The organism is Candidatus Nomurabacteria bacterium (assembly GCA_023898625.1).
In the GTDB taxonomy this organism is placed as follows: Bacteria; Patescibacteriota; Saccharimonadia; order Saccharimonadales; family JAGQNJ01; genus HK-STAS-PATE-36.
Window position 1 is genome coordinate 1 of record CP060231.1, and the last position, 57,671, is coordinate 57,671.

54 protein-coding genes and 3 tRNA genes (1 of these 57 running past the window's edge) are annotated in these 57,671 nt (G+C 39.4%); 39 read left to right on the forward strand and 18 right to left on the reverse strand.

Annotated features, from left to right (window positions below; genetic code table 11):
• The 3 genes from H6793_00005 to H6793_00015 all read left to right on the forward strand — a co-directional run.
• The coding region (locus tag H6793_00005) for a type III restriction endonuclease (protein ID USN95541.1) at positions 1-553 on the forward strand (553 nt) is incomplete at its 5' end.
• A gap of 302 nt (positions 554-855) precedes the next feature.
• On the forward strand, positions 856-2,409 hold the full coding sequence (amrB, locus tag H6793_00010) for an AmmeMemoRadiSam system protein B (protein ID USN95542.1): 1,554 nt from the start codon (positions 856-858) through the stop codon (positions 2,407-2,409).
• A 36-nt stretch (positions 2,410-2,445) separates the two neighbouring features.
• Positions 2,446-4,275: a hypothetical protein gene (locus tag H6793_00015; GenBank protein USN95543.1), complete on the forward strand. Its 1,830-nt coding sequence runs from the start codon at positions 2,446-2,448 to the stop codon at positions 4,273-4,275.
• Positions 4,276-4,351: 76 nt separating this feature from the next.
• On the opposite strand, the gene H6793_00020 is transcribed toward H6793_00015, so the two are convergent.
• On the reverse strand, positions 4,352-5,866 hold the full coding sequence (locus tag H6793_00020; protein USN95544.1) for a hypothetical protein: 1,515 nt from the start codon (positions 5,864-5,866) through the stop codon (positions 4,352-4,354).
• Positions 5,867-5,971: 105 nt separating this feature from the next.
• Here H6793_00020 and trxA point away from each other — a divergent pair, with 105 nt between their 5' ends.
• Complete coding sequence (gene trxA / locus H6793_00025; GenBank protein ID USN95545.1) at positions 5,972-6,310, forward strand: thioredoxin; 339 nt, start codon at positions 5,972-5,974, stop codon at positions 6,308-6,310.
• A gap of 157 nt (positions 6,311-6,467) precedes the next feature.
• Here trxA and H6793_00030 read toward each other — a convergent pair whose 3' ends face one another.
• From H6793_00030 to H6793_00055, 6 genes are all read right to left on the reverse strand, one after another.
• Positions 6,468-7,490 (reverse strand): UbiA prenyltransferase family protein, encoded by a 1,023-nt coding sequence (locus H6793_00030; protein ID USN95546.1) that lies wholly within the window; start codon positions 7,488-7,490, stop codon positions 6,468-6,470.
• Positions 7,481-8,011, reverse strand: a complete 531-nt coding sequence (locus H6793_00035) for a hypothetical protein (GenBank protein ID USN95547.1) — start codon at positions 8,009-8,011, stop codon at positions 7,481-7,483. Before H6793_00035 ends, H6793_00030 begins: the two co-directional genes overlap by 10 nt.
• Before the next feature lie 64 nt (positions 8,012-8,075).
• Positions 8,076-8,684 (reverse strand): hypothetical protein, encoded by a 609-nt coding sequence (locus H6793_00040; GenBank protein ID USN95548.1) that lies wholly within the window; start codon positions 8,682-8,684, stop codon positions 8,076-8,078.
• Positions 8,684-9,208 (reverse strand): AAA family ATPase, encoded by a 525-nt coding sequence (locus H6793_00045; protein ID USN95549.1) that lies wholly within the window; start codon positions 9,206-9,208, stop codon positions 8,684-8,686. Before H6793_00045 ends, H6793_00040 begins: the two co-directional genes overlap by 1 nt.
• A 347-nt stretch (positions 9,209-9,555) precedes the next feature.
• Positions 9,556-11,445 carry a KUP/HAK/KT family potassium transporter gene (locus H6793_00050; protein USN95550.1) on the reverse strand — a complete coding sequence of 630 codons (1,890 nt, stop codon included), beginning with the start codon at positions 11,443-11,445 and terminating at the stop codon, positions 9,556-9,558.
• 72 nt (positions 11,446-11,517) lie between these two features.
• Positions 11,518-12,093: an NAD(P)H-dependent oxidoreductase gene (locus H6793_00055; protein USN95551.1), complete on the reverse strand. Its 576-nt coding sequence runs from the start codon at positions 12,091-12,093 to the stop codon at positions 11,518-11,520.
• 157 nt (positions 12,094-12,250) lie between these two features.
• Between H6793_00055 and H6793_00060 the strand changes: the two genes are divergently transcribed.
• The 3 genes from H6793_00060 (at position 12,251) to H6793_00070 (ending at position 13,820) form a co-directional block, all read left to right on the forward strand.
• Positions 12,251-12,682, forward strand: coding sequence for an Hsp20/alpha crystallin family protein (locus H6793_00060; GenBank protein USN95552.1), 432 nt, complete (start codon positions 12,251-12,253; stop codon positions 12,680-12,682).
• 75 nt (positions 12,683-12,757) lie between these two features.
• Positions 12,758-13,021 (forward strand): rhodanese-like domain-containing protein, encoded by a 264-nt coding sequence (locus H6793_00065; protein ID USN95553.1) that lies wholly within the window; start codon positions 12,758-12,760, stop codon positions 13,019-13,021.
• Between the two features lie 136 nt (positions 13,022-13,157).
• Positions 13,158-13,820 carry a vitamin K epoxide reductase family protein gene (locus H6793_00070; protein ID USN95554.1) on the forward strand — a complete coding sequence of 221 codons (663 nt, stop codon included), beginning with the start codon at positions 13,158-13,160 and terminating at the stop codon, positions 13,818-13,820.
• Positions 13,821-13,843: 23 nt separating this feature from the next.
• Here H6793_00070 and H6793_00075 read toward each other — a convergent pair whose 3' ends face one another.
• On the reverse strand, positions 13,844-14,368 hold the full coding sequence (locus tag H6793_00075; GenBank protein USN95555.1) for a superoxide dismutase family protein: 525 nt from the start codon (positions 14,366-14,368) through the stop codon (positions 13,844-13,846).
• 409 nt (positions 14,369-14,777) lie between these two features.
• On the opposite strand from H6793_00075, the gene H6793_00080 reads away from it, so the two are divergent.
• From H6793_00080 to H6793_00100, 5 genes are all read left to right on the forward strand, one after another.
• Positions 14,778-15,017 carry a hypothetical protein gene (locus H6793_00080; GenBank protein USN95556.1) on the forward strand — a complete coding sequence of 80 codons (240 nt, stop codon included), beginning with the start codon at positions 14,778-14,780 and terminating at the stop codon, positions 15,015-15,017.
• A gap of 51 nt (positions 15,018-15,068) precedes the next feature.
• Positions 15,069-15,638 (forward strand): hypothetical protein, encoded by a 570-nt coding sequence (locus tag H6793_00085; GenBank protein USN95557.1) that lies wholly within the window; start codon positions 15,069-15,071, stop codon positions 15,636-15,638.
• 95 nt (positions 15,639-15,733) lie between these two features.
• Positions 15,734-16,414 (forward strand): response regulator transcription factor, encoded by a 681-nt coding sequence (locus H6793_00090; protein USN95558.1) that lies wholly within the window; start codon positions 15,734-15,736, stop codon positions 16,412-16,414.
• Between the two features lie 50 nt (positions 16,415-16,464).
• On the forward strand, positions 16,465-17,418 hold the full coding sequence (locus tag H6793_00095) for a HAMP domain-containing histidine kinase (protein USN95559.1): 954 nt from the start codon (positions 16,465-16,467) through the stop codon (positions 17,416-17,418).
• 75 nt (positions 17,419-17,493) lie between these two features.
• Complete coding sequence (locus tag H6793_00100; GenBank protein ID USN95560.1) at positions 17,494-18,048, forward strand: DUF308 domain-containing protein; 555 nt, start codon at positions 17,494-17,496, stop codon at positions 18,046-18,048.
• Between the two features lie 51 nt (positions 18,049-18,099).
• Here the strand turns inward: H6793_00100 and H6793_00105 are convergent, their stop codons facing one another.
• Genes H6793_00105 through H6793_00115 form a run of 3 tightly spaced genes read right to left on the reverse strand, consistent with a single transcriptional unit; the run spans position 18,100 to position 20,644 of the window.
• Positions 18,100-18,567 carry a 23S rRNA (pseudouridine(1915)-N(3))-methyltransferase RlmH gene (locus H6793_00105; protein ID USN95561.1) on the reverse strand — a complete coding sequence of 156 codons (468 nt, stop codon included), beginning with the start codon at positions 18,565-18,567 and terminating at the stop codon, positions 18,100-18,102.
• Positions 18,567-19,787 (reverse strand): ABC transporter permease, encoded by a 1,221-nt coding sequence (locus tag H6793_00110; protein USN95562.1) that lies wholly within the window; start codon positions 19,785-19,787, stop codon positions 18,567-18,569. The genes H6793_00105 and H6793_00110 overlap by 1 nt, the downstream gene beginning before the upstream one ends.
• The gene (locus H6793_00115; protein ID USN95563.1) at positions 19,784-20,644 is read right to left on the reverse strand and encodes an ABC transporter ATP-binding protein; all 861 of its coding nucleotides are present in this window, start codon (positions 20,642-20,644) and stop codon (positions 19,784-19,786) included. The genes H6793_00110 and H6793_00115 overlap by 4 nt, the downstream gene beginning before the upstream one ends.
• A 271-nt stretch (positions 20,645-20,915) precedes the next feature.
• On the opposite strand from H6793_00115, the gene H6793_00120 reads away from it, so the two are divergent.
• The 3 genes from H6793_00120 (at position 20,916) to H6793_00130 (ending at position 24,850) form a co-directional block, all read left to right on the forward strand.
• Positions 20,916-24,041, forward strand: coding sequence for a hypothetical protein (locus tag H6793_00120; protein ID USN95564.1), 3,126 nt, complete (start codon positions 20,916-20,918; stop codon positions 24,039-24,041).
• 117 nt (positions 24,042-24,158) lie between these two features.
• The gene (locus tag H6793_00125) at positions 24,159-24,674 is read left to right on the forward strand and encodes a hypothetical protein (GenBank protein ID USN95565.1); all 516 of its coding nucleotides are present in this window, start codon (positions 24,159-24,161) and stop codon (positions 24,672-24,674) included.
• Positions 24,675-24,760: 86 nt separating this feature from the next.
• A tRNA-Ser gene (locus H6793_00130) sits at positions 24,761-24,850 on the forward strand.
• 432 nt (positions 24,851-25,282) lie between these two features.
• On the opposite strand, the gene H6793_00135 is transcribed toward H6793_00130, so the two are convergent.
• Positions 25,283-25,684 (reverse strand): hypothetical protein, encoded by a 402-nt coding sequence (locus H6793_00135; protein USN95566.1) that lies wholly within the window; start codon positions 25,682-25,684, stop codon positions 25,283-25,285.
• Positions 25,685-25,915: 231 nt separating this feature from the next.
• On the opposite strand from H6793_00135, the gene H6793_00140 reads away from it, so the two are divergent.
• Complete coding sequence (locus H6793_00140; GenBank protein ID USN95567.1) at positions 25,916-26,233, forward strand: YdeI/OmpD-associated family protein; 318 nt, start codon at positions 25,916-25,918, stop codon at positions 26,231-26,233.
• A gap of 28 nt (positions 26,234-26,261) precedes the next feature.
• The gene (locus H6793_00145) at positions 26,262-26,894 is read left to right on the forward strand and encodes an MBL fold metallo-hydrolase (GenBank protein ID USN95568.1); all 633 of its coding nucleotides are present in this window, start codon (positions 26,262-26,264) and stop codon (positions 26,892-26,894) included.
• A gap of 2 nt (positions 26,895-26,896) precedes the next feature.
• Here H6793_00145 and pyrH read toward each other — a convergent pair whose 3' ends face one another.
• Entirely contained in the window at positions 26,897-27,613 is a 717-nt protein-coding gene (gene pyrH / locus H6793_00150; protein ID USN95569.1) for a UMP kinase, read from the reverse strand.
• 42 nt (positions 27,614-27,655) lie between these two features.
• Here pyrH and xth point away from each other — a divergent pair, with 42 nt between their 5' ends.
• Both xth and H6793_00160 read left to right on the forward strand, forming a co-directional pair.
• Entirely contained in the window at positions 27,656-28,453 is a 798-nt protein-coding gene (xth, locus tag H6793_00155) for an exodeoxyribonuclease III (protein ID USN95570.1), read from the forward strand.
• A gap of 37 nt (positions 28,454-28,490) precedes the next feature.
• On the forward strand, positions 28,491-29,159 hold the full coding sequence (locus H6793_00160) for a hypothetical protein (protein USN95571.1): 669 nt from the start codon (positions 28,491-28,493) through the stop codon (positions 29,157-29,159).
• Positions 29,160-29,189: 30 nt separating this feature from the next.
• Here H6793_00160 and H6793_00165 read toward each other — a convergent pair whose 3' ends face one another.
• Positions 29,190-29,954 (reverse strand): 1-acyl-sn-glycerol-3-phosphate acyltransferase, encoded by a 765-nt coding sequence (locus H6793_00165; GenBank protein ID USN95572.1) that lies wholly within the window; start codon positions 29,952-29,954, stop codon positions 29,190-29,192.
• Between the two features lie 85 nt (positions 29,955-30,039).
• On the opposite strand from H6793_00165, the gene H6793_00170 reads away from it, so the two are divergent.
• The 5 genes from H6793_00170 to H6793_00190 all read left to right on the forward strand — a co-directional run bounded on the left by H6793_00170 (position 30,040) and on the right by H6793_00190 (position 34,677).
• Positions 30,040-30,750, forward strand: a complete 711-nt coding sequence (locus H6793_00170) for an HAD family phosphatase (protein ID USN95573.1) — start codon at positions 30,040-30,042, stop codon at positions 30,748-30,750.
• Positions 30,728-31,513, forward strand: coding sequence for a hypothetical protein (locus tag H6793_00175; protein ID USN95574.1), 786 nt, complete (start codon positions 30,728-30,730; stop codon positions 31,511-31,513). The genes H6793_00170 and H6793_00175 overlap by 23 nt, the downstream gene beginning before the upstream one ends.
• Positions 31,514-31,558: 45 nt before the next feature.
• Complete coding sequence (locus H6793_00180; GenBank protein USN95575.1) at positions 31,559-32,536, forward strand: hypothetical protein; 978 nt, start codon at positions 31,559-31,561, stop codon at positions 32,534-32,536.
• A 50-nt stretch (positions 32,537-32,586) separates the two neighbouring features.
• Positions 32,587-33,306 (forward strand): hypothetical protein, encoded by a 720-nt coding sequence (locus H6793_00185; protein USN95576.1) that lies wholly within the window; start codon positions 32,587-32,589, stop codon positions 33,304-33,306.
• A gap of 429 nt (positions 33,307-33,735) precedes the next feature.
• Entirely contained in the window at positions 33,736-34,677 is a 942-nt protein-coding gene (locus H6793_00190; protein ID USN95577.1) for a GNAT family N-acetyltransferase, read from the forward strand.
• 283 nt (positions 34,678-34,960) lie between these two features.
• Here H6793_00190 and H6793_00195 read toward each other — a convergent pair.
• Positions 34,961-35,044: transfer RNA gene (locus H6793_00195), tRNA-Leu, on the reverse strand.
• A gap of 73 nt (positions 35,045-35,117) precedes the next feature.
• Between H6793_00195 and H6793_00200 the strand changes: the two genes are divergently transcribed.
• Positions 35,118-36,269 carry a sortase gene (locus H6793_00200; protein USN95578.1) on the forward strand — a complete coding sequence of 384 codons (1,152 nt, stop codon included), beginning with the start codon at positions 35,118-35,120 and terminating at the stop codon, positions 36,267-36,269.
• Positions 36,270-36,275: 6 nt separating this feature from the next.
• Here H6793_00200 and H6793_00205 read toward each other — a convergent pair whose 3' ends face one another.
• Positions 36,276-37,754, reverse strand: coding sequence for a PEGA domain-containing protein (locus H6793_00205; GenBank protein USN95579.1), 1,479 nt, complete (start codon positions 37,752-37,754; stop codon positions 36,276-36,278).
• A 118-nt stretch (positions 37,755-37,872) separates the two neighbouring features.
• Here H6793_00205 and H6793_00210 point away from each other — a divergent pair, with 118 nt between their 5' ends.
• The 5 genes from H6793_00210 to H6793_00230 all read left to right on the forward strand — a co-directional run bounded on the left by H6793_00210 (position 37,873) and on the right by H6793_00230 (position 42,168).
• Complete coding sequence (locus H6793_00210; GenBank protein ID USN95580.1) at positions 37,873-38,952, forward strand: hypothetical protein; 1,080 nt, start codon at positions 37,873-37,875, stop codon at positions 38,950-38,952.
• 53 nt (positions 38,953-39,005) lie between these two features.
• Positions 39,006-39,266, forward strand: coding sequence for a hypothetical protein (locus H6793_00215; protein USN95581.1), 261 nt, complete (start codon positions 39,006-39,008; stop codon positions 39,264-39,266).
• Positions 39,259-40,689 carry a glutamate--tRNA ligase gene (locus H6793_00220; GenBank protein ID USN95582.1) on the forward strand — a complete coding sequence of 477 codons (1,431 nt, stop codon included), beginning with the start codon at positions 39,259-39,261 and terminating at the stop codon, positions 40,687-40,689. Before H6793_00215 ends, H6793_00220 begins: the two co-directional genes overlap by 8 nt.
• Before the next feature lie 120 nt (positions 40,690-40,809).
• Positions 40,810-41,511 carry a hypothetical protein gene (locus tag H6793_00225; protein ID USN95583.1) on the forward strand — a complete coding sequence of 234 codons (702 nt, stop codon included), beginning with the start codon at positions 40,810-40,812 and terminating at the stop codon, positions 41,509-41,511.
• A gap of 249 nt (positions 41,512-41,760) precedes the next feature.
• Positions 41,761-42,168: a hypothetical protein gene (locus H6793_00230; protein ID USN95584.1), complete on the forward strand. Its 408-nt coding sequence runs from the start codon at positions 41,761-41,763 to the stop codon at positions 42,166-42,168.
• A gap of 95 nt (positions 42,169-42,263) precedes the next feature.
• On the opposite strand, the gene H6793_00235 is transcribed toward H6793_00230, so the two are convergent.
• Positions 42,264-44,888 (reverse strand): type IV secretion system DNA-binding domain-containing protein, encoded by a 2,625-nt coding sequence (locus H6793_00235; protein ID USN95585.1) that lies wholly within the window; start codon positions 44,886-44,888, stop codon positions 42,264-42,266.
• Between the two features lie 74 nt (positions 44,889-44,962).
• Between H6793_00235 and H6793_00240 the strand changes: the two genes are divergently transcribed.
• The 7 genes from H6793_00240 (at position 44,963) to H6793_00270 (ending at position 54,525) form a co-directional block, all read left to right on the forward strand.
• On the forward strand, positions 44,963-46,132 hold the full coding sequence (locus H6793_00240) for a DUF3048 domain-containing protein (protein ID USN95586.1): 1,170 nt from the start codon (positions 44,963-44,965) through the stop codon (positions 46,130-46,132).
• 157 nt (positions 46,133-46,289) lie between these two features.
• Positions 46,290-46,622, forward strand: coding sequence for a hypothetical protein (locus H6793_00245; protein USN95587.1), 333 nt, complete (start codon positions 46,290-46,292; stop codon positions 46,620-46,622).
• Positions 46,619-47,911 (forward strand): Y-family DNA polymerase, encoded by a 1,293-nt coding sequence (locus tag H6793_00250; GenBank protein ID USN95588.1) that lies wholly within the window; start codon positions 46,619-46,621, stop codon positions 47,909-47,911. Before H6793_00245 ends, H6793_00250 begins: the two co-directional genes overlap by 4 nt.
• Positions 47,912-48,139: 228 nt before the next feature.
• Positions 48,140-49,960, forward strand: a complete 1,821-nt coding sequence (locus H6793_00255) for a hypothetical protein (protein USN95589.1) — start codon at positions 48,140-48,142, stop codon at positions 49,958-49,960.
• A 97-nt stretch (positions 49,961-50,057) separates the two neighbouring features.
• The gene (locus H6793_00260) at positions 50,058-51,554 is read left to right on the forward strand and encodes a LicD family protein (protein USN95590.1); all 1,497 of its coding nucleotides are present in this window, start codon (positions 50,058-50,060) and stop codon (positions 51,552-51,554) included.
• A 1-nt stretch (position 51,555) separates the two neighbouring features.
• Positions 51,556-52,497, forward strand: a complete 942-nt coding sequence (locus tag H6793_00265) for an NTP transferase domain-containing protein (GenBank protein USN95591.1) — start codon at positions 51,556-51,558, stop codon at positions 52,495-52,497.
• Between the two features lie 213 nt (positions 52,498-52,710).
• Entirely contained in the window at positions 52,711-54,525 is a 1,815-nt protein-coding gene (locus tag H6793_00270) for a hypothetical protein (GenBank protein USN95592.1), read from the forward strand.
• Between the two features lie 15 nt (positions 54,526-54,540).
• On the opposite strand, the gene H6793_00275 is transcribed toward H6793_00270, so the two are convergent.
• Positions 54,541-54,615 (reverse strand) — tRNA-Glu (locus tag H6793_00275).
• 291 nt (positions 54,616-54,906) lie between these two features.
• Between H6793_00275 and H6793_00280 the strand changes: the two genes are divergently transcribed.
• Positions 54,907-56,658, forward strand: a complete 1,752-nt coding sequence (locus tag H6793_00280; GenBank protein USN95593.1) for a PAS domain-containing sensor histidine kinase — start codon at positions 54,907-54,909, stop codon at positions 56,656-56,658.
• Between the two features lie 69 nt (positions 56,659-56,727).
• On the forward strand, positions 56,728-57,671 hold the 5' portion of the coding sequence (locus H6793_00285; GenBank protein ID USN95594.1) for a response regulator. Its footprint extends 457 nt past the window's final position; only the first 944 of its 1,401 coding nucleotides appear in the window; it begins with the start codon at positions 56,728-56,730; its stop codon lies off the right edge, out of view.

Below are 57,671 nucleotides of genomic sequence, written 5' to 3' on the forward strand. Positions count from 1 at the left end.
GCAACACATTAACCCGCACAGAGGTACAGAATTTAAAGCATACAGTTTGGCTAATTTCTTTAGTGAGGAAGTGCAAAAAAATGTTAAAGAAGACGAGCATAGTCAAAGGCTTGCAGATGAATTGAAATACGAAGACTGGTATGTAGTTGATGAGTTCTATGGTACAAGCGAAGAAAAAGAATTAATTGAATTTATCAAAAATACAATCAATAATCTGAAAGAAAAGTACAAAGAAGTTTATCTATTAAGAAACGAAGAGCAGTATAAAATTTATGACTTTGGTACAGGACAGGGATTTCAGCCGGACTTTATACTCTTTCTAAGAGATAAGGAAAACTTATATTATCAGGTGTTTATTGAGCCTAAGGGTGAGAATCTTTTGCAAAAAGACGAATGGAAAAACAACTTCTTAAAAGAGATAACGGCAAGGTATTCTACTAACAATCTATTGAAAATTGAGGGTAAAGATTACAACCTAATTGGACTACCTCTCTTCAATGAAAAGCAAAATGGGGACTTTAAAGAACAGTACAATAAGCTACACCAGCAATAAACAGTAATGAGTATTTATTAAGTGAAAACCGCTTGCGCAACTGTTAAATACAAAAGACTGTCGCAAGAACAACCCCGCACTACAAACCGGTAAATATGCAGTAATTAAGGATTGGCAAGCCTCAACCAAGGGCAAGAATCTACGTTTTGTTAGTCTAATTGAATAGTTACCGTGGTGGCATAAGCCTACTTCTACCCACAAATCACATGACAAAAAGTTATTAAGGTATGCATTATTTTGTTAAATATAAAATAGTCATGGTCTTTAATACTTAAAGATACATTTGTGACTATAATATAAACATGTCGATTCCTAAGCTTCCGACTCTGGGGTTGTTGCTACTATTTGTGGCAATTTTAGGTGTTTTTATTGTTCAGAATAAGTACAACCCTAAAGATAATCCTTATGTATCCTCAATTATTGTCCCGCATCACGATTTAGTTGCCAAACAAAGAGAAGCCACATTTGAAAAAATAGCACCAAGAACGCAAAATCGGCACATAATTCTAATTGCCCCGAATCATTATGATAACGGTGCAGATTCTCTACAAACTAGATCTCAGCCGTTTACTACTCAGTATGGTAGTATTCCGATAGATAAACGACTGTACGATACGGCAACAGCTCAGGGAGTTAAAGAAACAGCCTCGACATTTGAAATAGAGCATGGAGTCAAGGCGCTTCTTTCTGATATTGCTAAGTTCTACCCACAAACGCCAATTCTACCGATTGTAATAAAACAAAATACTAAGCTAGAAGACTTAGAAAAACTTATGAATACGTTACATAAAACGTGCAAAGATTGTCTGTTGATTACATCTGCAGATTTTTCGCACTATCAGCCATATCAATTATCAGAATTGCATGACAAATTAACAATTAGAGGGCTACAAAATATTGATGGCAACACACTTGATACTCTGGCAGAAACTGAACCCATGCACCAGCTCCTGGCAACTACAATATGGGCAAAATTACAAAAAACTGACCGATTTGTTATGGATCAGCATACTAACTCTACTGAACTCACGAAAGACTATTACGCAGAAGGAACTACCCATATTATGGGTTGGTATGAACAAGGCAAGCCAGAACAGCCTGCACCTAGTGTAAGTTTTACGGTTACGGGCCCAATGGAGTTTAGTAGCCCGCAGAATGGAGCTGTCAAATATAGTCCATCAACGGCATTTAATGCACTAGGGAATCGAGTTTTGTGGGGGACGGATCTGGTACTTGGCGAACTTGAGCAGTTTCCTAATTCTCGAGAATTGCAAATTATCACTGCTCTTAAAAACCTAAAGTTTACCCACATACAAACTTCTAATTCTGTAGACGCACTAAGAGAACTTGGCGTTAATCGACTAAATAACCCGACAATTATAAATGGCTACCGACAGAGCTTGGCAATATTTTCGGGGAAACCCAGCGACATCAAAATAGAAGATATCAAGAAGAACCAGGCTGACAACATCATTATTTATGCAAGCTGGCAGGGTATTTCAGAAAAAGAACAACAAACTTTATCTCACTCCTGGATAGATTCTGGAGCGGATCTTGTTTTAGGATCAGGAGATTCAATCACAAAACCTGTTGAGCTGTATAACAATCGCCCCGTAGTATACTCTCAAGGCAAATTTTTTACTTCAAATAAGTCGGACCAAACTAGCCTAATAGTGACTGGGGAGTTCACCAACAATAAAATTAACTTACTGCCTTTGCTAATTAATCAACGTAGCTATCAGCCAATTTTAGACAGATCCACCCAAAGCGATAAACAAATATCTACAATGTTTTCAGAATTATCACCATATTTAATCGATAAAAGAGGTGGATTATTGTATTCTTTAGAAAAATAAGTAATACTTATGTTTATGTAATCAAGGTTAGTAATAATGGACGAAGAAACAAAACAATCAATCACCCCACAAGAGGAAACAAACACCAAATTAGACTCAACAAATACAAATATCAACCCCAATCAAACTATTGCCATACAGGATAATAACCAGCCTAAAGAAGACCAGTTAACAGTTGCAACAAATACTGAGCCCAATAAGGTTGATAGTAGCCCTGCAAACAAACCAGGTTCTTCAAAGAAATTGATAATCATCATAGTTGCCGTACTGTTAGGGTTAATTATTATTGGTTTTGCTGTGTTTTATGTATTGTCGTCTGGTTCATCTTCATCACCAAATCAATCCAACAACACACCCACTAGTACAACAACTACATCAAGTCCATCATCTTCACAGATTAAGGATATTTCATTTACTGGCAATCTTAAAGAGATTCAATACGTACCCATATTACAAGATGCTTGGCTACAGAAACAATATCCCGATACTGATCTTGATAAAATTAAACAGGACACTCATTTCTACAATATTGGCACTGTTGACAACAATGATTTGATAATTGGAGATTTTGGCGATATCCGAATAATGTTTGTTAAACAAGGAGATACATATATTGTGCTCCAAAAATATTCAAATTTTGAACAAGATAATTCCAGCTCTAACGATGTTAAAGCTTATGGAAATAATGTACAAATAGATAACAGTACGACTATTCCCTCGCTAGATATCAAAGACACAATCACATATAACGGAGTAACAGTGAATAAGACATCGACGTCCGGGTCTATCATCCTTAGTAAAGATGAGGCAAATAATATGACGGAGGTTGCCAAAATTGAACAAGGAACCGTATATGAGCAAGTTACCCCATTGGATGACTCTCCGGGAATTAAGAACATGTCTATCTTATTAAAACAACCAAGTGGACTATACGTTGTCTATCGTTATACGACCGATGTCCTAAAAGACGATGGATCCATGACAATGACCTTATCCAACGGGTCCACCAGTACAAAAAAGTACAATTGGGCAATGACACATAGGGGTTGTAGCTTAGTAGATATCGTAAGCGTGCTAGATAAAGCCAATATTGGCGATCTAAAAGAAATTGGCAAGTCTAATAATGAAACAGTGTATGGTCTAAAATCTTCAGATAACCCTGTTATAAATTCTATTTATGATAAATATAGTGCCCACGGAAGTCGCGAAGGTGCTGTTAGTAAAGAACAGCTCTGGAAAGATAACGGAGTAGTAGTTGTACGGAATAAATTAGGTTATCGAGTAGTGCTTGTTAGTAACGATTATCAAACCCAGGGTGAATGTGGCAAGCCAGTCATATATTTGTATCCACAACAGAAAACTGATATTAAGGTTGAAGTAGGAGCTAAGGTTACTGTGTCTGAGCCAGCCTACGATACTGGCTGGGATGTAACTGCTTACCCAGATGGTCGTATATTTAATAAGAAGGATAGCAAAACATATCCATATCTGTTCTGGGAAGGTCAAGGTTATGGCAAGTATCCACGAATCACTGAAGGCTTTGTAGTAAAACGGCAGGATGTTGAAAAAACACTCCGAACTCATCTTTCGCTACTAGGATTAAATTCTCAAGAATCCGCCGACTTCTTAGAGTTCTGGCTACCAAATATGCCCAATAAACCATACCTGCGCTTAACTTGGTTCGACACACGGCAGATGAATGAACTCGCCCCACTTAAATTATCTGTACACCCAGATACAACTATTAGAATATTTCTAGATGCTCAAGGACTTGATAAGCCCATAGATATCCAACCCCAAAAACTAACCCACCCTGAAAGGAAAGGCTTTACTTTGATTGAATGGGGTGGATTACTATACAGATAGGTTCAGTGCTTGTTAGTAATACAGTTACATAACAAGAAGTTTAGCATTAGTTTACTGAGCAAGTTTTCTTAGAAATCTAGATTGAACCGGCGCCGTGAGCAACCAAATATGCCCGGTTTTGGCCAGTCAAGCGTTGAAGCACAGATATTTGCTGACTTTTGTCAGTAATAGCTAATACAACCATACATTTTGCGTCTGGATTAAGTTTTGGTTGGTCGCCAGTTTCTATTTCGGACGCATCTTTAACTACGAAATAAACGCGAGGTGCATTCGGACGTATATCGAATGAATACCAGATTGCTTCACTAGAATATTCTTTTGGGGCTCTGCCATTTTTCCCAAGCGATTTCACCGTAGAAGTTTGTCGTTCCCACGGCATATAGCCACCAAGAAGTAACTGCGCTTGATGATTTATAGCATTGGTAACTTTAGAGGCAATTTCTTCTTTATCTTGCGTTTCATTAGCGATTGTTTGAAGTTTATCTTCCATTCCATTAATCACATACACGACTCTAGATCCTGCACGTAATTCTGTTGCTCGACCCGTAAATTCCTCTCCACCATCTATCCATGGTAAAGTAAGTGATAAGTCGTCAATGTATTGTTCTGTGATAATATCAAGGGGGTTTTCTTCATCTATCTTTACAGTTGAGCTCATTGCTTGCTCGGCAAGCTGTTTTTGTCGCCTTTTTTGGCGCTTAGATAGTTTTGGCGCTTCTTCAATAGTACGCTGTTTTACACGTTTCAACTCATCAGGATCCAATGAGGCGTATGTTTCTGTTGTGGCCTCTAACAATGTACCACGCACTAAATCACTAATTTGTTGCTCAATCAGTTCGGTATTCTTTTTGTATAATGCTTTAGCTGAAAATACAGCAGGATTATTTGCGAACTCATCGATAACTTTCGATAACTTTATTACTTTCTTACGAATCGCTCTTAGAACCGGGCTATCCGGGGAATAGCGCAGAATATCTCGGTCAACATTTAGTGTATCTGCCTCTAGAATTAACTGCAGACCATCTAGGTTGCCCGATATTAACTCCTCATTAGTGGGTAGTGACGACAGAAGATTAGATAATTCCTCTATAACGCTAAATGTTGTACTTCCAAGCAATACACCCGCCTCTTCTTCAGACATGTCAGTAAATGATTGCTGATTGTATAATGCTTCATCAGGACTCAAGCTTGCTTCATTAATTGCCTGAATAAATTTTGGCACAACAGCGTTTGGAAGGTTTATCCATTTTGGTTCATCGGTCTCTTCATCAATAACCTCCACTTTGCCACGATTAATCCATTGAACAGCCTTATCTTTTTCGGCCCGTAAGGTTCTTTGAGCTTCATTCTCGGTAAGTTGATTGATAGTTTGATCAAACAGATCAACATCAAAACTACATCCTGAACTTAGTTGGCGCCATGAGTCATACAACTGATCTAGTGCAATCACATCACTAGGCAGAATAGGTAAGATACTTTTTCTTATCTGGGCATCCACACCCATTGCTATGCCAGCAGGTAGTCTTTCAGATATCGCCGAAACGTCTACATTAAACTGATTATCTTTTGGTATATGTAATGATTTATCCATATCAATCTATTATTGTATCATGTTTATGTATATTTGTCTACTCTCGATTGTTAGTTTTTGGGGTGAGTATTCGATAATCACCTTGTTGGGGTATAATGTATGTACATGGCATTAATAACTGTTTCCACTAAAAAGGATTTCGAAGAGAAGGTGATCAACAGCAAGAAGACAGTACTTGTTGATTTTTGGGCTTCCTGGTGTCCACCTTGCCGAGCTATGGCTCCGATACTCGAAAAGGTCGCAACAAAACTTGATGATAGCGTAGACATAATAAAAGTAGATATCGAAGAAAATACCGAGAACCACCAACTTGCGATTGAATACGGCGTACAGAGTATTCCGAATATGCCGATATTTGTTAATGGCAAAGAGCAAAACAGGTTAGTAGGCTTGGTGCCAGAACGTGAACTAATTAATATATTAAATAGCTCATCAGCAAAATAAGCCTGCCGTTATCTATATCTCTATCAAAGATTCAATGTCAATTGTTCTGTGACAGAGAATATAGCTTCATCATCAGCGATTACCTGCCTCAATTATTGGTATATATTGGCAGAAATACACTATATTTATGCATACGTGATAACATGTCCAAAGAAATTTAACGATTGCCGTTCAAAATTGCTTGATAGTTCTTAATTGCGCTAACAAAGAACATTATTGTGATGCTCATTATCATTACCAGTGATAGTAAAAGGTTGGTTGTTTCTGTCTTTACTAGCATAGTAAGTACTAGCAAAATAGTTTGAGCAGTTATGAGCCGACCTATTGATGGCAGTATCATCTTTTGCTGATCCCATTTTTGTGTCTTTGACAGCTCATCATAAAACGCTAAAGTTACTCCGAGTATAAACAACATAGCCACTACCACCCAAGACATATTTATGTATTTAATAACGAAATAGCTAAGTAAACCAACTCCGATGGTGCATGCAAATGCACTGGTAGCCGTAACTACTTTTACGGAATGCCGTAACAAGAATGTAAGTTTGCCAAACTTTTTATCGCCCTTAACATCCCTAAAATCCTTCAATAATACTCTCGAGAAGAACAACATATACAAACCTAAAAGTACCAAAACAACACTGGCGCTATAGCTACCAGCAACCACTATAGTACCCAATATAAAGGGCAGAACTACGTATCCAATAGGCAACAGAGCTGGAGCCAGAAGCCCTCTATAGGACACACGTATTGGTGGCATTGAATAAATATAATTCAGCAGAATAAGCAATAAAAACAAAACTGAAGACTGCCATGAAATAATCAAGAGCATTAATGATCCTAGTATTGCAGAAGCAATTGCTATTATCACTAACGAACCAGCGTTTGTTTGATTATTCACCAAGGGTCTATCAAGCTCCTTTTTGAGATTTATTTTATCAATCTCAAAATCCGCTAAATCATTTATTGAAGTAGCATTTATATACCAACAAGCCAAGCTAAATAACCCGACTAATATATACGAAATTTTACCAGAGATTACCGCACCTATGGATTGGTTCTGAATAAATACCGCCAGCTCAATCGCCACAAAATACTGTAATGCTATAACCATATATGTTTTGGGACGCAATAATGATACGATAGTTTTTTGCCTAAATATGGCTCTATCTACATACATTTTGATGAACCAGAAAGCTCACAAGCACGCACACTCAAGAACATTGCTACAACAAAAAACGTGATTGCATACGATACGAATACAGCTACAAAAGCAAGAATAGCAAAGAATATCGCACTAGATGGAGCCTTTGAGAGAACTTGCCCAGTTTTTTGCAAATGCTTTGTTTTTTCTCGTGCAATAATTATTCTACCGACAAGTATCCCTAATGCTAAACCGACGACTGGACCTATGTACAAGAATATCTCACCTATCATCGTCACCAATGGCTCTGAAGGCACAATAAAGCCAATCAACATTAAAACGAAAGCACATACCGAAATAATAAGCACTGTCTTGCCCGAGGTTGAGATACGCTTTTTGGTAACGGCTTGTTTGTTTATTAACGCATCGGCGGCTATTTGCGCATCATTTTTATTTTGAAGTATTGTTTGATCATTAATTTCGTTAGATTCTACAGATGACTCTACACTAATGTGATCTGTCTTTGATGGAGGTTCGTCACTGATATTTTGTGGCATGTTTTATCCTTATAATACTCAGTTTACTACACTTACTAGATAATAAGAAACCATCCTTTACGCATCAAAGAACTAGCGTTATTGCTGACAAAATAATTGGTAACGTCAGGTTGTCGCTCCCGTAAGGACTTATTAATTCGCATAGACTCACCATGAAAGCGATAGCAATTGCATTATGAACAGGTACTACAAACACACATATAATAAAGGTAGTAGCTAGGCAAGCAACACTGCCGACTAAAGTCTTCCCAAAGAATAGCCTTGGAGATTCTATCTTTTTTCCAAAATAATATGCCGATGTGTCAGCAATACCTAAAATGAGCATACTACTAACGAAATACTGCTGGTTGGTTGCTAGAACGGCAGATATTGCTACGCCCAACGGCAAAAAAACCTCACCCAATGATGCCTCTCTGCGGTCTGACAAAGATTCAAGCTTTAAAATATATCTCGTAACAAACATCAGAACACAGAATACTATTCCTAATAGAACGAATATTTTATAATCTACAAATAATACTGTTAATAAAGCCACAATTAAACAAACACCGACATGAATCACCTTACGCGCATTTGGTCTAGATAGCTTTTTTTGACGACACAACAATTCAATGAGTCCAATATAAAGGCAAATTACCAAACTAGAAACCACCATTTGTAATGTTTTGTTCATTAACATATTATCTTGGTAATTTGTTTGATGCATTGCTCAGTAGATTGACTAGAATCAATAATATAATCAGCTAGCTTGCGCCCAGCCTCTATCTCTGACGCTAGAGCATCTTTATCTATTCTTGATTGATCACCACGAACATTTAGTCTTTCGGATAAAGTTTCGATAGGAGCATCAATCTCGATCACTACGGGATTAGAAAATAACTGACGAAACCTGTTAACCAGTGGTGCTCGAATTAAGATAAGTCGTCTATTACTATCATCTGATTTTGGCAATCCATAACTATACCCAAATGCGTTGTATGTACCCACAAATACTTGTTGCTTTTCCAGCTCAACAAACTTTTTTTGATCAACAAAAACATGACTTTCGTCCGTACTGCTTCTTTTAGGTCGAGTAGTATATGACCTGACCAAACTAATGTCTGGTAAGCGTTCGACCAAAATATTGGCTAGATGACTTTTTCCAGCACCAGATGGGCCAATAAATGCAAAAGTTTTAATACGACTAGGCACATTCATAATTATACTTGCCACACTTCATTTAATGAACTCTTTATTGTTTGCTAATTAATTGCAATATACTCACGGATGAGCGAAGCTATGACGATCCTAGTTCTGCTAACTCTATAGGGTACAAAGTCGTGTTTAGGTATGAGTTGGCCTAATTTCTATATCCAGAAGATGTTGTATGATTATTTGCAAAGAATATCTCTAATAGAAATTGGATTGGCCGAACCAGACGTTATCCCTAACACCACGTCGTTTTAACCAGCAACCCTTCTGATTGTGTATATGGAGCCTGTCTAACAGTTGATGGTGGCTTTTTGCCGTCATAACAACACGAGTTATTCGGTGTAATAAATTATCTATATCTCTATCAAAGATTCAATGTCAATTGTTCTTTCAACTGGTAAATGCAAATAGTCGCTCTGGTTACGTCGATTTCTAACCATAAATATATATAGTGCTCGACGCCATTTGCTAATTTGCCGTTCGGCAGATTTTGGTACAATCTTCGCCAAAGATACAAAGTAATGTGCGTGCTCTGGGTTAACATTCAGCTCTGCTATACCTGTAACTTTTTCTAGTGCATGTGGAACATTAGGGGAGTCATGATAGCCAAACTTTATGTTTAGGTACATGATCTTGTCATGGTCATTACCTAAAGGATTGTATTCAAAACGATGTTTTGTGCCGATGTGTGGCACATTGGCTATATCTACAGATACGATCAAGACTTTTTTATGTAGTTCTTTTAGTTGATCGACACTAGCATGCAGTGCAAGTGGAGCATATCCAGGATGATGACCGATATATATAGCCTCACCTGGAATACGATTTAAGTTAGTCTTGGTATGAATCTGTTTAACATATTCTACCAATGACCCTTCGCGAGATTTGCGCACCTCACTAACTAAATGCTCGCCCCTACGCCAGATAGTAATTATAGTAATCATTAATATTGCAACAACAACAGGGAACCAGCCACCATGTGGTATTTTCGACAAGTTTGAAAAAGCAAATAGCAGTTCAAGTGGTAGTATCAACAAAACAGCTACAACCAAGTTCCATCGCGATAATCGATTGGTGCGCATAATTAATGCGATCAGCAATATTGTATCCATTAGTAATGCGCCACTAATTGCCACACCAAACGCGCCTGCTAACGCCGATGAAGACCCAAAGGTCAGCACTAAGCCCAACACCGTAAAAAGTAGTACGGCATTAACGATTGGTATGTAGATTTGACCTGATTCTTCGTCCGAAGTGTGACGAATTTCAATATTTGGCAAAAAACCAAGATGCACGGCTTGCCTGGTGAGTGAATAGGCGCCAGATATAACAGATTGTGAGGCAATGAGAGTAGCAAAAGTTGCCAAAATCACTATTGGTACAAATGCCCATGATGGAAACAGATAAAAGAACGGGCTTGAAACCGCCTCTGGCTTTGTGAGCAGAATAGATCCTTGAGCCAAATAACACAGTATCAAGGCAGGGAAGACAACCACAAACCAAGCTTTAGCAATAGGGCGCCTTCCAAAATGACCCATGTCTGCATACAAAGCTTCTGCGCCAGTAATAGCCAATACCACTATCGACATAGACAAAAACCCAACCCAAGGATGAGATACAAAAAAACTTACTGCATAGGCAGGATTAAGGGCATGTAAAGAATTAGGGTTCTGTAAAATTTCTGCCAACCCAGCCAGCCCTATTACCAAAAACCACAAAAACATGATTGGACCAAACAACTTACTAACGGCATTTGTGCCAAAACGTTGTAACGCAAAAAGTATCAGCAAAACGGAGACCGTAATTGGGATAACAAATTCTTTAAGACCAGGTGCAACTACATTAAGACCCTCGATAGATGACAAAACAGATATAGCAGGAGTAATTGCACAGTCGCCATAAAACAGAGCAACGCCAATAATTCCGGCAAATATCAACCATTTTCTTGTTTTTTTATTGAGCTTTATGTCACGAAGAAGGGCAGTAAGCGCCATAATACCACCTTCGCCATCGTTACTTAAACGCATTAAAATGCCGATATACTTAATGCATACTACTATAATTAGTGACCAGATTATTAAAGAAACGACCCCAAATATATTTGCCTGATTGATTCCGATATTTATCCCGTGCTTGCCAAATAAGACCCCTAAAGCATAGATCGGGCTAGTGCCGATATCGCCAAATACCACTCCTAACGCGCCGAGCGCCAAGATAGATTCTGCTGTTCTTTTTCTGGTCATCTAGCATTAAGTATAGACTACTTTTTGGCAAGAAAGTTTGATTCTCTAGGATTAATAATATTTGGGGGTAAACTAGTTGCGCATTTGTAGTAGCGCTGTGGTGTACTCTGACAGAGACTCAACAAGCTTAACCAGTGATGATTGCGGGCCATATGGATTTTCTATCAGCTCATTATTAAGCACTCCGTCTTTATCAATAGATTCATCAACCTTATTTGAAAAATAAACAACTGGTGGCACAGTAATCGCACCTACTTGAGGCAACACTGCGCGTAATGTTGAAATAGCTTGAGCACCACCATTTGATCCATGACCAACCAATGCAACTGGCTTGTCTTCCATTTGATAGTCTAAGTGATCGATAGCGTTCTTTAATACAGCGGATGTTGATCTGTTGTACTCTGGGGTTACAATAACATATCCATCAAATTCAGAAATCTTATCAAGCCATTTTTTTACGTTAGGGCTCGGATTTCTGCTGGGGTTGTACCGAGGACTGATTGGCTCTTCCATAAAAGGTAGGTCATAATCCTTCAAATCTATGATCTCTGTTTGAGCAGAGTTTTTTAGTTCGTTATTAATCCAATTTGCCAACTTGTCGCTAACACGGTTTTGGCGCACACTACCGATTATTATTGCAATCTTCATTACTTATACTCCTATTCTTTATTTGATATTAATTGCATGTTTTAGTCATGTAAATCTATTTTAGCACTCTTGACACGAGAGTGCTAGTTTTTTATACTTTTAGGTAGGGGTGAGAGCTCCGAATCATCAATATAACGTAATAGAAAGGGGTACGTTTATGACTAACCTAGCAAAATGGGATCCGTTTGCTGAGCTATCAGCTTTGCAAAAACAATTTTTTGGTGACGACTGGATGTCGCCCTATAAAGGTGTAAATATTCCAACTACGGACGTTTACATGAAGGACAATAGCCTGATTGTCGAAGCACATTTACCAAATTTCGAACAGGACGATATTAATGTTCAAGTCGAAAACAGTACACTAGTAATAAGTGCTCAGCGCCACGAAAAAGAAGAAGACAAATCAAAGAACTATGTTGTTAGAGAAAGTTCTAGTAGCTTTTATCGCCAGATTGCCTTACCAAAAAGGGCAAATAGCGACAAGATTGATGCACATCTTGACGATGGTGTACTAAAGGTGCAAATACCATTAACGCCACTGCCCGAACCAAAAAAGATAGCTATTGCGTCTAAGTCAAAGAAGAAATAGCAAATAGCACAGAGCTGGGGTGTAAAAACCCCAGCTTTTAGTTTTGATCAAGAATTAACTAAGAAGGGCGAATTTATGAAACCAATCATCATCGATGTTCGCGAACCAGAAGAATATGCCAAAGGTCATGTTGATGATGCAATCAATATTCCACCATCTGAACTGATGAGTGGGTCAGAATATATCAACGGACTAAACAAAGATACGCCATTAATTTTGTATTGCGTGAGTGGCAGTCGGTCTAATGTAGCATTGCAACTTTTAAAACAACAAGGGTTTACTAACCTAACCAATGGCATCAACGCCGACCACGTCAATAAACATTACGGCATATCATAAACCGATCTCTTTGTTATTTATCAATAGCTAAGGTATATACGTATATGTATAATGTTTAATGATGAACATCGTACAAAAGTACTTACAGAAATACTTCAACATATTACCTCTTATATATTTATTCGTGTGTGTTTTTATGCTAAGAAGTAGCGTAAAAATGATATATCTAGCTAGTGCTGTCTTGATAATTTTGACATTTATCGCCCAATACAAACATAAACTCGATTCATCAACTAAACTAGCTAGGTGGATGATTGTTTTAGCCTGTATTGGGTTAAGTTCAGCGGTGATTCTATCCATTGAAAAAGTCGAGATTCTATCCCAGCCAGAGCACATTGCTAGCTGTAGTCTTAGCCCGATAGTAGCGTGTTCGCCTGTAATCAAAAGCCCTCAGGCTAGTGCTTTCGGCTTTGCAAATCCATTCATCGGCATCTTTGGATTTAGCACCGTATTAACTGCAGGCATGACCATACTTGCAGGTGCGCGCAACCTAAAAAAAGCTTGGTGGAGAACATTGCTTGGTGGTATTACATTTGGAGCGGTATTTTGTAGTTGGCTATTTTATCAAGGGGTATTCAATATTGGTAAGTTGTGCCTGTATTGTACTTTAGTTTGGATAGTCACCTTCACATTATTGTGGTTCGTATCGGCATATTGCGTAAGTAACAAATATTTAAACCTTAGTAGCAATATCAACAGTTTATTGTTAAAGAAAAATGAACTAGTAGTTGCTACAATTGTAATAATATTAATGCTAATTTTTTACAGGTGGTCAAACTATTGGTTGAGCTTGTTTTAACTTGATGAGATATCAATTAGCGACTAATCTTTCTTAACTATACGTCCACAGCCTAATCTGGGTCCGCCACTGATTCCAGAGCCACTCTCGCCAGAAGAGTAGGGATCTGGATTAGCATGTATCATTATCGAAGTACCTTCTTTAGGTTGCAATATAGAAACTGGCCCATCAGACAGGGTTATCCTGGTAGTAATAGCTTCTAGCTCCCCGTGGCCTTTATCATCAACCGTAATACTAGGCAGATCGCCTGAATGATAACCATGATTAGCGTCTGGGTCTGAGTTACCAAATGGGCCCGGATCAAAGTGCCCACCAGCACACTTAAAGCCATCACATTCACAATCACCTTTTTCGTGAATATGAACCGCATGCTTTCCGGCAGTAAGAATTGCTGGATCTCCATCAATAACTAGTGAAACATGGACATACTTCCAACCATCAACATCAAATTCTTTTAGATTCAATTGGCCGGACAAACTTGTGCCCTGAACTTTCGCGGTTGCCTCATTTGTTAATATAGCATTCTCTGCGTCTAGTCTAACTTTCATATCATCTCCTCGTATTTACATAATCAATTATAGACTGACAAGCAAATCAAAGATATCTGTTTTATAATTTCGTCAGACATTGCAAACAAAAATAAATATACTAACCTCTGTTAATTAGGCGCAATAAACAGATAAAGTGCAGACAAAATCACGACAGCAATTTGATTATGCTAATGCTATACTTTATGTAGTCATGCGAGCACTGGGATACCTTTAGTTCACAGGCTTTATTATCATCAAGTTGCCAAACATTTGTCCCTGGCAAACTTACAAACAAACTGTTTCGTGTTATGAATAATCCGATGGAACGGTCGGTGAGTTTTATCAAGAAACAAATAATTAATTCCGTTCTTCTCGTTAACAATATTTTGCGAGACTCTCTTTAATTTATCAAAAAGGAATAACTATTATGACAACTATCAATCAAACTATTGACGTAAATGCTTATTATTTTGCGGGGCAAAAACATCTGCGATCCTTCCCAAAACAAATTATATATAATCAGCAAAATCACACCTTTGTTGATGGTATGCAATACCTAATAAAGCATGGTACTAGCACAATCAGACTATTTGACATGACAGATGGACAATCAATTTTTCGCTTACGCAATGATGGTAGTTCCTGGACATTGATTGGAACCAGGTAAATGCAGGTATTAGTTAATCCTCAGCGTCTACTCAAAATGATAACGTAGTCTATGTGTGTTGCCAGATACGGCAACGTATACAAAAAGCTCAGCTTTCATGATTGGAGGCTTCAGCTCATAAGTAGAAAGGAGGAATCAATTAGACAACGATACAGGCGTATACTTGCGGTTCTGAGTATCTTAACTGTGGCTGGATTAATATCTGCGACAAGCTTAGGTACAGCATCCGCACAAGGTACGCCTAATCACCGCCAAAATCTTATAGACACAATTGCTACAAAGTTCGGGCTTGATAAAGCCGAGGTTCAAAAAGTGTTCGATGAGGAGCGTTCTTTAAGAAGGCACGATCGCTCAAAGCAAGCAAAACAACGACTTGACGAAGCCGTAAAAGATGGCAAGTTAACTCAAAGTCAAGCTGATGAGATCCTCAATCAAGCACAAAAATTTGAATCTTTCCTGGATGAACTGGATGAAACCAATGAAGATAAGCGCCGAACTTTAATCCAAAACAAGAGGGCAGAAATCAAACAATGGGCTAATCAAAATAATATCCCCAAACGATTTGTTCATTTAATATTTCAGCTACCTATAAGAGATGGTATTAATTATCAGGTAAACTAAAAGGAGGGTATTAACAATCAAGCGCCACCGGTATAAATATATACCGGTGGTTTCTTAGTATATTTTCAGCTAAGAAGCACTATAATGTTAATATTATGCGTGTTCTAATTATCGAAGATGATCATAAGATTGCTAATTCAGTTCGCAAGGGTCTACAAAACCAAAGCTACGCTGTTGACGTTTGCTATGAAGGGATAGAAGGACTAAATACTGCAAAAAACACCGATTACGACTTAATTATTCTAGACAGGATGTTGCCAGGCATGGATGGCTTAGAAATATTAACGACCCTCCGTAAAGAGGGAAACCACACTCCAGTACTGTTGCTAACTGCCAAAGATCACGTTTTGGAGCGAGCCGCAGGGCTAAATGCTGGTGCTGACGACTACCTCGTTAAGCCATTTGCTTTTGTTGAACTAATCGCCCGAGTTAGGGCATTACTAAGAAGACCCCAACAAGCACAAGATGTTAAACTAACATACAAAGATGTGGTACTTGATCCAGACACCTTTAGTGTAACAAGATCTGGAAAACAAATAGTATTATCTCAAAAGGAATTTGCGCTTTTAGAGTATCTAATGAACAACCCAGGGCGAGTCCTCAGTAAGGAGGCCATAATGGAGCATGTTTGGAATTATGATTCGGATATACTACCGAATACTGTCGAGGTATATATTGGATATTTGCGCACAAAGATTGACAAACCCTTCTCAAAATCACCCACACTAATACATACCCGACGAGGCTTTGGATATGTGTTCGGAGAAATTAACTAGTGTTTAAAAAGGCAATAGTTCGACTGACGGCAATATATTTATCGATAATTATGGTGATAAGTATTTTCTTTAGTATAAACATATACCTATTAGCAACGAGAGAGTTAGACAGAGGATACGGCAGGAACAGTCAGCTAATAATAAATGCTCCAAATGATTTACCAAACTGGCTAAAACGACAACTACTAGAAAGCAGTAAATCTATTATTGATGAAGCACGAGCCAAGGTATTCATTGCGCTATTAATAACCAATGTAGGAGTTTTGGTTGTCGGAGGCTGGATTAGCTACATACTCGCTCGCCGAAGTTTAGAACCAATAGAAGAAGCCCACGCTTCACTGGAAAGGTTCACTGCAGATGCAAGCCATGAATTACGAACTCCTATATCAGCCATGAAGAGCGAAATAGAAGTTGCACTGATGGAGTCAAAAATATCTGATAAAGATGCTCGTAAATTACTTCAAAGCAATCTTGAAGAGCTTGATGTTCTCACAAAACTCTCTGACAATTTGTTAACAATCGCCAGATTAGGCGACCAACACCTTGTGCTTAAAAAGCAAAATATACAAGATATTGCCCAAGAATCAATTGATAGAGTTTTATCTCTCGCAGAAAAAAAGCACATTTTAATCAAAAACCAAACCGACAGTAAAATTTGTGCATCAGTTAATCATGCAAGTCTAGTTGAGGTATTGGTCATATTACTTGATAATGCTATAAAATATAGCCCAGAAAAAACCACTATAACCGTAGGCACAAACAAGAAAGACCGTAATCCAGAAATTTTTGTCGAAGACCAGGGAAGCGGGATAGCAAAAACCGATATTCCGTATATCTTCAATCGTTTTTATCAAGCTGATACTGCCAGAAGTACTCAAAATCGTTCTGGCCATGGTCTAGGACTATCTATAGCCAAACAGATGACAGAAAAGATGAATGGGTCAATAAAAGTAGCCAGTAAATGGGGTAAAGGCTCGAAATTCACCATCCTACTCAACCCATAGCAACACAAGTAAATTTGACAATTCTACAAATAAAGAGTACAAATATAACTATTAATAATTTGAAGGAGGATGCGGATGGACGCAACTGGACTTAAAGTAATGTGGGAATCCATGATCTTGCGCGGTGTTGCCGGTATCTTATTTGGTATCGCAGCTGTGTTTTGGCCTGGAATAACATTAGTAACATTGGTATATATCTTTAGTATATATATCTTGGTAAGCGGTGTCATCGAAATCGTTGACGCAGTTCGAGCAATCGTGGCACACGATTCGTGGATCTGGAAACTGCTATTAGGTTTTGTTGAACTAGGTGTTGGTGTATATCTTGTTCGTCACCCAGGCGTATCATTTGCTACCCTAATCCTACTAATTGGATTGGTCTTGATCGCTCGAGGAGTATTTGAGGTAGTGCTAGCTCTACTAGATGATTTTAGTGCAACCGAAAAGACGCTAATGATCATTGGTGGGGTACTTGCAGTGATTGTAGGTATCGCAATCTTAATGCAACCAGCAGCTGGCGGAGTAGCTTTTGTCTGGATTCTTGGACTATACGCATTGTTAACTGGCCCAATGTGGATTGCGCTAGGTATTGATGCCAAGAACTCAATCAGCAAGCCAAAAAAGAAATAGTTTTTTCTATCCAAAACCTATAGATCCACTCTCAATATGAGGGTGGATCTATTATTGGTGGTGATAAGGATGATTGTTAATGATGCAACCACTCCTATATAGCTGTTCGACTAATATCAAACGAACTAATTGATGAGGAAACACCAACTTTGATAAACTCCATATGCTATCCGACTTATTCTTGACATCCTCACTAACACCATAAGCACCACCAATTATTATCACTAAACGTTGGTATCGACCGACATTATTTATTCTTTGTAACATCTCTGCTAACAGATAATTATTTTGTTGAGTTCCATCTTCATCAAGAAGTAATACATAATCGTCAGCACGGATAACCTCAAGTATCTTTTTTGACTCTTGTTGAATTTGGTTATTCTGATCGCCTTTACCTGGAGAGATAATTTGCCAGGAAATTTTATACCCAAGCTTTATTAACCTGTTTTGATATTCAAAAATTGCATCGGCAAGATTATCGGCATGTTTCTTTCCAACGCAAACGATATTAATCTTCATTATTGATACCGTAGTGCATCGATTGGGTCTTTACGCGATGCCCTAAAAGCAGGTGCAATACCAAAGACTACCCCAACAATTACAGCTACTCCTACGGCGATTCCAGCAATTCTAAAATCAACTGCTGGCTCCAATTCTGTTGTCATACGTATAACAAAATTAACAACTAAAGATAGAATAACGCCAATTATACTACCAACAATACTTAATATTATTGCTTCAGTCAAAAACTGTCGCATAATCTGGCGGTTGGTGGCACCAACCGCTTTTCTTATGCCAATTTCTCGCGTTCGCTCAGTTACCGAAACCAACATAATATTCATAATTCCTATCCCGCCCACAAATAATGAAATCCCAGCAACTCCAGCAATCATGGCAGTTATCAATGATAACGTATACGATGTTTCGTCCAATGTCTTGCCTTGTGTGAAGATAGTAAAATCTTCTTGTTGGTCGTGTGCGGTCATTAAGCCATCGTGGATTGTTCTCGTAACTTTGTCTAAATTATTTTGGTCTTTTGGTTTTGCAAAAATTTGGAATACCTGTGCATTACCTTCACTTAATGTCTTACCAGTTGTGTAGGGAATAAAAACGGCATTATTGTAATCACCACCTGGTGTTACCGGGTTGTTCTCGAATTCCGAAAACACTCCACGAACGATAAACTCTTCGCCACGCATTTGAAAAGATTTACCAATTGGTACATTCTCTTGAAACAATTCTTGAGCTGCTTTTGAACCGAGCACCGCAACATTTCGGCCTTCTTCGCCAACAGTAAAAAATGAACCGTATTGAACTTTATGATTGATTAACTCTGGTAAATTATAGCTGGTTCCAATTACTAAACCTTTGTTAAATTCGCGCCCATCGTATCGTGGCACAGCACTAACAATACTAAGTGGAGCGCTAATTTTCACTCCGTCTGATTTTTCGACAATCTTTACATCTTTATCTGTTAAAGTGGCACTAACATTACTAAAAAGATTTATACCCAACACTCCATTTTGGTCAGGGTTAAATGACTTACCTGGCCTAACAGTAATTAGATCATTACCAAATTGACTCAACTGATTGCTAACCTGCTGTTTAACACCTTCTCCTAAAGATACGGTTACAATAACCGAAGCAACACCAATAATTATTCCTAGCATAGTCAATAAACTACGCCACTTGGCAGTTTTTATTGAATGAAGTGCTAGCTTTGTGTCGCCGTTCATCATTTTGTATGACTCCTTTTTCGGCGATGTTTCTTTGATTTATGGTGTTTGTTTTTGGTAATTCCTAAATTATCAGGTATGGTTTGCATAAGGGCCGAAACACCGGCTAAATCATCTTCTTCTGTAGTAGTTGGTGCAAAATATAATGCACGACGGATAGCTTTAGGCACTTCGCCAATTGCACTTTTTTCATCATGTATAATAACACCGTCGTGCATATATATTACTCGATTTGCGTATCGGGTTAACTCCGGGTTATGCGTAACCATCAATACCGTATTCCCAGATGCATGTATCTCGCTAAGCAGTTCCATAACCACACGACTAGATAGGCTGTCAAGATTACCGGTTGGCTCATCAGCGATCAAGATACTAGGGTTATTAACTAGCGCCCTAGCAATGGCCACTCTCTGAATTTGCCCTCCACTTAATTGCCTTGGATAAAATGCCTCCTTGTCACTCAAGCCAACTCTTTCTAGGATCTCTGCAGATCGCTTCATACGTCGTACGGGCGTCATGCCCTTGTATGCCAAGGGCAAGGCAACGTTTTCAATTGCTGTTAGTTTTGGTAGCAAATTAAAAGACTGAAAAATAAACCCAATATTGTCTCGACGCAACTTTGCGCGTTGATTAGTGCGTAGTTTTGAAGCCGATCGTCCATTCAGCTTATATGTGCCGCTCGTTGGGTGATCTAGTAGCCCAACAATATTCATTAGGGTTGATTTGCCGGATCCACTAGGGCCCATAATTGCCACAAACTCTCCTTTTTCAACCACAAAATCAACTTCATCCAAAGCCACAGTGGCGGCGTCTCCAAATCCAAATAGCTTACTAACTTCGTTTATTTCTATCAATGGCATTATATCTAGTTTACGCTGTTAATTGAAAAACTCGCAAGAGGTAATGTTAATTTTAGTGTAGTAATTTTTAAGGTGGCAGTTACTGCCAATAAAAAAATAGGATTTTGAGAATGTAATACTTATGGTTTTCTGTTATAATTATCCAAGTCACAAGAGTTAGTTTATGGAACCCGAAGCAATAACAATTACCCTGAATCGTGAGTTATTTACAATACTGCACCCTCTATACACTCTCTTATACTTACAATTAATACTAAATTAACCCAAGAGCATGAATAATCCATCTATTGACGCCAATATTATTCGACAAAATCGCCCAAAATCAACAAATCGCAAAGTTATTGTGTTGCTAGTCATTTTTCTGCTTACTTTAGGTATTTGTGCAGGTTATCTAACATACAAAAATTCACTAAAATACAGGGAGCTTCAGGCAATTCAGAACAGCATGCAACAAGCACTAGACAATAACACAAACCTTCAAGAAAACGAACTCAATAAAATGGCTCAGGATATTCATAAACTGCGTCAAGAGCAAGCAGAATTTATCCCAAAGCAATTACAAGATCAATATGATCAAATTCTAAAGAAGCTCGAGCTTTTGTCTCACTCCAATAATACCAATGTGGCATCTGTTGCTAGTAATCTACTATTGCAACTATCTAATCAGGCGGGTAGTGGTATATCTGTTGGAGGACCCAATAACACAAATATCTCAAACTCTGGTGTAATTTCTATAAATAATGCAACGGGTAATATATCTATTCAGGGCACTCCAAATCAAACTACAGTCACCCAAAACGGAAGTACAACCACTATCGGTACCACACAAGATATTGCGCCATCCAGTAATCCAACCTTCTCAGGTTTACAAATTAGTGGCACTACAAACACTAATACCTTATCTATTAATTCTTCTGGCACGCAAAATGGTTATGCAATTTGTGATGCGTCAAATAACTGTGGTTATTCTGGTGCAGGCAGTTCGTTTGTGCAGGGTGGCAATAGCTTCGGAAATCCAGCAAACATTGGCACAAACGACACGCAACCGTTAAATGTCGAGACTAATGGCGTTACGAGGCTTAGTATTGACGCAATTGGTAACTCAACCTTTACGGGAAATGTTTCATCTAGTGGGACTATATCTGCAAATAATTTGAGCGGTGATGGTAGCGGGGTTACGAACGTAGATGCTACTGCGCTAAATGGCAATACCGCAGGGAATAGCAACGGACAGATAGCGATAAATAACGGCACAGTAAACACAAACTTGAATGCAGACCTGCTGGATGGACAATCTGGTAGCTACTACCAAAACGCTTCGAATATTTCTTCGGGCACTCTTGCCGATGCTAGGTTGTCCGGCAATGTAACTCTGCAAGGCAATAGCTTCAATGGGGCTAATCAGTTAGTACAGTTGACGGGCGCAGGAGCATTGCCTGTACTCAATGGATCTGCGCTGACAAATATAAATGCCGTAACGCTTGCGGGACAATCTGGTAGTTACTACCAAAACGCATCAAATATTAATACAGGTGCACTGTCAGATAGTCGACTGAGTAGCAATGTGCCGCTAAAAAATGCGATAAACACATTCACCAATACGAACAACTTTGCGGGGATTACATCTACGGGTATATTGCAGGGTGGTTATCAGGTTTGCGATGCCAGCAACAACTGTAACTATGCAACATCTGCGCAGTTTGCTAACGCTATTTTGCAAGGTGGTAATAGCTTCGGCACTCAGATGACTATCGGAACAAATGACAATCAATCCCTAGCTATGAAAACCAATGGGTCAATAGCTCTAACCATTTTGCAAAACGGGGATACAAGCATCGGCACAAATTCCGATCTTGGTCAGCTAGGTGTGGAAAGTACAGCTAGTAACAAAATAACTCTTGTTGTTAAAAAGAGCGCTAGTCAGTCTGTAAGTATGCAAGAATGGCAAGCTAACAACGGCTCTACTTTAGTAAGGGTTGATAACTGGGGCTCAATTCAGGGCTTTGGTACAGGAGGCTTCATTGCTTATAACCAACTACAAGCAAGAGGAAATGCACAGCCATACATCACTCTAGGTAATGGCGGTTCAGGCAGTGCTGGTTATGAATGGGCATTCACGTCTAATGGCAGGGTGTTTGAGCTGAGGGGAGATCATACTAATGCAAATCCTACGTGGCCAAGACTCTATATGTCGGTAGATAATGTAAATGGCACATTAAGCAAATATTCCATTGATCCTACCGCGGTATCAATGATAATTCAAGGGGCGTCTGGGCAAACTGCAAACTTGCAAGAATGGAGGAACAGTAGTAATGAGGTGGTTGCTTCGTTAAACTCTATTGGCAATACGCTAACACTAGGAAAAGTATCTACAACGGACCCAAGTTCAACAATAACGCTACGAGGTTCATACAATAGTGGTTCAACGACCCTAACTATTAATAGCGGTGGGTCTGATGCAAGTATAATTAGTTCTGGTAGTAGCAATGCCCTAGATATAGGAACGAATAGCTTTCATGGCCTTATGTTTAGGGCTAGTGGCCAGAGGGTAGGTCAGATCAATTTGCAAGGCATGAGGATAGGTGGGGCTAGCGGTAATCCAGCGGGTCAACTAGATGTAAATAACCAATCTGCTTCGAGAGTAGGGGCGGTAATAAGAGGGTTTACGGGGCAAATAGCTAACTTGCAGGAATGGAGAAACTCATCAGGCACAAGTTTGTTGAGTGTTAGTGCAAGTGGTGTCTTGAATGCTCCCGGTCAACTAATAATGATGGAGGGTAATGGCGGCAATACCCGTATTGGCAGTGCAACGCAACATTTCTCTCATGACAATGGCAAGGGCACATTGCGGTCTACAGATACTGTTGCGTGGTTGCAGTTTACTACTTCTCAGGCTTTAGGAAATGGATTTAGACTAGTAGGTTCCGACGGTGCTAGTGATGGAGATTTTGTTATGTACTCATCAGAAAATTTCTTTCAGCAGAACACTATTGAGCGCCTGAGGCTCGTCCATGGGGGAGTGTCTGGAGGAGCACTGCAGGTGCGGGGTGTTTCTGGCCAAACGGCAAATTTACAAGAATGGATGTCGTCATCAGGGACAGTGCTTGCCAAGATTGATGCATCTGGCAACTTGACCGTAAAGAATGCCACGGTAGAAGGTGCATACATAACATTTAGTAACAATATACGTGGTTACAATGTACCAATAACTGCATCTACGACTTCTCAGTCTGTAACGTTCTCTACGCCACATTCCGATACGAATTATGCTGTATTTTGCACCCCAGATTGGGACACGACTTGCTATGTAAACAACAAGACAGTTAACGGCTTTACCCTGAACTTCGGCACAGCAGCCCCTGCCAGTCAAAAGATGGATTGGTTCGTAGCGAGATAGGAATAACATGTTGTCATTTCTATTCCACAACATAACGTGTAATGTTACTAGCTGTAAAAAATAAGATTTTGTATATAATATAAACCAGTAACCTAAAAATATAATTAAAGGAAATAAATGGATCAGATTAGAAAAGCCCATCCACGCAAAGTTACAAATAACGAGAGTGAAGCGTATAGTGCCCAGTCATTTCAAGCACCTCGCAAGCAAACAAAAGCTAACAAAAAATACCGCTGGATAGTGGTTGCTTTACTGGTGTTACTGTTAATAATAGGGTGTATTGTGGCTAGTTATTTAATGCTATTCAAGAAGAAAACAGACACCCATCTCGTAGGCGTTAATAGTGATCAATACCAGGCCTTATTCTTAACTAACGGACAAGTGTATTTTGGAAAATTGTCTCAATTAGATAAAGAAACTATTAAAATCAACAATATATTCTACCTACAAGTCCAACAACCCGTCCAACCAAAAGACGATAAGCAACAAAACGAAACTCAACTTATTAAACTCGGGGAAGAGCTTCACGGCCCAAATGACGAGATGTTTGTTAACCGTAGTCAAGTCTTGTTCTGGGAGAACATAAAAGATAACGGCAAGGTTGGAGAAGCTATTAAATCCTACAATAAGTAATAGTGACTATAGATTTCGAAACGCATAAATATTGTAGCTAGTATATTTTTCTAAAAGTAAGAATTTATCATATAATACTAGAATTCGGAGGGGTGCAGGAGTGGTTGAACTGGCACGCCTGGAAAGCGTGTAGGCGGGAAACCGTCTCGAGGGTTCGAATCCCTCTCCCTCCGCCATAAATCGAAACTATTTTTTGCGATAGCGTGGTACTGATTTACTATACAGAATATGCAAGTACTGAATGTGCATTGCATTTATAAGAAAAATGTTTTCAACGTTAATTAATGACAACCCCGACAATTCCTCGTTTCAAAAAACATTTACTTTTTTGGCATCTTATATGTAAAATCAACCAAGTGCTAGAACTTTCTCATTTAAAACCCATAAAACAAAGACAAGATATCTATTTTTTGTGACTTCATGGAACTTAACAGTATACATATCAAGTAAATCTGACTATATAATATGGATGTTTATCTCTTAGCTACTCGAATATCCCCGAAACAAATTTGATATAAAAATATATTACGCCCAAAACTCACAGTGATATTACTGTTGGTTTGAGCGTAATACTTTTCTATTCTTTTAACTTTCAGCGAAGTTATTTGTTAGTTTTCTCTCATTTCTTTGCCATGAACGGTGACTGCCCAAATAACAAGCACTCCAATTGTCACCATCATAATTGACCAAATTGGGTACACGGGCACGAATAACATATTTGCAATAACACTACCCGTTGCTACTAGCACCGCCACAATTCTTCCATACATATGTCCCTGAGCTAGTGAACCGGCGGCGAGAAATGCCAATACACCACCAATTGTATGAATCCACCCCCACTGACTATAATCAAACATCCACACTGCATTATTAGTAACAGCGTATACGTCATTTTGGAACAAAGCTACAAATCCTGCAATGATATGAAATACCCCGACAATCGCCAATACGATTGAGGCAAAGCCTATCCATCCAGTCCAACCACTATCTACATCCTTTTGTTTTGCCATAATAACCTCCATTAAATTAATCGAAGAAGAGTAGACTCTATTAAAACATTAGCCCCCTTTCTGTTAATCATAAAAGTACTACTCACTTCCTAATAAGCAATTATACAACTACATATTATTAATTAATAATGAAAAAATGACTTCAGGGGATACATTTATATATTGATGCATATAATTATGTCATGGTATAGTTTTGTTGATTATTGCTATTGGGGCTAGTATTCTAGCAATATGCCAAAAATACAATTGTCACCAGGTACGGCTCATCAAATACCTCCGGATTTAACCAAAGCTCTAAAGGCAAACATAGAAGTGTCAAAGATTTGGAACAATCTAACACCAATCCAAAGAAATGAATGGATTTGTTGGGTTATTTCAGTTAAAAAAGAGTCAACCAGAAAAGAACATATAACTCGAGTAATTAAGCAACTACAGGAAGGTAAACGACGCCCTTGTTGTTGGATTGGCTGTGTTCATCGTACCGATAAAGCTATTAGCCCTTCTGTTAAAAGCATCTTGGAGAAACGCAGTAAACCTCAACAAATTTAGCAAGCTAGTCAAGTGATATAATTAACCCATGCGTATCACCAAATATGAACATGCTTGCCTCGACATTCAACAAGATAATACCCGAATCGTTATTGACCCAGGAGAGTTCACAAAATCTTTGATTGACCTGGATAATATAGACGCGGTAGTCATTACTCATATTCATGGTGATCATTTTAATCAATCACTAATTAACCAGATAATCACCAAAAATCCCAACCTAAAAATATGGACAACCAGTGAAGTTACTAAATCATTGGAGGATAAGGCTATGGTGGCGAACTTGCAAAATATTGAAAAAATTGGGCAAGTATCTTTAGAGTTTTTTGGGGAGGAACATGCCGAAATCGACCCAGAAACTCCTGTTGTACAAAATATTGGAGTCTTAATAGATAATAAGCTGTACTATCCTGGTGATTCATTTACTGAATGCCCAAAGTCTTTTGAGGTCTTGGCAGTACCCGCATCTGCCCCGTGGCTACGAGTAGGCCAAACTATACCACTTATTAAGAATAGTCAATGTAAGCAAGTGTTCCCAACACATAACGCTCTTTTGTCTGATGCAGGACACTCAGTAACCAATGTATGGCTAGAAAAGTTTGCCGAACGCTACAATAAAGTCTTTAACAATCTACAACCAGGCGATACTCTAGAGATATAAAATCAGCAGATTTTCGTGCCAACGTCCTTACCACTGACTACGGCTAGAATATTATTGGGCTTCATTGCATCAAAAACTATTATTGGCATTTTATGTTCAAGCGCCAGACCCATGGCGGCTTTATCCATCACCTTAATGTTTATATCTTCAACGGCTTGTTGAAAGGATAGGTTATTAAACTTTTTTGCATCATTATTATTTGAAGGGTCTTTATCATAAACGCCATCGACCTTGCTGGCCTTAGCTACAATATCGCAACCAAGCTCAAGCCCAGTCAGTACCGCTGCTGTATCGTGAGTAGAATATGGACGACCAGTTCCACCGGCCACCAACAATATTCGACCAGCCTGCAAATGCTTTTCTGCCAACCTAAATGAAAAACTCTCAGCAAGTTGCTCAACATAAACATTACTTAAACACCGAGTTGGCAGTCCTTCTGCTTCAAAAATATCAGTTAGAGCCATGGCATTCATCAAGCCAGATAGCATGCCCATTTGGTCTGCTGTTACTCTTTTTATATCGCTCTTTCCCGCAAGGGTTGCGCCACGAACCATATTTCCGCCACCAACAATAATAACTATTTCAACACCAGTATCCTTAGCGGTGCGTAACTCTTTAGCTAAAAAACGAGCTACATCTGGATCAATACCAAAACCATGCTTGCCAGCCAATTGCTCACCCGAAAGTTTTAACAAAATCCGTTGATATTGACTACTCATTCTTAGTGAGAGATTGTATCAGATAATGATATACTTTGAAACATGAAGTTATTCAGCTGGAACGTTAATGGCATCCGCGCAGTTATTCGCAAAGGGGAATTCGAAAAATTTATCAACACTTTTGATCCGGATATCCTCTGTTTGCAAGAAACCAAGGCGGAACAGGGACAAGCCGAGATTGATCTTCCTCAATACAAAGAATATTGGAATTCATCTCGCACCAAAAAGGGCTATAGTGGAACTGCTATTTTTACTAAACTAGAACCACTTTCGGTAGTTAATGACATACCCGAGCAGTTTGTTCAAGCCGGGGGGTTAAATGAAGATGACTATGGCCACAGCAACGATGAGGGCAGAGTGATAACAGCAGAATTTGCAGATTATTACGTGGTTACCGCTTACACACCAAATGCCAAAGATAACCTATCACGCATTCCACTGCGTGAACAATGGGACAAAGCACTAACCCTATACTGTGCTGATTTGCAAAAAAACAAGCCCGTTATCTACTGCGGAGATATGAATGTTGCCCACACCGAAGAGGACCTTGCCAACCCCAAGCCAAATGTTGGCAAAAAAGGCTTTACCGCCGAAGAGCGCACAGGCTTTGACAACTGGCTGTCCGCGGGCTTCGTCGATACTTTTCGTATCTTCACACAAGGCAACGGACATTACACCTGGTGGAGCCATTTTGCCAAAAGCCGTGAGCGCAACGTTGGCTGGCGCATCGATTACTTCCTGGTGTCTGAAGCCCTGAAACAAAAGGTTAAATCTGCAGAAATTCATGCTAATCAACTGGGTTCTGACCACTGCCCAATCAGTATAGAAATTGTTGACTAGTTCATGTGTCGAGCATACAATCAAGTTAAGGAGAAAAATGACAAAAAGAAAACACAATAAACAATCTAAAATCAATATAAAAATAATCTTGCTTTTTATTTTAGGTATAATAGTGACGCTAGGCGTTATTGGACAAATTGTTTTTGATGCGTATTTATGGAATGTTGATAAATTAAATAGTGCATTCGTACTACGAACATCTTTTAAAGATGCAATTCTTGATGTGGAGGCAACTAGAAATTCCCTTATAGATAGACAAAAGATACCTGAAGCTAGGCTAATATTGCCCAGTGAAACTAATAACGGACAAAATATCCGTTATGTCTATTATAGTAAAGATGAAGATCAGCCAGAAACAATAGATATTGGCACTGTCGAACTCACAAACGCAGGAATTATTTCTTTAAATGGACAGAACGAACACGAAGTTTTGGATAATGTACCGGAATCACAAGCCTGTGCCAGAGGGTTTCATATATATTTCGAGGATCCGAAAGTTCCAGACTCAAGTTCGGATAAAAAAGTAGTTGGAGTTAAAAAGCTAGCAGATAATCGAGAAATATATCTGGTACGCGAAATGGATTGCGGGCGAAACCCTAAACTAACTCAGTACAACAATTCCGAAGCTCCAAACTTTGACAGAACACCCCGATATCAAATGATGGACGAACTCGAAGAATATCTACTCCAAATCCAGAGCTACTAGCTAGACAAACGACACATCAACCTTGAGTCGTCAAGTTGTATTAGCATTCTTAATTGCGCGATCGACAGAGTACTGTAAGCTTTCGTGCAAATCTGCAAGCAACACATCACTGTCCTGTCCGGTGTAGATAATTGGGTTGTCCACCCACATCTGCGGATGGCGCTTGTCCCCATCATAAGTAAACCCAATTGGCACTACCCCCACCAACAAGTTTGACGCCACACCTCCAAGTACCGCGCATAATCCTGGCTTCAATTCCTGGACAACATCTGGCTGTTCTTTATTACGGGTTCCTTCTGGGAATATTGCCATGTGTTGACCATTATTTAATTTTTGAATAGAAGTCTGTAGCATTCTATCGGTAGCTTGCCTACGCAAATCAGCATCTTCTTCGCTGACATCCTTTTTACGAAATGCCGGAATAGCGCCCATGACGTCTACTCCTCGTCGCAAGACGGGGCGCAATAACTTGCTTGGATGGTGAAATAGTATTTCTTTGGATTGAATAAACGTGTTGCCAACCATAGGTCGAAAAGTTTCTTCCCGTAGCGCCATAGAACTCACAACATACTGGTCATTATCCGATAAATGATTTAATGCCACCACTAGTCGACCATCATTATTCAAAATATCTCTGGCGGTCTGTTGAGCACCTTCAGCGTATTCAACATTTGGGCGAAACATCAAAGACATGGCTTTGTGACCGATATAAGCCCCGACTTTAGGTTGCTCGTATTGAGCGTAATATTCATAGACTGCTTCGTGATTGCGTAAAGTTACTTCTGGCTTTTTCATAGCCTAAGTATATAACCAAATAATTAATATGCAATGAAACAAGAAAAATACAACACTTTGTAATACGATCTGTTACACTGTCAGTATGGAGAAGTTTGCAGTGTTCGATATTGATGGAACCCTAATACGTTGGCAACTTTATCATGCTGTTGTTAATAGACTGGCCAAAGCTAAAGCACTAAGCGATAATGCTCAACACGAACTAAAACAGGCAATGATGAGCTGGAAACGCAGAGAAAATGAAGATGCATTTAAAAACTATCAAAGTAAATTAGTAAAACTTTACGAACAGTCTCTACCTAACATAAGCACATCGGTTTTTGACAAACTTATTACTGAAGTAATTAACGAATACAAAGATCAAACGTATATATTTACTAGAAACTTAATTCACCAATTGAAGTCCAAAGGCTATAAACTGTTCATTATCTCAGGATCCCACCAAGAACTTGTGGAACAAATAGGCAAATATTACAATTTTGATGACTATATTGGAGCAAAATATACCAGAGATAGCAATGGCTTTACTGGAGAGTCTTCGATACCAGCACTTAACAAAGCAAAGTCACTAGAACAACTGATCACCAAACACAAAGTAATCACCAGAGATAGTATCGGAATCGGGGACACAAAAAGTGACATCTCAATGCTTGAGATGGTAGACCAACCAATTGCCTTTAATCCTGACAAACTACTCTTTAATGTCGCCAAAGAAAGAGGGTGGCAAATTGTTATCGAAAGAAAAAATGTAATTTATAAACTGGATAAGAAAGATGGCGTCTATGTATTGGATTAAGCAAACTAAAGAGGCCCCATCATTTCCAGAACTCATCTGGAATAAGCCAGAAAATAAACTTCATGCTGGTAAATTGTTGATTATTGGGGGTAGCTTGCATGCTTTTAGCGCACCTTCGACCGCCTTTTCTAAGGCTACTTCAGCTGGAGCTGGGTCAATTAGGTTATTACTGCCGGTTTCAATTAAGAAAACTGTTGTTTCATTGTTGCCAGAAGCCGATTTCGCACCCGTAACCCCGAGTGGTAGCTTCTCTAAACTAGCATTGAGCCAATTCTTAGAACATAGCACTTGGGCAGATGGCGTGTTGCTTGCCGGAGATTTTGGAAGAAACAGCGAAACAACCATATTGCTAGAACGATTCATCCAAGAAACCACAAGTCTAGCTATCATAGTCGAGGATGCAGTTGACAACCTGATGCATACCCCAAGTTTTGCAAACAACCCAAAAGTTGTTGCTATAACTAACTTTACTCAACTCCAAAAATTAGCCATGAAATTAAAATTCAAGACTGCCTTTACTTCTGGAATGTCTTTAAGTAGTTTGGCTGAAACTTTGCATGAATTTTCAGAGCAATATTCTATGGCAGTAGTGACAGTGTTTGAGAATAATTACATTGTCTCTTATCAAGGACGTGTGTCATCGACACCAATTTCTAGCTCAACTAATACAGGTATAGCTATGGCATCTATATTAAGCGTGTGGGCTATCCAAAACCCTAATAATCTTTTTGAGGCGTTGACCACTGTCATAACACAAAGTTGATGACATACTTTACATTGTTGATTTTTCGTGGTTTAATATATTGTTATGCAACGACGTGAACCAGCATACAGCAAGTTTAGGCAAGATTTATCTGATAGAAATGTTATAAATCTAAATCGCGTTCTCGAAGGATACGACGGCTTAGGGTGTGAATACATAACAAAAAGAGATGTTGACACGTACCAAGATCTCGTTGGTGGTAGCTCGGAAGCTGGCCTAGTAATAGCTGGGTCTGTTGCCCTAGAAATTGCCAGTAAGCCAGAAAATACTGAAGCTCAAAAACTTGAATGGCTAACAAATGCTAATGATAATTGGAGTAGCGTAATTGATAAAGGATCTAGACTGGGACACATATCAAATTTTGTTATAGAATCTGCAATGCAAAAATCAAGCCTACCGTCTTATATGTCACTTTTACTAAATAGTGAACTGCCGAACACCAAAGTGATGCAAAAATACTATGCAGATCTATGTTCGGTCGGTAACTGCATGTATGATAAGTTTCAAAATGACTACGCACGAAGAGAATCGGACACTTTCAACAGCAAACCAGAAGTTATCAAAAGAATTAGACTTGCCGGATTGATCGGAGAGCTTGCTGTTACCATGTTATTCCAACGTTTTGTAAGGAACGAGCTTGGAGATAAAGAACAGGTTGCATTGCCTTCATTGTTTTCGCAAGATCGTGGCATAAACAGAAACAGGGGAAGTACAGAAGTTCGTGCTTGGGATGTTACAGTCTTTCAGCAATTTGATCATGATGATATCGAAACCCCATACCTTATTCAAGTAAAAACAACGAAAAATCATCCAAAAAAAGATAAGTTCCATTACACCAAGGACATATCCATGCTTCATATAAAAGAAGACCTGGCAATAAATGACCAAGAAGAACGAAGAGGATTTTCGCCAATTCATATCATTGCTGATTTACTATCAGAGCAAGAAGGAAGTGATTCGCCATCAACTAAGACTAGACTTGATCAACGAACCGACAAGCTTCTGGATGTAATTAATGACTAGGTACCTATAATTCTTGTGTTATTATGCCGACTCTTTGATATAACTAAACTATGCACTCAATAAGCCAAGATAAGCCATCCCCAGAAATTAACGAAGAACAAATTATTGAATTTGAAAGTAGAATTCTGTTACCTCTTGCAACTAAACTTGGCAGTAATCCAGAATGGTCAGAAGTAACAGCACAGCTTCAATCTTCTACCAAGAATCTAACAGAGCAACTTTCTATAGAAGCTGGCTGGGATGAGTACTCAGAAAATCTAATCTATTCAATAAATATAGAACAAATTTTTGAGTTTGATGAATTATGGGACGAGAACGTAATACGTAAATACATTGATATCGATACAGAAGAATATTATTACCTTGCCGAAACCAATGACACCACTCAGGATGCTTATTTCGCTAATGAAAAACAAACTACGAACGCAGACATTGGTTACTATGGGACTGAAACTAGCTACTTGTTTAGTGTTTCGTACGATTGTAAATCGGCTAACGGGCATAAATCTTCATATATAAATCTGTATGATGAAGAAGGAATCGCTGTTGATACAGAAATAGTGCATTATTGGGATATTTTATATAAACAACCATCAACAATAGAATTTAATAGATTAGTAGATGCAGGAGAGCCATTGTTTGACTCCGAAACTTCAGAAAAGAAGCTTTCAATTATCACGCTACACGACATAGACATAATAATGAATTCACTCAAAAAATTTAGCCTAGTAGATCCCAAACAAAAAGCCCTCCGCAAACACCTCAGATAATAATGCTTTAATTACTGTGAATACCCGAACATAGCGACTCTAGCCCTGTGTAGTATTCTTAGGTACCAAGGCTACAACTAAATCTGAGGATAATAATTACAACGAATCATAAGCTTAAAATGATCAAAAAATAATCGGCACCCTGAGCCAATAAACTATATAGATAAATCAAAACTTAATTTTCGGCAAATCAACTATATAGTACAATAGACTATATGGATGAAAGATTTCCTGTATCGTCTGATGCACATGAAGAATTGCCACTTGTTTCATACGGGATAATACGAGATCAAGAAATATTAGAGTGTATTGTAGGGGGGGGAAGTCAAACCAGGCGGTCACGTAGGCATACATGGTGTTGAACTTGTAAAACAACATATTAATGACACACCTAGTGAGCCCATAAATGGCGATCAATCTGTCCATCAAATGCTTTCTAGAATAGGAAACCCTGACGAGTTTGAAAGTATTGGCGCTATTAGAACGAGAAATGATCATTCTGAAGATGCTGAGGATAATGTCGGTATTGGTGGCAAGTTATACTACTTAACGAAAGAGCAAAAAAAGAAATTAGACGAATGGGAATTAACCTCAGAGGGCTGGTTTGAGCGTACTGTTGTAGACATCGAACATGCAGATGGTACTATTCAACAAGCAGAAACCCATACATTACCCAGTAACGCTAAATTCACAGAAAAAGTGTCTGACGATTCACAAAGACCACTAACAGATACCGAGCGTGTAAAAATCAAAAAAAGAATCTATGCATATCAAAATCAAGGCAGTCAATCAACTACTCCTGAACATCCTACCAACAGTACAACAGTTAACAAAACAGAATCATACGCACATCAACCAACAATCACACAAAGGGGCGTAGAACAAGAAGATATTCCCCAAATAAGGAAAATATTGTCAGAATGGATTAAAGACCCCCTAACAGGAGAGATACTTATTGGAGAAATTGACGAGGTTTTGTTAAAAATATCCGATAGCGTATCTGCTCCAGGCGATAGAGAATATATAGTTGCAGAAGATGAATCTGGGAATATATTAGGCTTGATGGGCTTAAGAGAGCCTGAAGATGCATTACTCAAACTCGCAACTACGGCCAACCCCATTGAACTAGTTAACGCATATGTATCTAGTGACAAAAAGGGGCAGGGAATAGGTAAGTTGCTCCTTGAGAAAATTCAAGAGATTGCAAAAAATAATGGCCATACTGAAATAATACTAAACAGTGGGCCCCGATACAGAGAATCTGCATGGTCATTTTATGATAAGCAATTAGGGAATAGGATAGGTGAACTCAAAGATTATTATGGCCCAGGTTTGTCTGCACCCGTCTGGCATAAAGTCCTTGCAATGTAACTAAATTTAAAACGCCAGTAAAAATAACAATATAACAACAGAAAAGCATTAAACATCAAACAACCAAAAGAACATAATGAGGTTATACTATACTCTATCCCATAAAAGACTTTTGAAATAATAAGCATACAGAGTAAGCTCTTGCCGTATCACAGAGGGACACCAGCAGAAAACTTTCTTCAATTTTGCGCCACGAAGTAGCAAGTTGAAGGGCGACACGGAGTGCCGTCCATTGGTGTTTCACGGGGAGAGAAATAGTTTTGGCAACTGTATGGTCTTCAAATGGTGGGCGAGGAGAGACTCGAACTCTCACTCCGAAGGAACACGATTTTGAGTCGTGCGCGTCTACCAGTTCCGCCACTCGCCCAATGGATTCAGAAAAAAACCAGAGTCATAGACTATTATACAGCAGTTTTATCTGTTAAACTAGCATAAAAGATATGAGTAAGCAAGATAATACCAGGCCAAGCCACCGAAACGAACCGGCAGTGAATTTAATACGGTCAAAGATTGATAAACTGTATGACGACGAACCATCCGCCAAGGAAGAAATTGCTGAAGTTGAAACAGTTCATCATAAATTATCTAAACACCAAGAATATATGAAGAGCCTGAGCGAATCAGGTCGATCATTAGCCGAAATTCAAACCAAGTGGCATGAATATTATCTACAATTATCAGACAATGAAAAACACCAAGTTTGGCAAGAATTTTATGCTAACCACCAACGAAAAGAGCAGAAGTCTCAAAAGATCACACAAGATACTGCAGATAAAAGTGAGATAAAAGTTGTCGAGGCTGACCATACTGAAACTATTGCGGATACCAAGAAAAAGATTATTCATAAGGTTAAGAAAAAAAATACCACCAAGCTTTCGGCAATTGGGCATTTTAAATCATTACTATTTGGGTTAGGTATGGGAAGTGTTGTTGTCATCGTGCTACTTTTCAGCTTCTTTAACGAAAGATTCATTGCACCATTCATAACTCCCAGCAAAAATGTTAGTTCAACTTCAATTATTATCGACCCTAACTCAACCGAAGCAGGGCCTGAGTCAGAAATTATTATTCCTAAAATTAACGTTGAAGTACCAGTTGTCTATAATGTTGCCTCAAATCAAGAAAAAGATGTTCAAAAGGGTCTAGAAGGTGGAGTTGTCCACTATATTACAACACCAAATCCAGGAGAAAATGGTAACAGCGTAATAGTCGGCCATTCGAGCAATAATATCTTAAATAAAGGAAAGTATAAGTTTGCTTTTGTGTTATTGAATAAATTGGAGAAGGGCGATACGTTTTCATTGACCAAAAACGGGAAACGTTACACATATAAGGTATATGAAAAAAAGATTGTGAAGCCAACAGATATTTCAGTATTAGCTAATCAAGATAAACCCGCAACAGTTACACTAATTACTTGTGATCCACCAGGAACATCAATCAACAGACTAATAATTGTAGGTGAACAGATTTCTCCAGAAATCACCACAAACGTAGCGAGTACAGCAAAACCTGAGTCAACTCAACCAGCCATAATCCCTGGAAATTCTCCATCACTTTGGAGCCGAATTACTAGCATATTTTCATCGTAAAAACATCTAATTCTTAACTTGTAGACTTGTTTGGTTTAAGTTAAATTTTCCATTATTGTCAGCACTCGCAAAAGAAAAAGCAGTTTTATAATCTCTATCAAACATCAGATCGGTATTTGAGTCAACTGACATCAACTTTTGTTGATTTAAGCCATCAAAATCAAAGACCAAAGCTGTTTTGTTGGTTGAGGAGATTAGCCGGTGACCATCCATCCACTCTGCAGGTCGATCAGTATCGAACTTATCATGAACCTCATATTTAGTCTGACGGTCAGTTTCGGCATCATAAACCGCAAAATTTTGTCCTGATTGAACAGCGATAATTCTAGTATTGGCCGAAAATGAAACATGCTGTGGATTATTGATTCGGAGAGTACGACCAAAAATTATTGCTTTTGGCTTGTCAGAAGAAAGAATCACTAATGGATCCTTGTATACATAGACGCTATTATCTTTTGATGCACCTACCGCCACATACCATGCATCACTAAACTTAGCCACGTCTACAAGATAGTTTGAATCAGCAGATAATTTTCTTAATACGTAATCTTTATCTTTAGTCTTCATATGAGCCTCCACCTGTTTTTGGTTATTCTCTATCGGAGCAACATAGACTAACATATCATCCCCATGCGATTTAAAAGCTAGGGCTTTTGAAACTAATGGCACAAATATTTTTGTTTTTATATCAAATTGCTGAAGGAGCCCGTCTGGAGACATATGCAATAACAACTGATCGATCTTGCGATCTTTTAAAGTTACAGCGTAGGGTTTTTGGCCTGTTAAGGTATTTACATTAATTGATGACTCGGGATTGTCTTTATTGACGATAATAAATTCTACTTGATTATCATAAGTATGCTTCATTAATACGTTTGAATTATCCGTTGACCATTCAATCATTTCTAGGTTCTGACTCTCACCGGTTGTTAATATGTTTTTTGGTATGACAAAACCACTATTTGGTTTTTCTAAATTGCTAGTATCAAAGACATCAAATTTAGATATATCGTTTGGATACTGAACGATAATCCATTTTCTGTCAGGACTAGAAGAAACAATATGCGTCTCGGCAGGATACTCCTTGAGTTTTTTTGTTTCTAGCTTTTCTGGAAACAGAAAAGGATAAGCAAGTCTCTCAACTGAACCACCATCCACACTAAGTTCTTTTTGCCAACTGCGATACCTATCCATATTTATAGTTACCCGGTAACGTCCTTCTCGTAAATCAAACTTAGTATCGGTTTTGCCCTGTGTTTTGTACTTATTATAAATGCCCTCGATATATGCTGTTGCCCCATCTGGGTGGGAATTAACAAATAATAGTCCGTTTTGCGTAACATTACCTTCGGTATCAAGTCGATATCCAGAGTTTGCAAACAACAACACAAGCGCAGACATACTAATAGCTATTGCGACCAAGATATAGCCTACATACAGTTTTATTTTATTGGAGCGTTTTTTGTTTGGGTCAAGAAAATCCATATTACTAACTATAGTTATAGCATGAAGGCTGTCCCAAAACTAGACCAAATACTAAGACTTGCGCTACTACCCACAAAAGGGTTATGATTAGAAATAGTACTAATCAAGGCGAAAAAAGTTGAGCAAACAAAGACAAGATGTTCTGGAAATAAACGGAAAGATTTATGACGCAAAGCTAGGTACCGTTATCTCTGATGCTCGGAAGTCTTCGGTGTCACATGAACCTAGGCACATTGATGGTTTTGTTGCACCTAAACCTCATACTGTTTTTACTCCTGATAAAACGTCGGATTCTTTATCTGTTAAGGCAAAACCGACCACTAAACGATCTGGGGCGAACAACCACAGTAGAAACGCTCAAAAATCTACATTATTGATGAGAAACGCCGTAAAAAAGCCGACTCCAAGCGTTAAACCACCAGAAGTTTTAACTAGGAAATCAAAAAGCACAATACATACAGAACACCATAGTGCTAGTAAACACCAGCGAAGTCCGTTCATTAGCAAGTTTAACAGTAATGTGAGCCACTTGACTAAGCGCACACAGCACATTGCCGTCACCCCACACCCAGATCATCAGGTGCAAAAAAGCAACCATTCCTACAACCATCCACCTACGTCTACTACGCACAAGCCCACTCATTCACAGCACCCACAAAAAACCAGCAAGTCTGAGGAATTATTCACAAAAGCCCTAGAGAAAGCTCAGCCACCAAAACAAAACATTAAGCATAAAAAGCAAAAAAAACATCGATCAACATTACGTTGGGGTAGTGGGGTGATCGCTGGAGTATTATTGTTTGGTTTTATAGTGTACCTAAATATGCCGAATATAACCGTAAAGTTTGCCGGTGTTAGAGCGGGTTTTTCTGCATCAATGCCCGCTTACAGTCCGTCTGGATATTCATTCCGTGGACCAGCACAATATGAAGCCGGAAAAGTCACTGTTAGCTTTAAGTCAAATACTGATAGTAGATCATACACAATTAAACAAGAGGTTTCAAACTGGAATAGCCCATCATTGCAAGAGAACTTTTTGGCCAAGAACAATAAAAAGTTCACTACATCACAAGAAAACGGACGTACAATTTATATTTATGACAATAATGCAACCTGGGTGAATGGTGGGATATGGTATCAGGTTAATAGCGATTCCTTAAGTAGCGAACAATTAATTAACATTGCTACCAGCATATAAGTTATTTTTTTGACATATAGTGAATTAGCGTTTCCTCTGTTAATATATAGTTAATGACTATTGAAGCTGGACAAATCACACAAGACGAACAACTACCTAAATCAGAACAAAATAATACTAACATCGACCATATTATCAATCTCACAAGTGTAGTTACTGCCATTGGAGGCTTAGCAATGTTAGCGGACTCGATTTCTGATTACTTGCACGATTTATCACCAGCTATCAGTGCCTACGCTGGTACTGTAATGCTTGGGGGAGCGGTAGTGCTAAATCTCTCAAATCATCGTGCAAAGAAGGAAAAAAATGCCTAAAGTTCGTACGCGTTTTGCGCCAAGCCCAACAGGTTTTTTACACGTTGGAGGAATTCGAACGGCACTCTTTGCCTGGTTAGTCGCTCGTCAGGCTAAAGGCCAGTTCATTCTACGCCTTGAAGACACTGACCAAAAAAGAGAAGTCCAAGGATCTGCCGAACATTTAATGCAGAGTCTGATAGCCCTTGGACTTAATTACGATGAAGGCCCAGATAAACCAGGTGATTTCGGTCCATACCGCCAATCCGAACGACTAAGCATCTACAAAAAGTGGGCCAACAAACTAATAGACCAAGGCAGGGCGTACGCAGATCCATATTCCCCAGAGGAAGTACAAGCATTTCGAGAAGAGGCTCAAAAAAACAAAGTTCCATTTTTATATAGAAATCACCGACCAGACAACCCTCCAGAATGGGATGGCAGTCAACCGCTAAGATTCAAGTCTGATCCACAAAATTATAAATGGCATGATGAAGTTATGGGCGATCTTTCAGCCGGGGCAGAAACCATAGATGATTTTATCCTCATAAAGTCCGACGGCTTCCCAACATACAACTTTGCGCATATTGTTGATGATGCAGAAATGAAAATTACCCACATTATCCGTGGGCAAGAGTTTATTGCAAGTATGCCCAATTATCTAAACTTATACGAAGCTTTGAGTATTGATAAGCCTATATTTGCCACTATGCCCCATATTTTAAACGAACAAGGCAACAAAAAACTCAGTAAACGTGACGGAGCTAAAGATATACTGGACTACACTAAGGAGGGCTACTTGCCTGAAGCTTTGCGTAGTTTTATTGCAACTCTGGGCTGGAATGACGGAACCGAACAAGAAGTATTTGCTACAGACGAACTAATTAAAAAGTTTAGCCTACAAAGAGTAGGTAAGAGCGGTGCACATTTTGACGAACGTCGACTCAATTGGGTGAATGGTTACTTTATCCGTCAAAAATCTATCGATGAGCTGTATGAACAAGTTGCAAACTTCTGGCCAAATTCAGGCGCTAGCCACGACGATTCATATAAGAAACAAGTCCTTAATCTTGTCCAAGAAAGGCTAAAGTACTTCTCTGAACTGCCTGAACTAACTAACTTCTTCTTCGAAGATCTACCAATCAACCCTAAGCTTATCAGTGAACATAAACAACTTAAGAAGCTTTCCAAAGACGATATTATAACACTATTAAATGCCACAAATTCATCTTTGACTGAAAGCGATTTCAGTATTGATGATCTGACCAACAGACTAAACTCTTTACTAACCATAACCCACACTAAACCTGCTGTGTTGTTTAGCTTAATACGAATAGCCACCACCCAAGCTCCTGCTAGCCCAGCTTTAGCAGAGACAATGCATGTATTAGGAAAAGACCTTTGCCTTAAAAGGATTAGTGAGCAATTGGACTTCTTGAAATAACATAACTTTTCCACAACTCAGCAACATCTCAGTTGACATATGTATGTAAGATACTTATGCTATAGTTATTGTTAGATAATTAAGTCTAAAAGAACAAACATATAAAAAGGAAAACCCATCATGGCAAGAACAACTAAAGTAGTGAATAAAAGAACTACTAGTAGTAAGAATAGTAATACAAGCAAGAGTAAAGGGTTCTTTGGTAAGAGTTTTGATTTAAAGAGTAGGAAGGTACAGTTCTTTGTAGTTATTCTTATTGTAGCCATACTTGGTGGGGGATACTTTACGTTGAAGAGTTTTGCGGCGACGACTATTACTGATACTTATACAGTAGCTAACAGAAGACTAAGAAGCGTAAATCTTTCAGAATCATTTAGTAGAAATTGCTATGGGAAAATAGTTACTGAACAAGACAAGAATGGAACTCAATCAATTGGTTTAGTTTGCTCGGCAGGAAGCACAGCTTCAAGATACTCAGTCTCTGCAGTATCGGAAGGTGTCAAATTATTGTCATCCTCAACTCCAAATTACCGATATTGTGCTGCAACTAAGGGCGTTGCTCCTACCTTGACATTTCAACCAAGATATCAAGATTTATCTGGTGCAACAAATGAAGTTAGGATCACGAATTTTAACTCTGGAGGCTTTACGCCAGTTTGTACAAACTGGTTTAGTTTTTCCTCTCGAAAAAATCAAAACATATCTGCTTACTTAACAGTAAGTGGTAGTCAAACATCCCAAGCCTTAATATCCGTTAGCAACATCACCTTAGAAACACAGCCAGTAAATGTACCTACATCACCCGCTCCTACAGGAAAATAAAAAAATAATCTAAATAAAAAATATAGAAAGGAAACCTATCATGGCCAAAACAACAAAAGTAGTAAATAAAAAAGTACTGTTAGTAAGAATAGCAATACAAACAATGGTAAAGGGTTCTTTGGTAAGAGTTTTGATTTAAAGAGTAGGAAGGTACAGTTCTTTGTAGTTATTCTTATTGTAGCCATACTTGGTGGGGGATACTTTACTTTTAAGAGTTTTGCAGCGACTGTAGCATATAGCTATAGTCCAGTGAACAACACGTTAGTCTGTAAGGAAAAGTGTAAAAAAGTAAATGACACTGGTATTGCTAAAAATAGCACTACAGTATTAAGTATTACATCTTTAGGAAAAGTTGCAGGAAGTTCAAATGCCTACATGGTTGGAGGTGATAAATATCAAACATGTATAGTTGTTAAGGCTCAGGATAACTTATCATATCTTGAAGTACAACCATTTGGCGAAAAACCAAACTTGATCGGGCTGTCATCAGCCAATAATACATACCAAAAAGCATGTACTCCACCATGGACAAACTCAACAACTAGATATAGAAGTGTTAGTATTTCTGGTGTAAACAGAGGCAAAACACCAATATTAATAGAAAACGTAACCATAGAGAGAGTTACGTTCAACGCAAATGCACCTGCCCCCAAGTAGTAAATATTCATTTGGGCATTAAATATTGCTAGCTTGAAGTCAATATAATTTTGTATCGTACGCGACATAAAGTACCAAAAATACAACGAAGTATTTCAGCGTAATTGGATAGTCCCGTCACCAACAATATGGCCATCTGAAGAAAGATTTTTTGACCCTGAATCTGAATTATTGAGTTCTTGATCAACTTTGGTTGACTCTGACTTATTTGTATCTTTGTTTGCCGTGTTGCCACCATTTATCACCGGGCTATCACTGGTTTTTTTTCGTCGTCTAGTTCGTTTGCGCTTCTTTTTTATAGGTTCCGCGCTTGTCAGGGCTGGAACCACAACCGAGCCTAGTGTTTCGCTGGTCGATTTGATAGATTTTGACACTTTAGGAGTTGATTCAGTCTCATAATTTACTGTTTGTGGTGGGCTAATAGGTTCTTTGTTTACTGTTGGTTTATGTTTCGATGTTGGCTTAACATATCTATCTTGAACATACTCTTCTATATCTCGAAGGGGTACCGAATAGGTTTGTCTAGAATAATCAATGATCTCTTGTAAGTTATTACTTCCTGTTTGAGGAGGCAAATTTAGAGAAGTACCAGAAAACGCCTGAGCTTTCTCACCACCAATAGTCAAGCTAATCACGAAATTTCTGTTATTCATATGTACCAAATCATGTTCTTCAAATCGTGGCTCAAAATAGCGTTGCATCACCCTTGCGTCATCTGCGCCCATCCTGAAGGCAATAGTGGAACCAACGTTACCAAAAACAGCGTCACGAACTTCTTGAGTCATTTGTGCAATATATTGATTTGCAACGGTTAGACACAGGCCATACTTACGCGCTTCAGACAAGATTGTAGCAAATGAGTCAGTTGCAAAATTTTGAAACTCATCCACATATAGATAGAATGGAACTCTGTTTACTACATTATCAATATCTGCACGACTCATGGCGGCAAGCTGTATTTTTGTAACCAAAAGTGAACCCAACAATGCTGCGTTGTCCTCGCCAACTAAGCCACGAGATAGATTGACAATCAGTATCTTACGTTTATCCATTATCTCTCGAATATTGAAACTACTCTTAGGCTGCCCGACAATATTTCGAACAATTGGATTGGCAGTGAAAGCCCCCACCTTGTTAAGTATTGGGGCAACGGCCTCTGTGGCAAATTTATCATTCCAACTGGCGAATTCTACTGTCCAAAAGTTCTTAACAACCGGATCTTTGACGTAACTTAAAACATCATTTCTGAATGTTTTTTCGGTTAACATTCTAGTAACGTCAAGCATTGTCGAATCTGGATAATCAAGAAGTGCTAGTAGTGTATACCTAAGAATATACTCCAAACGTGGGCCCCAAGAGTCAAACATTCGCTTCAACACACCAATAAGCTCAGATGCAGTATGAGTTTTTAGGTTTGGGTCGTTAACCTCCATTGGGTTAAATGCAATAGGGAAGGCAGTATCTGCTGGATTAAAATAAACTACATCATTAATTCTAGATTCTGGGATACGTCTCAAGGTATTGATTGCATAGTCGCCATGAGGATCAATCACTGCAAATCCATATGTACTATGAATGTCAGAAATAGTTAATAACTCAAGTAGCCCAGATTTTCCAACTCCGGTTTGACCAATAATATACAGGTGTCGACCTCTATCGCTCCTAGGCAATCCAAAACTAGTATCTCCGCCACGAAAATTTGTTACCGCAATAGGACTAACTTGAGCCGGGTCATAACCCTCTGGTGATATGATTGGCAAATTAGCTGGTGGCTCGGCTGTACGTGCCGATGCCCATTGCAAAAATGGAGTTTCAACATTTGTGTGCGGAAGGTGAAACAAACTGGCTATCTCTTCGATATTGCAAGCAAAACCAAGCCCCGTAAATGAACGGTTACTCAAAATATTGCTACCAGTCGTAAAACTGTGCACTTTTTTTGTGGTAAAACCATTAAGGTTGTTTGAATTAAATTGTTTGAAACTTGCTACTATGGCCTGTAAACGCATATTTGCTTCTGTTTCGCTTACGTTTCCTTCGTAAATAACCCTGATCTTAGTCTCATAGGCCAGTTTTTGGCTTTTCTCTTCAGATGCCTTTATGCGTGATTGATCAATCGGACTAAGTTGTTTCGAGGGAGACTCATCTACGCCATTAATCAACGCACGAGCCAAACCACCAAAGGAGCTACCATTCTGAAGGTTATTTGCATATTTTTGAGCCTTAGAATACCAACTGCTAAAAATAGGCCGTACCAAAAACTGAATTACAGCTCTCTCGTTTTCTTCTAGTTTGGTTAAAGAAGCTGTAATAGCAGCTAAAGGGTCGACCTCAAAGCTAGGAAAAGTCTTTATTGGCAGGACATCATTGGCTTGCAAAACCACATCAGTATATATATGAGCACTATACTCGTTTCCGTGAGACATATAATCTTCCACTTCGGATATCTGTACTGATGGATATTGAGCATAAACCTGCTCTTCAATATAACTAACGAGATATTCTGGTAGCCATATATAAAAACCGGTTTGTTTGTGCAGTGCCGCAATCTCAAAACTAAGATGCTCGCGTGCTACTTGCCGAAAAATACCAGCCTTTTCTTTTAAAAGTAGCCCATGAATACTAGCAAACATTTGCTCAGCGGCCAGCTCCTTCTTGTCATTTGTGCGAGGAACTCGCAGGAGCAAAAGCTTCGATTGGACAATTGGGGTACTTTGTGTCATTTTATATATTATACTATCTTCTTATGTTTACAACAACATTTCTAAAGATATAAATCTTTGATATAATGCTGGTTATGTTTAAAAAAATAAAAGAATCAAAAACTATCAGCCCCGACGTTAGTGAGTCAAGCTTTATACCGGTTAAAAAGCCGGTCGGAGTAGACTTTAGTGATGAGAAGAACTCTAAGAAGTTTACTTTCAAAAACCTAACAAAAAAGCAGAAGTTATTAGGAGGATTGTCGATTCTTCTAATTATTATACTGTCTGTGGGGGCATACTTTATGTTTTTCGACAAAAAGCCCCAACCTGCCACGCCCGTAGCACAACAACCTAAAGTTGAAGAACCACCAAAAACTACCGAACCTTCTCGGCTTACAGGTATTGAAGTACCAGTAGAATATAACCAGCGCACTGCGACTGGTATGATGATAGAAAATAGTCCTGATGCACGACCGCAATCTGGCCTTAAAGACGCTGGGGTAGTTTACGAAGCCGTAGCCGAAGGTGGTATTACTAGATTTTTAGCAATTTTCCAAGATAATCTACCAGAATACGCAGGGCCTGTACGCAGTGTTCGTCCTTATTACTTAGATTTTGTGGTACCCTATGATGCCGGAATATCGCATGTTGGTGGCAGTGGCCCAGCATTACAGCAGATACGAAACGAGGGTATTAAAGACCTCGATCAAATGATTGCATCGAATTCATCAGCATATTGGCGAGAAAGAAGTAGATATGCCCCTCATAATATGTACACTAGTGTTGTTAAATTAAAAGAAATAGAAAAGCAAAAAGGCTGGACTAGCAAGTATGAAGGATTCGTTCGAGGCGGAGAAGACAAGGCCTCAGCAACACCTAATGCAAAAACTATCAACATCGATATGTCTAGCGCTAATTATAGAGTCAACTACAAATACGACCCTGCCACCAACACCTATCTGCGTAGCGAAGGGGGCAGGCCTCATATGGATGCTAAAAGCAATACCCAACTAGCACCAAAAATCGTAATTGTTCCTATTATCCATAGAACCCAATCTGGTTACTATTCTGTGTACGCTACAGTCGGCAGTGGCAAGGTGCTCGTATTCCAAAATGGCACCGTAACAGAAGGAACCTGGAGTAAGCCAGACAGAAAAACCCAAATAAAATTTAATGGTGCCGATGGACAGCCAATAAAACTCGCCCCTGGACAAACTTGGGTAACTCTAGCATCTACTGCCAGTGATGTGACATTTGCGCCATAGTTAAAAAATTATTGCTATAATAAATGATAGCAATGCGCGTACTTAGTATTCGGTGCTATTTCTACTCGCAAGCTTAGTTATAGCAACGTCGTGTTGACGGGGACTACCTGGAGCGACAAAAACAATTATAAAGCCTTAAAATAAAGGAGTTTTTGTCGTGAATCAAAAAAATCAACCGGGAGTAAGTATACACAGTGGTTTTCCAAACCCAGCAACAGACGACACTATCACTAGCTTGGATATTAATAAATTAGTCATTAAGCACCCCCTAAGTACTTTTTTTATGCAAATAGAGGGAGACGAGTGGGATAGATATGGCATTTTTAGTGGAGATATAGCTATAATTGATCGCTCCCTAAAGCTACATCAAACCGACTTAGTAGCTTATTGGTCGGAATCGTGCTTTATTATAGCCAAAGCACACAATTTACCAATCGATACAGCCATTTGGGGAGTTGTATCAACCATAATACATAGGTATCGACCATGAGCAATTCAACATTTGCATTAGTTGATTGCAATAACTTTTTTGTTAGTTGCCTGCGGTTATTTCGCCCAGACCTAGAAGGAAAACCTGTTGTGGCATTATCCAGTAACGATGGTTGCGTAGTAGCCAGAAGTAATGAGGCTAAAGAATTAGGTATCCCTATGGGGGCGCCAGCCTTTAAGTGGCGTCAATTCTTTAAGCACCATGATGTAGTGCAAATGTCTGGTAATTTTGAACTGTACAGTGATATCTCGCGCCGTATTATTAGCCTACTAACCTCTATAACACCACACGTTGAAGTATATTCGGTTGACGAGTCTTTTCTGGATTTGAGTGAACTATTGATAGGTAATCATACCCTATGGGGTAGAGAAATTGCAAAACTAACCAAGCAATGGATAGGCGTACCCGTCTCTGTCGGCATAGCGCCCAGCAAAACCCTAGCTAAGCTCGCAACACATCAAGCCAAGAAAAACCCCGAACTACAAGGAGTACTAGATTGGATTAACTTAAGTACCGAAAACCAGCAAAAATACCTAAAACAAACTCTTGTTAGTGATGTTTGGGGTGTTGGCAGACAATTTGCAGTACGCTTACGCTCAGCAGGAATCAATACAGCTTTTGACCTCTCTACAATGCGCCCAGCATACGCCCAAAAACTACTTGGAATCCATGGCAGACAATTAGTCGCCGAGCTTAACGGCATATCATGCCACCCACTACAAAAACTACCAAAACCCGCCAAAACCATCGCTGTCACTAGAACTTTTGGCCAAGACACAAATAGGTTTCATGTAATCGAATCGGCTCTAGCTAGCTTTACAACAAAGGCTAGTTATCGACTACGCGTCAATAATCAACTAACGAGTGAGGTAGGTTTTTTTATCACCACCAGTAGATTCAAGCCAGGATATATAAGCCAAACTGCTAAGATCTGCCTTGATCAACCGACAGCAGATACGGGGATGCTGATAAACGCAGTAATAAATTCTTTCAAAAAATATTTCAATCCCAAACACAATTATCACAGGGCAGGGGTTTGGCTAGAAAACCTATCGCCATCAAACAATATTCAAGTTAATCTTCTAGACCAGGATGGTACCGTAAATCAGTGTAAGGAGAGCCGCCGTATGCAAGCCGTAGACAATATCAACAAACGCTTCGGCAAGAACTCCGTGTATTATGCCAGTGAGCTATTAAACACAAGCTGGCAACCAAAGCACAGTATTGATACCCCACGCTACACTACCAGGTGGAATGAGTTACCTAAATTACATTCAAGCAAAAAATAATCTATAGCTATCGCCTGTTGTAAATAACACCTCCTTAAATTGTTGCTTATTCTTATAGGTCTGGATATCATAAAACCATTAGCGTAATTTAACAAGTCGTTGACGTGGAAACATCAATATAAAACTAAATAAGATCTATCTAATAAGTTAAATAGGTTCTTATATATAAATAAGAATTTATATATAAAACATAAATAGATACATATACAAACAAGGAGAATAAAACAAATGGTCAAAAACAATCGTTATCATACTAGATACACTAGTAGTAACAATACAAACAATAGAACAAGTATTATACCCCTAGCTAAAGAACTAGGCTTTGCTCTATTTTTACTAGCTACAGTACTAATCTTTAGCCCTAAGTCAGCTGATGCTGCTACCTTTAACGTAGCTACTGGGTCTAGCGCGACAAATGCTGACTCCATCTGTCAGCTAGAAGAAGCCATTGCTAACATTAACGACGGCACAAGAACAAATGCAGACTGTATCGAAACCGGAGCCTATGGCACCGACGATACCATCAACCTGCCTGTTGGGACTATCGACGGGTCACTATCTGGTTCGGGTCTGGCGCTACTAAACAACTCTACCAAAATCATTGGTCAAGGCAGAGGAGTGTCGGTTGTGGACGATCTTGCTATCGGCTTATTTGGCAATGGTACAGGTGTTTTGGAAGTAAGTAACCTTACTATGACGGGTGGCGGCGAAGGGGTTGGTATCGGTGGCATAGAAGCAGATGTAACAGTAAATAATGTAGATATTGATCTTGAAGGCACAGGAACGACGGCTATTTATACAGAGAATTCTAACCTAACTGTTCGGGACAGCTATCTGCATAATAGCGATATGAGTGGCTCGGGCATGAGTTTGATGGTAGCCACCGTCATGGGGGGGAGTGGCAGCCGAACGGTAAATATTGATCGCACGACCTTTGCAGATGGACCAGCAGGTCTTATGATCCAGGCCGGCTCAGGATTTACACTAAATGCTAATGTCAAAAACTCGACCTTCACGGATTTGCATGGCGATGCAAATTCAATGTATCAAAGTGGAGCAGGAATAGGCTTATTTTTGGGCAATAATGCTAGTAACCAAATCAACTACATCACCATCAACAATACCTTCAGTAACATAACTAATACTGTTGCCGGTTCATATCCAGCAACGGCTATTTTTGAATACGCAGAAGATGGCACCATCACCCACACCGCCCAAAACGATCTCTATACTGTAGGAGATGGCACAGCTAATGCAGTGAACTACTATAGATACACAGGCTCTGGCTCTGGTACTCCAACGTTCACCATTAATAGCAACGGCGGTAATATCTCTAGCGACAATAGCTTCAGCACCTATCTAACTCAGTCCTCTGACAAACACAATCAAACTAGTTTGGCTTCCTTCCTGGGAGTACTCACCGACAATGGTGGAGAAGTACCAACTCTAGCCCTACAAGAAGGTTCCCCAGCTATTAATGCTGGTACAACTGTATCTGGTATGACAACAGATGCTAGAGGAGTAGCTCGCCCACAAGGTGGAGCCTTTGATGCAGGAGCCTACGAACTAGCAATGTCTAATCCAGACCCAGATCCTGAATCAGGTAGCTCAGCAGTCATCAACAATCCTAATGGCTCTGGTACTATATCACTAACTGGTAACCCTACTATCCCTAAACGTCCAACCTTCTCTGGAACAACTACACCTAACTCTACTGTCTCAGTAACTGTACACTCAGACCCAGTAGTCTGTACTGCTACAGCAGATAGTTCTGGTAACTGGAGCTGTACTCTACCTAGTGATCTAGCACCCGGTACTCATACTGTAACCATACAAATCACTAAACCAGATAGTTCCACGGAAACCTTAGGGCCATACAGTGTAGTAGTAACTGAAGGACAAGCTACAACCATAACCAGCAATGACAAACTAGCCAATACCGGACAAAACACTATTGCTGTAGCCCTAGTAGGTAGCCTATTAGTCTTAGCTACTAGTACCCTAGCTATCCTTAAGAAATTCAAAAGACAGAAGAAGTTTGTTGGGTAGATATACCTCTACACTAGTACATAAAAGTAAGACATACCTCTTTTCAACAACAGAACAATGCTTCAAGTAGTATGGGTTTTATTGTAGAATATAACTAATGGGAAAGAGTGCTAGGCCTAAGACTATTAAGACAAAGTCTGCCAAAACACGTGTCAGTAAACCAAAATCCACTAAGCCAAACAACAAAGAACCAAGAGTTGTATTACTAGTACCCTTTAGTTCCGAAGATCCTTCAAGAAACCAAATCTGGGGGCATGTTCGCAGTTGGATAAGTCAAACACTGGATTATCCAATGTATATCGGCGAGCACTTCCCCAAAACTCCTATTACCTACAATCTTAGCCTTGCACGTAACCAGGCTGGTCATAAAGCTGGCGATTGGGATGTGGCTGTTATTCACGATGCCGATACTGTCATCAACCCCCAACAAATCAAAGACGGTGTGGCATTAGCTCTAGAAACCGGAGCTGTTGTCTATCCGTATGTAGAGCGTTGGGAACTAGACTTTAACGGCACCAAAATGCTACTTCAAGACGAAACCAGTGATTGGCAAAAACATATGACCCAATACACCCATACTCAACCACTGGGGGGTTGCATTATTGTTCGCCGAGATTTGTGGGATCTAGTACGGGGCTTTGACAGTGGCTTTGTAGGTTGGGGTCATGAAGATGGAGCATTTGCCATGGCCTGCGAAGTACTAAGCGGTAAAAGATTACAAAGAATTCCTGGCAAATCCTTGCACCTAGAGCATGTTCTTGCACCAGCAAAGAAACCAGATAATCCGGTTTATCTAGCCAATCAAGCACGTATCAAGACATACATGCAATCTACTCGTCAGCCAAATTCCAGAGAACTAATAACAAGGTTACGTGACCAATCTATTAAAACCGACCAACAACACGGCATTAATTGGCCTACGGCTAAGGACAACAAAGAAGGCATGAACCAGGCCTTTGCCTTAATGCTACTGACTGACGTAACTAATGTGTTAGATAAATACAAATGTACCCACTGGCTTAGTGATGGAACTTTGCTAGGAGCCATCAGAGAAAACGGCTTTATATCTCACGACGAAGATATCGACCTTGGTGTTTGGGCAGAAGACTTTGACATACGAGTCATTCACGAGCTAATCAATAGATACGGCTGTAACATCTTAAGACTTCAAGGCAAGCCTGATGACGGCATGATTATAACCGTAGGCAGAGTTGGTATACACCTAGACATGTTCTTTTATTATCCGGTGGAGAACGACAAGAAGCCTTCCGATAAAATATATTCATGCTTATATACATTATTCAAGCCATACAATACTTCCAATAGAGCAAAGCAGTTCGATTGTGAACTTCCTAGCTATAAGCCATTGGTTCGCCACGACTTTGAGGGAAGCAAATTTTGGGTTCCAAAAAATGCCAAGGAGCACCTAGTGGCAATTTATGGCCCAGACTGGCGCAAACCGAACAAGAATTGGACCTTTGAAAACGACCAATGCAACATGAAGCTTCGTGGAACTATAGAAGATATGACAGCTGATAGGCTAGCCGTTGAGCAATATCTGAAAATACACCCCATTAAACAAAAGCAGAGTTAGCGTGGATTTATCTAATACCGAGTTCGAGCTCCTTCAGCTGATAGTCCGCAGTAACGGTATTGATGAGTCAAAGATAATTGAGCAGATTCCTACACTAGACCCTTCAGAAATAAGCAAAGCTATTCTTAGCTTGATACGCAAGAGGTTGGTGCGTCGCACCCAAGACCAAATAGTTGCCAAGCCCCAAGCCCTAGAAGCCCTAGAGCCTTACCGTGTAAAAAGAGCAGTTATCTTGGGTGCAGGAAAAGGCGAGCGTATGCGCCCAGCAACTAAAGATATACCCAAGCCGATGGTTAAGGTTCACAGCAAAAGAATCATAGAAACTCAACTTGATGCCCTAGCAAATGCCGGAATAACAGACATAACAATAGTAAGAGGCTACCAAGGTGAAGTCTATGATTTGTTACTACCCAAGTACCCTCACATAAAGTTTATAGATAACCCTCACTGGGATACATCTGAGGCTATTGTATCTACACATTTAGCTATAGACTTACTTGCCAGAGCGTACCTAATAGAAGGAGATCTTTACATAAAAGGCCAAAACGTAATTCGCCCTTACGAATACCATAGTTCTTACTGTGGCATACCAGGAGAGGTAGAGAATGACTGGCATTTTTATGCTGATAGAAGTATTGGAATTACCCATTTAGCACACGGCTACTCCAACGAATCTCATGGAGCTCCACATAGATTTGTGGGGATCATGTACTGGGCACCAGCAGAAGTCAACAAGTTAAAGAAAGATATTGTAGATGTTGTTGCGAGGCCCAATAATCAACATCGTTTTGTAGAATCAGTCCCGTTCGACAAGCAAACAAGCGAATACACCATCCATGCTCGCCCACTACAAATTAACGATGTTATAGAGATTGATACTCATCAAGAGTTGTGTGACCTCCGACGTCTAGAAAAAGAATCTTCAAGACGCAAATATTCTTAATAGTTGTCAAAAATACTATAAGAATTCTTGTGATTCGCTTTGTTTAGAGTTATCATAAAACCATTAGCGTAATTTAACAAGTCGTTGACGTGGAAACATCAATATAAAACTAAATAAGATCTATCTAATAAGTTAAATAGGTTCTTATATATAAATAAGAATTTATATATAAAACATAAATAGATACATATACAAACAAGGAGAATAAAACAAATGGTCAAAAACAATCGTTATCATACTAGATACACTAGTAGTAACAATACAAACAATAGAACAAGTATTATACCCCTAGCTAAAGAACTAGGCTTTGCTTTATTTCTACTAGCTACTGTACTAATCTTTAGCCCTAAATCAGCTCATGCAGCTACCTTTAATGTAGTTACCGGATCTAGCTCTGCTACTGCTGATGGTAACTGCCAAATAGACGAAGCCATTACTAACATCAATAACGGCACTAGAACCGAAGCAGACTGTGTAGAAACCGGAGCCTACGGTACCGACGATACCATCAATCTACCAGTGGGGACTATTACGGGGCCAGGATCAACACTAGAGCAGTTCTATGATCCGGTAAAGATTATAGGACAAGGCAAAGGAGTGTCTATTCTTGACGGCGCAGGTCTTAGTTTTTATGGAGGTAGTTCTGCTGGAGTGTTCGAAGCTCGTGATTTTAGTATGACAGGTGGTTATGGAATTACAGTAACAAGCGCTAGTTCCATGACCGTAGACAGTCTAGACATAGATTTGAACGACGCAGCTCAAGAAGCTATCGCTTCCGAAAACAGTAATATAGATGTCATAGATAGCTATTTGCACAATGGTTCTCTGAGTGGCTCGGGCATGAGTTTGATGGTAGCCACCGTCATGGGGGGGAGTGGCAGCCGAACGGTAAATATTGATCGCACGACCTTTGCAGATGGACCAGCAGGTCTTATGATCCAGGCCGGCTCAGGATTTACACTAAATGCTAATGTCAAAAACTCTACTTTCACAGATCTGCATGGTGATGGAAATCAATTCTATACGGTAGCTCGTGGTATTGCCGCCGGCTCTGAAAGTTATACTGGTACTCAAGTTAGTTACACTACCACAAACAATACCTTCAGTAATATAACCAACACCGTTGCTGGATCATATCCGGCGGCAGCTATCATGGATGTCGCGGAAGGTGATGGCACCATCACCCACACCGCCCAAAACGATCTCTATACTGTAGGAGATGGCACAGCTAATGCAGTGAACTACTATAGATACACAGGCTCTGGCTCTGGTACTCCAACGTTCACCATTAATAGCAACGGCGGTAATATCTCTAGCGACAATAGCTTCAGCACCTATCTAACTCAGTCCTCTGACAAACACAATCAAACTAGTTTGGCTTCCTTCCTGGGAGTACTCACCGACAATGGTGGAGAAGTACCAACTCTAGCCCTACAAGAAGGTTCCCCAGCTATTAATGCTGGTACAACTGTATCTGGTATGACAACAGATGCTAGAGGAGTAGCTCGCCCACAAGGTGGAGCCTTTGATGCAGGAGCCTACGAACTAGCAATGTCTAATCCAGACCCAGATCCTGAATCAGGTAGCTCAGCAGTCATCAACAATCCTAATGGCTCTGGTACTATATCACTAACTGGTAACCCTACTATCCCTAAACGTCCAACCTTCTCTGGAACAACTACACCTAACTCTACTGTCTCAGTAACTGTACACTCAGACCCAGTAGTCTGTACTGCTACAGCAGATAGTTCTGGTAACTGGAGCTGTACTCTACCTAGTGATCTAGCACCCGGTACTCATACTGTAACCATACAAATCACTAAACCAGATAGTTCCACGGAAACCTTAGGGCCATACAGTGTAGTAGTAACTGAAGGACAAGCTACAACCATAACCAGCAATGACAAACTAGCCAATACCGGACAAAACACTATTGCTGTAGCCCTAGTAGGTAGCCTATTAGTCTTAGCTACTAGTACCCTAGCTATCCTTAAGAAATTCAAAAGACAGAAGAAGTTTGTTGGGTAGAGTATGGCAGTAAATTGGTGACCTCACGGGGAATCGAACCCCGATTGCCAGGATGAGAACCTGGTGTCCTAACCGTTAGACGATGAGGCCATGATATAAATTGTAATATACTTGAGGTTCGATTGGAATCGACCCACCTCTGGCGGGCCCGAAACTTCATTTTTGAAAACAAGTTTTCAAAAGAAGATTTCCTTGCAAATTGCCTCAGGCAATTTTCACCCGATTGCCAGGATGAGAACCTGGTGTCCTAACCGTTAGACGATGAGGCCATAACAGAGGTAAATAATACCACTCGATATAATAAAATTCAAGTTGCATTACATCTTAAAACAATAGATACTATTATAAGAATAAGCAAGTAGGTGGGAATAAGAATATTGCATGCAACATCTTCCAGAAAAGTGGTTAAAACGACTTAACTATCTATACATTGCATATAGTTCTGTTTTGTTACTTTTATATACATACACAGCCTTAGAGCAAGAACGACTAGTCATTGATCCAAACCCAAAGCTAGGAGTAAGTATGGGATCGGTGGCATTTGCGATCACAACTCTGATTTATTGCACATTGATCTTACGCATATTTAAGCGATACAATCTATGGCTCGCATATGCAATAGGTTATATGCTAGCTAGCATAACGAATGCAGTAATAGTAGAACTAACCCTGAATTCTACATCTGCAACCTTGTTCATGTCCATAACGTATCTAATGAGCATTTTGTCTGTATGCCTTGGCCCTATACTTGTTTTTGGTACATTAGCAATTTCTGGAGTTATTACTGGCATGGTAATAGCAGGCACGACACCCCCAACTATTTTGGGAGTAAAAGGAGATGTTGTAGTATATCTAACAAGAACTACCATAGCATTACTCGGGCTATATCTATTAAGAAATAAGTACGAACTATCTAGCCCCAATACTAAACAAAATTACATTGAGAAATACTTTGTGACTAATGAAGTGGTCAAACTATTGACCAACAGCATAGGAGATGGGGTGATAATTATAGACAACGATGGCGTCGTTCGTTCTGTTAACCCAACCATAGAAACCCTGCTCGGTAAATCAGCAAAGGATGTACTTGACCTACATTATAGAAGTGTTCTTAATATTAAAAACCCAAACGAGAGAGACATAGAACTAGACAAAGAACCTGTCATGAAAGCCATAAAAAACATGATACCGGTAAGCGGAGAGTACTCGTTACACAGAGACAAACAATCAGAATTATTTATCGATCTGACCGTTTCTGCTATTGCTGATTTAGAAACCAAGACGACATATGGTGCCGTAATTATAGTTCGTGATGTTAGCGAAAAGAAACGAGAAGAAAGTGCCAGAAGTGACTTTATCAGCACGGCATCTCATGAAATGCGAACACCCGTTGCAGCAATCGAGGGTTATGTTGAGTTGGCATTGAATCCAAAAGTCAGCAATATTGACCCAAAGGCACGAACGTATCTTGAAAAAGCAAAATCTAGCGCCCAACATCTTGGACGTCTCTTTCAAGATCTACTAGTTAGTGCGAAAGCTGAAGATGGAAGAATCAGTAATCACCCCTCAGTTATTGAGGTCAGTACTTTACTTGAACAACAAGCCGATAACTCTAGAATGGTCGCAACACAGAAAAACCTAGAGTTAGAATTTGTAGTTAGTTCAAATCAAGAACCTTCAAAGCATTCAGGATCTAAAATATTAAATCCACTTTTTTATATCTATGCAGATCCTGATAGGATACGAGAAGTAGCCTCTAATCTTATAGACAATGCAATTAAATATACTACCTCTGGAAAAATTACCTTAGGCGTCACAGGTGATGATGAAGTTGTGCAGTTTTTTGTAAAAGATACTGGCGTTGGAATGAATTCTGAAGATGTTCCGCATCTATTTCAAAAGTTCTATAGAATCGACAACTCTGAAACTAGAACTACAGGCGGTACTGGACTAGGTCTATTTATATGTCGAAAAATAGTTAACCTCTATAACGGTAAGATCTGGGCAGAAAGCGAAAGAGGCAAAGGCACAACCTTCTATGTAAACATACCTCGTATGAATACCGGACAAGCCGAAGCAACACTAGCTAGACAACAAAGTCAGACCCAGACAAACCCAAACAATACTGGATGATAAAAGCACTTATGCTACAATAATGTTAAATATTATGAATAATCAACCTAGGAACAAGAAAGAAAACATATGTCAAAAGTAATGCTAGTCGAAGACGACAATAACTTGCGAGAGATTTACGAGGCACGTCTGGCTGCAGAAGGATACGAAATCATTTCTGCTGCCGACGGTGAAGCCGCGTTAGCATTAGCAATCAAAGAAAAACCAGATCTGATAATTTCTGACATAATGATGCCCAAGGTCAGTGGTTTTGATATGCTCGATATCTTGCGTAGCACAACAGAGACAAAAGGCACAAAGATTATAATGATGACTGCCCTTAATCAAGCTGAAGACAAGGCCAAAGCCGAAAGCCTTGGAGCGGACCTTTATCTTGTTAAATCTCAAGTAACCCTTGAGGATGTCGTACGTTCTGCTAAAGATCTATTAGGCGAAGAAACAACACTTAGTGTAGGAGGAGTACCGGTTCAAGCTCCTGCTCCTACACCTGTTCAAACTCAGCCTCAACCAGCAAATACCACACCAGTCAACGACAATCAGACCACTGCAATAAATCCACAACCCCAACAAATTACTCCAAACCCACAAGCTCCTGTAGCTGAACCCCAACAACCTATACCTCAAGCTCTACCGACACAACAAGACATCGCCTCAAATGATGCTTCATCAACCGCCAACGAAGAAAAGGAATTACAACAACAAATCCAGCAATACATTAACGAAGCTACAACAGCACCCTTGCCAACACCAAATCCACAACCCCAACAAGCTACTACAAGTGCTCCCACTCCTGCACCTGCCCAAACTCAGCCTCAACCGGCAAATACCACACCAGCAACGACTCAACCCTCAAACAGCTCTCAACTACCTGTAGCTGATACCACCCCGCAGTCGACTCAAACTACAACACCCGTTCAGGAGCCACCAACTTCGTTCGCCCAGCCACCTAGCACCCTACAAGCCAACACACCAAACAATGATGGCGACCCCAACAACGACAAGCCAGCAGGCGA

Bases quoted from the DNA above. Each gene is read 5' to 3' on its own strand.
- amrB (USN95542.1), top strand. From the start codon at position 856: ATGTCGATTCCTAAGCTTCCGACTCTGGGGTTGTTGCTACTATTTGTG.
- H6793_00015 (USN95543.1), top strand. From the start codon at position 2,446: ATGGACGAAGAAACAAAACAATCAATCACCCCACAAGAGGAAACAAAC.
- H6793_00020 (USN95544.1), bottom strand. From the start codon at position 5,866: ATGGATAAATCATTACATATACCAAAAGATAATCAGTTTAATGTAGAC.
- trxA (USN95545.1), top strand. From the start codon at position 5,972: ATGGCATTAATAACTGTTTCCACTAAAAAGGATTTCGAAGAGAAGGTG.
- H6793_00030 (USN95546.1), bottom strand. From the start codon at position 7,490: ATGTATGTAGATAGAGCCATATTTAGGCAAAAAACTATCGTATCATTA.
- H6793_00035 (USN95547.1), bottom strand. From the start codon at position 8,011: ATGCCACAAAATATCAGTGACGAACCTCCATCAAAGACAGATCACATT.
- H6793_00040 (USN95548.1), bottom strand. From the start codon at position 8,684: ATGAACAAAACATTACAAATGGTGGTTTCTAGTTTGGTAATTTGCCTT.
- H6793_00045 (USN95549.1), bottom strand. From the start codon at position 9,208: ATGAATGTGCCTAGTCGTATTAAAACTTTTGCATTTATTGGCCCATCT.
- H6793_00050 (USN95550.1), bottom strand. From the start codon at position 11,445: ATGACCAGAAAAAGAACAGCAGAATCTATCTTGGCGCTCGGCGCGTTA.
- H6793_00055 (USN95551.1), bottom strand. From the start codon at position 12,093: ATGAAGATTGCAATAATAATCGGTAGTGTGCGCCAAAACCGTGTTAGC.
- H6793_00060 (USN95552.1), top strand. From the start codon at position 12,251: ATGACTAACCTAGCAAAATGGGATCCGTTTGCTGAGCTATCAGCTTTG.
- H6793_00065 (USN95553.1), top strand. From the start codon at position 12,758: ATGAAACCAATCATCATCGATGTTCGCGAACCAGAAGAATATGCCAAA.
- H6793_00070 (USN95554.1), top strand. From the start codon at position 13,158: ATGCTAAGAAGTAGCGTAAAAATGATATATCTAGCTAGTGCTGTCTTG.
- H6793_00075 (USN95555.1), bottom strand. From the start codon at position 14,368: ATGAAAGTTAGACTAGACGCAGAGAATGCTATATTAACAAATGAGGCA.
- H6793_00080 (USN95556.1), top strand. From the start codon at position 14,778: ATGACAACTATCAATCAAACTATTGACGTAAATGCTTATTATTTTGCG.
- H6793_00085 (USN95557.1), top strand. From the start codon at position 15,069: ATGTGTGTTGCCAGATACGGCAACGTATACAAAAAGCTCAGCTTTCAT.
- H6793_00090 (USN95558.1), top strand. From the start codon at position 15,734: ATGCGTGTTCTAATTATCGAAGATGATCATAAGATTGCTAATTCAGTT.
- H6793_00095 (USN95559.1), top strand. From the start codon at position 16,465: ATGGTGATAAGTATTTTCTTTAGTATAAACATATACCTATTAGCAACG.
- H6793_00100 (USN95560.1), top strand. From the start codon at position 17,494: ATGGACGCAACTGGACTTAAAGTAATGTGGGAATCCATGATCTTGCGC.
- H6793_00105 (USN95561.1), bottom strand. From the start codon at position 18,567: ATGAAGATTAATATCGTTTGCGTTGGAAAGAAACATGCCGATAATCTT.
- H6793_00110 (USN95562.1), bottom strand. From the start codon at position 19,787: ATGATGAACGGCGACACAAAGCTAGCACTTCATTCAATAAAAACTGCC.
- H6793_00115 (USN95563.1), bottom strand. From the start codon at position 20,644: ATGCCATTGATAGAAATAAACGAAGTTAGTAAGCTATTTGGATTTGGA.
- H6793_00120 (USN95564.1), top strand. From the start codon at position 20,916: ATGAATAATCCATCTATTGACGCCAATATTATTCGACAAAATCGCCCA.
- H6793_00125 (USN95565.1), top strand. From the start codon at position 24,159: ATGGATCAGATTAGAAAAGCCCATCCACGCAAAGTTACAAATAACGAG.
- H6793_00135 (USN95566.1), bottom strand. From the start codon at position 25,684: ATGGCAAAACAAAAGGATGTAGATAGTGGTTGGACTGGATGGATAGGC.
- H6793_00140 (USN95567.1), top strand. From the start codon at position 25,916: ATGCCAAAAATACAATTGTCACCAGGTACGGCTCATCAAATACCTCCG.
- H6793_00145 (USN95568.1), top strand. From the start codon at position 26,262: ATGCGTATCACCAAATATGAACATGCTTGCCTCGACATTCAACAAGAT.
- pyrH (USN95569.1), bottom strand. From the start codon at position 27,613: ATGAGTAGTCAATATCAACGGATTTTGTTAAAACTTTCGGGTGAGCAA.
- xth (USN95570.1), top strand. From the start codon at position 27,656: ATGAAGTTATTCAGCTGGAACGTTAATGGCATCCGCGCAGTTATTCGC.
- H6793_00160 (USN95571.1), top strand. From the start codon at position 28,491: ATGACAAAAAGAAAACACAATAAACAATCTAAAATCAATATAAAAATA.
- H6793_00165 (USN95572.1), bottom strand. From the start codon at position 29,954: ATGAAAAAGCCAGAAGTAACTTTACGCAATCACGAAGCAGTCTATGAA.
- H6793_00170 (USN95573.1), top strand. From the start codon at position 30,040: ATGGAGAAGTTTGCAGTGTTCGATATTGATGGAACCCTAATACGTTGG.
- H6793_00175 (USN95574.1), top strand. From the start codon at position 30,728: ATGGCGTCTATGTATTGGATTAAGCAAACTAAAGAGGCCCCATCATTT.
- H6793_00180 (USN95575.1), top strand. From the start codon at position 31,559: ATGCAACGACGTGAACCAGCATACAGCAAGTTTAGGCAAGATTTATCT.
- H6793_00185 (USN95576.1), top strand. From the start codon at position 32,587: ATGCACTCAATAAGCCAAGATAAGCCATCCCCAGAAATTAACGAAGAA.
- H6793_00190 (USN95577.1), top strand. From the start codon at position 33,736: ATGCTTTCTAGAATAGGAAACCCTGACGAGTTTGAAAGTATTGGCGCT.
- H6793_00200 (USN95578.1), top strand. From the start codon at position 35,118: ATGAGTAAGCAAGATAATACCAGGCCAAGCCACCGAAACGAACCGGCA.
- H6793_00205 (USN95579.1), bottom strand. From the start codon at position 37,754: ATGGATTTTCTTGACCCAAACAAAAAACGCTCCAATAAAATAAAACTG.
- H6793_00215 (USN95581.1), top strand. From the start codon at position 39,006: ATGACTATTGAAGCTGGACAAATCACACAAGACGAACAACTACCTAAA.
- H6793_00220 (USN95582.1), top strand. From the start codon at position 39,259: ATGCCTAAAGTTCGTACGCGTTTTGCGCCAAGCCCAACAGGTTTTTTA.
- H6793_00225 (USN95583.1), top strand. From the start codon at position 40,810: ATGGCAAGAACAACTAAAGTAGTGAATAAAAGAACTACTAGTAGTAAG.
- H6793_00235 (USN95585.1), bottom strand. From the start codon at position 44,888: ATGACACAAAGTACCCCAATTGTCCAATCGAAGCTTTTGCTCCTGCGA.
- H6793_00240 (USN95586.1), top strand. From the start codon at position 44,963: ATGTTTAAAAAAATAAAAGAATCAAAAACTATCAGCCCCGACGTTAGT.
- H6793_00250 (USN95588.1), top strand. From the start codon at position 46,619: ATGAGCAATTCAACATTTGCATTAGTTGATTGCAATAACTTTTTTGTT.
- H6793_00255 (USN95589.1), top strand. From the start codon at position 48,140: ATGGTCAAAAACAATCGTTATCATACTAGATACACTAGTAGTAACAAT.
- H6793_00260 (USN95590.1), top strand. From the start codon at position 50,058: ATGGGAAAGAGTGCTAGGCCTAAGACTATTAAGACAAAGTCTGCCAAA.
- H6793_00270 (USN95592.1), top strand. From the start codon at position 52,711: ATGGTCAAAAACAATCGTTATCATACTAGATACACTAGTAGTAACAAT.
- H6793_00280 (USN95593.1), top strand. From the start codon at position 54,907: ATGCAACATCTTCCAGAAAAGTGGTTAAAACGACTTAACTATCTATAC.